Annotated in this window: 54 protein-coding genes (1 of these 54 only partly in view); 21 read left to right on the top strand and 33 right to left on the bottom strand. The window is 71.2% G+C overall.

Annotated features, from left to right (window positions below; all coding sequences use genetic code 11):
- Positions 1–47, top strand: the 3' end of a protein-coding gene (locus DEJ12_RS15180) for an MFS transporter (protein WP_146245568.1). 1,438 nt of this gene lie to the left of the window's left edge; the window shows 47 of its 1,485 coding nt (coding positions 1,439–1,485); its start codon lies beyond the left edge, outside the window; the stop codon is at positions 45–47.
- A gap of 16 nt (positions 48–63) precedes the next feature.
- Here the strand turns inward: DEJ12_RS15180 and DEJ12_RS15175 are convergent, their stop codons facing one another.
- Both DEJ12_RS15175 and DEJ12_RS15170 read right to left on the bottom strand, forming a co-directional pair.
- Positions 64–1,797 (bottom strand): glycosyltransferase, encoded by a 1,734-nt coding sequence (locus DEJ12_RS15175; protein ID WP_111030619.1) that lies wholly within the window; start codon positions 1,795–1,797, stop codon positions 64–66.
- A gap of 3 nt (positions 1,798–1,800) precedes the next feature.
- Positions 1,801–2,988: a hypothetical protein gene (locus DEJ12_RS15170; protein WP_111030669.1), complete on the bottom strand. Its 1,188-nt coding sequence runs from the start codon at positions 2,986–2,988 to the stop codon at positions 1,801–1,803.
- A gap of 199 nt (positions 2,989–3,187) precedes the next feature.
- Here DEJ12_RS15170 and DEJ12_RS15165 point away from each other — a divergent pair, with 199 nt between their 5' ends.
- Entirely contained in the window at positions 3,188–4,411 is a 1,224-nt protein-coding gene (locus DEJ12_RS15165) for an endo-1,4-beta-xylanase (protein ID WP_111030618.1), read from the top strand.
- A gap of 52 nt (positions 4,412–4,463) precedes the next feature.
- Here DEJ12_RS15165 and DEJ12_RS17850 read toward each other — a convergent pair whose 3' ends face one another.
- From DEJ12_RS17850 to DEJ12_RS15145, 4 genes are all read right to left on the bottom strand, one after another.
- Positions 4,464–4,961, bottom strand: coding sequence for a hypothetical protein (locus DEJ12_RS17850; protein ID WP_146245567.1), 498 nt, complete (start codon positions 4,959–4,961; stop codon positions 4,464–4,466).
- Between the two features lie 191 nt (positions 4,962–5,152).
- Positions 5,153–5,467 carry an SdpI family protein gene (locus DEJ12_RS15155; protein ID WP_181433097.1) on the bottom strand — a complete coding sequence of 105 codons (315 nt, stop codon included), beginning with the start codon at positions 5,465–5,467 and terminating at the stop codon, positions 5,153–5,155.
- A gap of 107 nt (positions 5,468–5,574) precedes the next feature.
- The gene (locus tag DEJ12_RS15150; RefSeq protein WP_111030615.1) at positions 5,575–6,231 is read right to left on the bottom strand and encodes a response regulator; all 657 of its coding nucleotides are present in this window, start codon (positions 6,229–6,231) and stop codon (positions 5,575–5,577) included.
- Positions 6,228–7,940 carry a sensor histidine kinase gene (locus DEJ12_RS15145; protein WP_111030614.1) on the bottom strand — a complete coding sequence of 571 codons (1,713 nt, stop codon included), beginning with the start codon at positions 7,938–7,940 and terminating at the stop codon, positions 6,228–6,230. Before DEJ12_RS15145 ends, DEJ12_RS15150 begins: the two co-directional genes overlap by 4 nt.
- Positions 7,941–8,093: 153 nt before the next feature.
- Between DEJ12_RS15145 and DEJ12_RS15140 the strand changes: the two genes are divergently transcribed.
- On the top strand, positions 8,094–9,587 hold the full coding sequence (locus DEJ12_RS15140) for a CitMHS family transporter (protein WP_111030613.1): 1,494 nt from the start codon (positions 8,094–8,096) through the stop codon (positions 9,585–9,587).
- A 64-nt stretch (positions 9,588–9,651) separates the two neighbouring features.
- Here DEJ12_RS15140 and DEJ12_RS15135 read toward each other — a convergent pair whose 3' ends face one another.
- From DEJ12_RS15135 to DEJ12_RS15125, 3 genes are read right to left on the bottom strand one after another with little or no spacing between them, the layout of a single operon-like run.
- On the bottom strand, positions 9,652–10,725 hold the full coding sequence (locus DEJ12_RS15135; protein ID WP_111030612.1) for a low specificity L-threonine aldolase: 1,074 nt from the start codon (positions 10,723–10,725) through the stop codon (positions 9,652–9,654).
- 4 nt (positions 10,726–10,729) lie between these two features.
- Positions 10,730–11,413: an SDR family NAD(P)-dependent oxidoreductase gene (locus tag DEJ12_RS15130; protein WP_111030611.1), complete on the bottom strand. Its 684-nt coding sequence runs from the start codon at positions 11,411–11,413 to the stop codon at positions 10,730–10,732.
- Entirely contained in the window at positions 11,410–12,876 is a 1,467-nt protein-coding gene (locus DEJ12_RS15125; RefSeq protein WP_111030610.1) for a DUF6421 family protein, read from the bottom strand. Before DEJ12_RS15125 ends, DEJ12_RS15130 begins: the two co-directional genes overlap by 4 nt.
- Positions 12,877–13,671: 795 nt before the next feature.
- On the opposite strand from DEJ12_RS15125, the gene DEJ12_RS15120 reads away from it, so the two are divergent.
- Both DEJ12_RS15120 and DEJ12_RS15115 read left to right on the top strand, forming a co-directional pair.
- Positions 13,672–14,160: a hypothetical protein gene (locus DEJ12_RS15120; protein WP_146245566.1), complete on the top strand. Its 489-nt coding sequence runs from the start codon at positions 13,672–13,674 to the stop codon at positions 14,158–14,160.
- 55 nt (positions 14,161–14,215) lie between these two features.
- On the top strand, positions 14,216–14,794 hold the full coding sequence (locus DEJ12_RS15115) for a TetR family transcriptional regulator (RefSeq protein ID WP_111030608.1): 579 nt from the start codon (positions 14,216–14,218) through the stop codon (positions 14,792–14,794).
- An 82-nt stretch (positions 14,795–14,876) separates the two neighbouring features.
- Here the strand turns inward: DEJ12_RS15115 and DEJ12_RS15110 are convergent, their stop codons facing one another.
- A complete protein-coding gene (locus tag DEJ12_RS15110; RefSeq protein ID WP_111030607.1) occupies positions 14,877–15,521 on the bottom strand; it encodes a GntR family transcriptional regulator in 645 nt (214 codons plus the stop codon).
- Between the two features lie 97 nt (positions 15,522–15,618).
- Here DEJ12_RS15110 and DEJ12_RS15105 point away from each other — a divergent pair, with 97 nt between their 5' ends.
- From DEJ12_RS15105 to DEJ12_RS15090, 4 genes are all read left to right on the top strand, one after another.
- The gene (locus tag DEJ12_RS15105; protein ID WP_027465970.1) at positions 15,619–16,326 is read left to right on the top strand and encodes a DUF969 domain-containing protein; all 708 of its coding nucleotides are present in this window, start codon (positions 15,619–15,621) and stop codon (positions 16,324–16,326) included.
- The gene (locus tag DEJ12_RS15100; RefSeq protein ID WP_111030606.1) at positions 16,323–17,405 is read left to right on the top strand and encodes a DUF979 domain-containing protein; all 1,083 of its coding nucleotides are present in this window, start codon (positions 16,323–16,325) and stop codon (positions 17,403–17,405) included. The genes DEJ12_RS15105 and DEJ12_RS15100 overlap by 4 nt, the downstream gene beginning before the upstream one ends.
- Complete coding sequence (locus tag DEJ12_RS15095; RefSeq protein WP_258370566.1) at positions 17,392–18,453, top strand: DUF2891 domain-containing protein; 1,062 nt, start codon at positions 17,392–17,394, stop codon at positions 18,451–18,453. The genes DEJ12_RS15100 and DEJ12_RS15095 overlap by 14 nt, the downstream gene beginning before the upstream one ends.
- A 62-nt stretch (positions 18,454–18,515) precedes the next feature.
- Positions 18,516–18,698, top strand: a complete 183-nt coding sequence (locus DEJ12_RS15090; protein ID WP_111030605.1) for a hypothetical protein — start codon at positions 18,516–18,518, stop codon at positions 18,696–18,698.
- 75 nt (positions 18,699–18,773) lie between these two features.
- Here the strand turns inward: DEJ12_RS15090 and DEJ12_RS15085 are convergent, their stop codons facing one another.
- The 4 genes from DEJ12_RS15085 to DEJ12_RS15070 form a co-directional block, all read right to left on the bottom strand.
- Positions 18,774–19,076: a putative quinol monooxygenase gene (locus tag DEJ12_RS15085; RefSeq protein ID WP_111024724.1), complete on the bottom strand. Its 303-nt coding sequence runs from the start codon at positions 19,074–19,076 to the stop codon at positions 18,774–18,776.
- 63 nt (positions 19,077–19,139) lie between these two features.
- Positions 19,140–20,024, bottom strand: coding sequence for a biotin-dependent carboxyltransferase family protein (locus DEJ12_RS15080; RefSeq protein ID WP_111030604.1), 885 nt, complete (start codon positions 20,022–20,024; stop codon positions 19,140–19,142).
- Positions 20,021–20,653: an allophanate hydrolase subunit 1 gene (locus DEJ12_RS15075; protein ID WP_111030603.1), complete on the bottom strand. Its 633-nt coding sequence runs from the start codon at positions 20,651–20,653 to the stop codon at positions 20,021–20,023. Before DEJ12_RS15075 ends, DEJ12_RS15080 begins: the two co-directional genes overlap by 4 nt.
- On the bottom strand, positions 20,650–21,411 hold the full coding sequence (locus DEJ12_RS15070) for a LamB/YcsF family protein (protein ID WP_111030602.1): 762 nt from the start codon (positions 21,409–21,411) through the stop codon (positions 20,650–20,652). The genes DEJ12_RS15075 and DEJ12_RS15070 overlap by 4 nt, the downstream gene beginning before the upstream one ends.
- A 169-nt stretch (positions 21,412–21,580) precedes the next feature.
- Between DEJ12_RS15070 and DEJ12_RS18100 the strand changes: the two genes are divergently transcribed.
- Both DEJ12_RS18100 and DEJ12_RS15065 read left to right on the top strand, forming a co-directional pair.
- Positions 21,581–21,751, top strand: coding sequence for a hypothetical protein (locus DEJ12_RS18100; protein WP_164941189.1), 171 nt, complete (start codon positions 21,581–21,583; stop codon positions 21,749–21,751).
- 236 nt (positions 21,752–21,987) lie between these two features.
- On the top strand, positions 21,988–23,352 hold the full coding sequence (locus tag DEJ12_RS15065; protein WP_111030601.1) for an MFS transporter: 1,365 nt from the start codon (positions 21,988–21,990) through the stop codon (positions 23,350–23,352).
- Positions 23,353–23,468: 116 nt separating this feature from the next.
- On the opposite strand, the gene DEJ12_RS15060 is transcribed toward DEJ12_RS15065, so the two are convergent.
- Positions 23,469–23,813 carry a hypothetical protein gene (locus DEJ12_RS15060; protein WP_071405928.1) on the bottom strand — a complete coding sequence of 115 codons (345 nt, stop codon included), beginning with the start codon at positions 23,811–23,813 and terminating at the stop codon, positions 23,469–23,471.
- A 147-nt stretch (positions 23,814–23,960) separates the two neighbouring features.
- Entirely contained in the window at positions 23,961–24,788 is an 828-nt protein-coding gene (locus DEJ12_RS15055) for an alpha/beta hydrolase (protein WP_181433096.1), read from the bottom strand.
- A gap of 133 nt (positions 24,789–24,921) precedes the next feature.
- On the opposite strand from DEJ12_RS15055, the gene DEJ12_RS15050 reads away from it, so the two are divergent.
- The gene (locus DEJ12_RS15050; protein WP_181433095.1) at positions 24,922–25,521 is read left to right on the top strand and encodes an LppP/LprE family lipoprotein; all 600 of its coding nucleotides are present in this window, start codon (positions 24,922–24,924) and stop codon (positions 25,519–25,521) included.
- On the opposite strand, the gene DEJ12_RS15045 is transcribed toward DEJ12_RS15050, so the two are convergent.
- On the bottom strand, positions 25,515–26,228 hold the full coding sequence (locus DEJ12_RS15045) for a hypothetical protein (protein WP_111030599.1): 714 nt from the start codon (positions 26,226–26,228) through the stop codon (positions 25,515–25,517). The two genes, DEJ12_RS15050 and DEJ12_RS15045, sit on opposite strands and share 7 nt — an antisense overlap.
- Positions 26,229–26,237: 9 nt before the next feature.
- Here DEJ12_RS15045 and DEJ12_RS15040 point away from each other — a divergent pair, with 9 nt between their 5' ends.
- From DEJ12_RS15040 to DEJ12_RS15030, 3 genes are all read left to right on the top strand, one after another.
- A complete protein-coding gene (locus tag DEJ12_RS15040; RefSeq protein ID WP_111030598.1) occupies positions 26,238–27,275 on the top strand; it encodes a YeiH family protein in 1,038 nt (345 codons plus the stop codon).
- A gap of 77 nt (positions 27,276–27,352) precedes the next feature.
- On the top strand, positions 27,353–27,964 hold the full coding sequence (locus DEJ12_RS15035; protein WP_111030597.1) for a hypothetical protein: 612 nt from the start codon (positions 27,353–27,355) through the stop codon (positions 27,962–27,964).
- Positions 27,964–28,194: a helix-turn-helix transcriptional regulator gene (locus DEJ12_RS15030; RefSeq protein WP_071245067.1), complete on the top strand. Its 231-nt coding sequence runs from the start codon at positions 27,964–27,966 to the stop codon at positions 28,192–28,194. The genes DEJ12_RS15035 and DEJ12_RS15030 overlap by 1 nt, the downstream gene beginning before the upstream one ends.
- A gap of 17 nt (positions 28,195–28,211) precedes the next feature.
- Here the strand turns inward: DEJ12_RS15030 and DEJ12_RS15025 are convergent, their stop codons facing one another.
- Genes DEJ12_RS15025 through DEJ12_RS14985 form a run of 9 tightly spaced genes read right to left on the bottom strand, consistent with a single transcriptional unit; the run spans position 28,212 to position 39,433 of the window.
- A complete protein-coding gene (locus DEJ12_RS15025) occupies positions 28,212–29,030 on the bottom strand; it encodes a GntR family transcriptional regulator (RefSeq protein ID WP_071405936.1) in 819 nt (272 codons plus the stop codon).
- Complete coding sequence (locus DEJ12_RS15020; protein ID WP_111030596.1) at positions 29,027–29,659, bottom strand: TetR-like C-terminal domain-containing protein; 633 nt, start codon at positions 29,657–29,659, stop codon at positions 29,027–29,029. The genes DEJ12_RS15025 and DEJ12_RS15020 overlap by 4 nt, the downstream gene beginning before the upstream one ends.
- Complete coding sequence (locus DEJ12_RS15015; protein ID WP_111030595.1) at positions 29,656–31,782, bottom strand: MFS transporter; 2,127 nt, start codon at positions 31,780–31,782, stop codon at positions 29,656–29,658. The genes DEJ12_RS15020 and DEJ12_RS15015 overlap by 4 nt, the downstream gene beginning before the upstream one ends.
- A 43-nt stretch (positions 31,783–31,825) precedes the next feature.
- A complete protein-coding gene (locus DEJ12_RS15010; protein WP_111030594.1) occupies positions 31,826–33,469 on the bottom strand; it encodes an amidase in 1,644 nt (547 codons plus the stop codon).
- Positions 33,466–34,377 carry a carbon-nitrogen hydrolase family protein gene (locus tag DEJ12_RS15005; protein WP_111030593.1) on the bottom strand — a complete coding sequence of 304 codons (912 nt, stop codon included), beginning with the start codon at positions 34,375–34,377 and terminating at the stop codon, positions 33,466–33,468. The genes DEJ12_RS15010 and DEJ12_RS15005 overlap by 4 nt, the downstream gene beginning before the upstream one ends.
- A complete protein-coding gene (gene rutA / locus DEJ12_RS15000; RefSeq protein WP_111030592.1) occupies positions 34,374–35,474 on the bottom strand; it encodes a pyrimidine utilization protein A in 1,101 nt (366 codons plus the stop codon). The genes DEJ12_RS15005 and rutA overlap by 4 nt, the downstream gene beginning before the upstream one ends.
- Positions 35,475–35,514: 40 nt before the next feature.
- On the bottom strand, positions 35,515–36,552 hold the full coding sequence (locus DEJ12_RS14995) for an ABC transporter permease (RefSeq protein ID WP_111030591.1): 1,038 nt from the start codon (positions 36,550–36,552) through the stop codon (positions 35,515–35,517).
- A complete protein-coding gene (locus DEJ12_RS14990) occupies positions 36,552–38,255 on the bottom strand; it encodes a sugar ABC transporter ATP-binding protein (RefSeq protein ID WP_111030590.1) in 1,704 nt (567 codons plus the stop codon). Before DEJ12_RS14990 ends, DEJ12_RS14995 begins: the two co-directional genes overlap by 1 nt.
- Positions 38,252–39,433 carry a sugar ABC transporter substrate-binding protein gene (locus tag DEJ12_RS14985; protein ID WP_071405945.1) on the bottom strand — a complete coding sequence of 394 codons (1,182 nt, stop codon included), beginning with the start codon at positions 39,431–39,433 and terminating at the stop codon, positions 38,252–38,254. The genes DEJ12_RS14990 and DEJ12_RS14985 overlap by 4 nt, the downstream gene beginning before the upstream one ends.
- Positions 39,434–40,071: 638 nt before the next feature.
- Here DEJ12_RS14985 and DEJ12_RS14980 point away from each other — a divergent pair.
- On the top strand, positions 40,072–40,587 hold the full coding sequence (locus tag DEJ12_RS14980; protein WP_071405946.1) for an NADPH-dependent FMN reductase: 516 nt from the start codon (positions 40,072–40,074) through the stop codon (positions 40,585–40,587).
- The gene (locus tag DEJ12_RS14975) at positions 40,584–41,087 is read left to right on the top strand and encodes a flavin reductase family protein (protein ID WP_071405947.1); all 504 of its coding nucleotides are present in this window, start codon (positions 40,584–40,586) and stop codon (positions 41,085–41,087) included. The genes DEJ12_RS14980 and DEJ12_RS14975 overlap by 4 nt, the downstream gene beginning before the upstream one ends.
- Positions 41,088–41,200: 113 nt before the next feature.
- Here DEJ12_RS14975 and DEJ12_RS14970 read toward each other — a convergent pair whose 3' ends face one another.
- The 4 genes from DEJ12_RS14970 to DEJ12_RS14955 all read right to left on the bottom strand — a co-directional run bounded on the left by DEJ12_RS14970 (position 41,201) and on the right by DEJ12_RS14955 (position 45,579).
- Positions 41,201–42,277 carry an ABC transporter permease gene (locus DEJ12_RS14970; RefSeq protein ID WP_111030589.1) on the bottom strand — a complete coding sequence of 359 codons (1,077 nt, stop codon included), beginning with the start codon at positions 42,275–42,277 and terminating at the stop codon, positions 41,201–41,203.
- Complete coding sequence (locus DEJ12_RS14965) at positions 42,274–43,155, bottom strand: ABC transporter ATP-binding protein (RefSeq protein WP_111030588.1); 882 nt, start codon at positions 43,153–43,155, stop codon at positions 42,274–42,276. Before DEJ12_RS14965 ends, DEJ12_RS14970 begins: the two co-directional genes overlap by 4 nt.
- A gap of 475 nt (positions 43,156–43,630) precedes the next feature.
- Entirely contained in the window at positions 43,631–44,323 is a 693-nt protein-coding gene (locus DEJ12_RS14960; RefSeq protein WP_111030587.1) for a response regulator transcription factor, read from the bottom strand.
- Positions 44,305–45,579: a sensor histidine kinase gene (locus DEJ12_RS14955; protein WP_258370565.1), complete on the bottom strand. Its 1,275-nt coding sequence runs from the start codon at positions 45,577–45,579 to the stop codon at positions 44,305–44,307. The genes DEJ12_RS14960 and DEJ12_RS14955 overlap by 19 nt, the downstream gene beginning before the upstream one ends.
- A gap of 65 nt (positions 45,580–45,644) precedes the next feature.
- Here DEJ12_RS14955 and DEJ12_RS14950 point away from each other — a divergent pair, with 65 nt between their 5' ends.
- Positions 45,645–45,977 (top strand): YciI family protein, encoded by a 333-nt coding sequence (locus DEJ12_RS14950; protein WP_111030586.1) that lies wholly within the window; start codon positions 45,645–45,647, stop codon positions 45,975–45,977.
- On the opposite strand, the gene DEJ12_RS14945 is transcribed toward DEJ12_RS14950, so the two are convergent.
- On the bottom strand, positions 45,883–47,085 hold the full coding sequence (locus DEJ12_RS14945; RefSeq protein WP_220034800.1) for an MFS transporter: 1,203 nt from the start codon (positions 47,083–47,085) through the stop codon (positions 45,883–45,885). The genes DEJ12_RS14950 and DEJ12_RS14945 overlap by 95 nt on opposite strands.
- 62 nt (positions 47,086–47,147) lie before the next feature.
- Between DEJ12_RS14945 and DEJ12_RS14940 the strand changes: the two genes are divergently transcribed.
- The gene (locus DEJ12_RS14940; RefSeq protein WP_111030584.1) at positions 47,148–47,735 is read left to right on the top strand and encodes a TetR/AcrR family transcriptional regulator; all 588 of its coding nucleotides are present in this window, start codon (positions 47,148–47,150) and stop codon (positions 47,733–47,735) included.
- Positions 47,732–48,625, top strand: a complete 894-nt coding sequence (locus DEJ12_RS14935; RefSeq protein WP_111030583.1) for an alpha/beta hydrolase family protein — start codon at positions 47,732–47,734, stop codon at positions 48,623–48,625. Before DEJ12_RS14940 ends, DEJ12_RS14935 begins: the two co-directional genes overlap by 4 nt.
- 118 nt (positions 48,626–48,743) lie before the next feature.
- Here the strand turns inward: DEJ12_RS14935 and DEJ12_RS14930 are convergent, their stop codons facing one another.
- Positions 48,744–49,226 carry a RimK/LysX family protein gene (locus DEJ12_RS14930; protein ID WP_027465989.1) on the bottom strand — a complete coding sequence of 161 codons (483 nt, stop codon included), beginning with the start codon at positions 49,224–49,226 and terminating at the stop codon, positions 48,744–48,746.
- A gap of 87 nt (positions 49,227–49,313) precedes the next feature.
- Here DEJ12_RS14930 and DEJ12_RS14925 point away from each other — a divergent pair, with 87 nt between their 5' ends.
- Positions 49,314–50,507, top strand: coding sequence for a RimK family alpha-L-glutamate ligase (locus tag DEJ12_RS14925; RefSeq protein ID WP_027465990.1), 1,194 nt, complete (start codon positions 49,314–49,316; stop codon positions 50,505–50,507).
- A gap of 96 nt (positions 50,508–50,603) precedes the next feature.
- On the opposite strand, the gene DEJ12_RS14920 is transcribed toward DEJ12_RS14925, so the two are convergent.
- Positions 50,604–56,526: Ig-like domain-containing protein (locus DEJ12_RS14920; protein WP_111030582.1), on the bottom strand; the 5,923-nt coding region annotated here is incomplete at its 5' end.

Below are 56,526 nucleotides of genomic sequence, written 5' to 3'. Positions count from 1 at the left end.
TGGCCCTTGCACGGACCCGATCTCCACGAACGCTCCTCGTGGGCTGAGTCGAGGGCCTGTACCTCAGCCCGTCGCGTCCGACGCAGACCCCTGGTTCGTCAGCCCGTGCTCCGTCTTCTCCCAGTAGTGCGGCCGGGTCAGGAGCTGCCAGAGCGCCTTGTAGGCGGCGATGGAGTGCAGCGTCCAGTACACGGGGTTCAGGAGCGACCAGAGGATCAGGTGGAAGGTCCCGCGCTTGAACGGGCCCATCATCGACAGGTAGATCATGATCGCGTTGCCGACCAGGAAGTTGAACAGGCACAGCCACAGCACCCACACCGGGAACAGTGCGTCGACGGTCTCCCGCGGCAGGAAGAACGTGACGGCGGTGAGCGCGTAGAACGGCAACACGCAGAGGAACGTCGCCGGGGTGCCCGCGATGAGCAGGACGAACGCCGCGAACCGGACGATTCCGATCTCACGGACGAGTGCGAGCGGCCGACGGGCGTGGACCAAGCTGGTCTGCATGTAGCCCTTGATCCAGCGGGACCGCTGCCGGATGAAGTTCGGCACCGAGGTGTTGGCCTCCTCCATGGTGGTGGAGTTGATGACGCCCACGCGGTACCCGACGGCGCTCGCCCGGATGCCGAGGTCGGCGTCCTCGGTCACGTTGTAGGGGTCCCAGCCGCCGAGCTCGATGAGCGATGCCGTGCGGAAGTGGTTCGACGTGCCGCCCAGGGGGATCGGCAGGGACGCGTGGTCCAGACCGGCCAGCATGTAGTCGAACCAGTAGGAGTACTCCAGCGTGAACATGCGGGTGAGGACGTTCTCACGGGCGTTGAAGTAGTTCAGTGCTGCCTGCACGCACACCGTGGCCTCGCCACCGCGCTCGAACGCGATCAGTGCCTTCTTCAGCTGGTCGGGGTCTGGTGTGTCCTCGGCGTCGTAGATCACGAGGTACTCGCCGGTCGCGACGTAGAGTCCGACGTTGCACGCACGTGGCTTTGTCTGCGGGTGCCCCTTCGGCACGGTGATGACGCGGAAGTGCGGTGGTGGGTTCGCCGCGGCGATCGCGTCCCGTGTCTCCTGGTCCTCTTCCTCGGTCAGGATGATGACCTCGAGCTTGTGCACGGGGTAGTCCAGGCCGCCGAGGTTGTCGATCAGCTGGGCGACGATGTTCGCTTCGCGGAACACGGGCACGAGGACGGTGTAGCCGGGGAGGTCGGCGTCGTCCAGGGCAGAGACCTCGGTGTCGGTGATCCGTTCGACGACGTCGTAGCGGGCTCCCTGCGTGGCGACGACGAACTTGAAGCCCGTCCCGGCGAGGAACACGAGGCTGGCTGCGATCAGCGCTGCGATCGCGGTCTGGACGGGCCAGATGATCCCGCACGCCACGGCGATCACGGCGAGGACGATGCCCGAGGCCTTCTGTGACCGCGAGAAGACGACGCGGGCGGAGAGCGTCGGGTTCCGGTCATGGAGTTGGTTCGCAGCGGCATCGGCCACGGCCCCGTGGAACTGGCTCAGCACGGCACGGCGGAGGGTCCAGCTGTCGACCGAGACGAACGTGACCGGAGCCCCGAGCTCCTCGGACAACGCATCCCCGAGTGCGGCGTCGTCGGCCCGGCCGGAGGTGAGGACGAGGATGCTGCCGTCCTGTAGCACGCGGACCGGCATCCAGTCCTCGGCGAGGTACCGCTGCCCGGATCCGGGGCGCTGCAACGCCGGGTCGATCCCGGAGGCCTCGAGCTCGGTGAGTTCATCGGGGCGGGACGTGGCTGTGTGCCGGCCGGGCCCGGAGAGGTGCGGGGTGGTCACTCGTCACCACCACCCGAGGGAGTCACCGATGGCGGCCATCCACTCCAGCGTGATCGGCCGGTTGAACGCAGCCGCCCACGCGATCACGATCTGCGCCGCGCCCACGGCGGCGATCAGGCCGCTCACCCGGGTGGTCCGGGCGGCCGGGACCACGGCGATGCCCATCATCGTCATGATGAGGAACACGTTGCCCGCGGAGTTCACCGGGATGAGGCCACCCACGTAGCCGATGATCAGTGCCCCGAAGACGAACACCGAGATCAGGACCGAACCGGGCCGACGACTCAGCAATGCCAGGGCGCAACCGCTCGCGACCGGGGCGAGGATGAGCAGCCCGTTGAGCGTCGTGACGAGCTCCGGGACCAGCCCCCAGAGCGCAGGGTCGTAGTGGACGGCGTTCTGGAACACCAGCAACGGGTTCCGTCCGAACAGTGCCTCGAGGAACATCACCGCACCGAAGACCGCGATGGTCGGGAACAGCACGATGAGCACGTTCGACCATCTCGCGCCCGACTCGCTCCGCCGTGCGACGGAGAGCAGCGGGGCCGTGATCGCCGCCGCGACCACGAGGACGAGCCCCGAAGCGTCCGCCAACGCCGCGAGCATGAAGAGGATCCCCGACTCGAAGCCGGCCTTGGTGTTCCGGCTGGAGACGAAGCGGACCATGTTGATCGCGCCGATCCCGAACAGCGCGATGCCGAGGAGCGCCTCGAAGTTGCCCGTGGCGGTGTACGCGAAGAGCGGGTTCGCGCCGATCGCGACGAGGAAGACCGTGCTCTTCCACCACGGGAAGCGTCGTTGGACCATGGCCTCGAGCAACTGCTGCAGCAGGATCCCGGCGACCAGTGCCCCGGCGACCGCGAGTCCGGCGGCGCCGCCGGGGATGAGCCGCACGAGGATCGTGCCCAGCGGCGGGTACAGCTCGCTGAGCCACGAGACGTCTGCGCGGTCCCAGCTCAGTGTCGCGACGTGGTCCACGACGGAGCGGTTGACGGTGACGTCGGCCACGGTGGGGTCGGCGCTGACGGCTGCGAGCACCAGGAACGGGACGGCGAACGCGAGCCGGAGCAGCCATCGTGCGCCCGCGCGGCTCGGGAACGGTTCCAGCCGTGTGCGCGTGTGGCCGTCCGCACGCGCGGCTTCCAGCTCGCGACGCAGGGCACCTGCACGTTCTGCTTCCAACAAGACCACGGGGGCCACCTCACAGCAAGGCCGACTCGGTCTTGGTTGACATCGATTTCCGGCCCGACAGTGATGCCGTGCACCCCGCAGCAGTGCGGATGCGAACGCATCCTCTCACCCCCGGCCGGTTTCCGGGTGACGGCGACGATCCCCGCTGCTATGTTTGCGCGCACAACAAATCCCGGACGACGATGTCGGAGGACGCGCGATGACGCACGCACCAGATCACCGCTTCGGCGAGACGACCCTGACGGTCGTCGATGCCGAAGGCAATCCCATCCACGATGCCGACATCACCGTCGAGCAGACCCGCCATGCCTTCGCCTTCGGCAACATCGGCTTCGACTTCATCGAACTGGCCAACGGCGAAGCGCAGGACGAAGCAGGCACCGAGCACCTCGCCGACCTCTACACCGACGTCTTCAACACCGCGACGCTCCCGTTCTACTGGGGCCGCTTCGAGCCCGAGCGCGGAGCCCCGGACACCGCCAGACTCCTGACGACGGCGCAGTGGTTCCGCGACCGCGGCATCGCCCTCAAGGGTCACCCGCTCGTCTGGCACACCGTGCAGCCCGACTGGCTGCTGGGGCTCCCGCTGGACGAGGTCGAGCAGCTCCAGCGGGAGCGCATCCGCCGCGAGGTCTCCGCCTTCGCCGGCACGATCGACACCTGGGACGCCATCAACGAGGTCGTCATCATGCCGGTGTTCGACAACGGCGACAACGCGATCACCCCGCTCGCCCGCGCCAAGGGCCGCATCCCGATGATCCGGATGGCCTTCGAGGAGGCCCGCGCCGCCAATCCACACGTCACCCTGCTGCTCAACGACTTCGACCTGTCGAGTGCGTACGAGTGCCTGATCGAGGGCGTGCTCGAGGCCGGCGTACAGATCGACGCCATCGGACTGCAGACCCACATGCACCAGGGCTACTGGGGCGAGGACACGATGCTCGCGATGGTCGACCGGTTCGCCCGCTACGGCCTGCCGCTGCACCTGACCGAGACCTCGCTCGTCTCCGGCGACCTCATGCCCGCGCACATCGTCGACCTCAACGACCACCGGGTCGCTTCGTGGCCGTCGACGCCCGAGGGCGAGGCGCGCCAGGCCGACGACGTCGAACGGCACTACCGGAGCCTGGTCGGCCACCCTTCCGTCGAGGCGATCACCTACTGGGGCATCACCGACGCCGGCGCCTGGCTCGGCGCCCCGATCGGACTCGTCCGCGCCGACGGGACACCCAAGCCGTCGTACGAGGCCCTCCGCCGCCTGGTCAAGGAGGAGTGGTGGCTCGGCCCGACGGTGCTGCGCACCGACGACCGCGGTCGGGTGCAGGTCCGCGGCTTCCGCGGCGACTACCGGGTCGACGTGCGCGGCACGTCCGCCCCGTTCGCCGTCACCGACGTGCCCACGCAGGTGCAGATCGTCGCCTGACCACCTGACGGACTGGAGGCCCGGTGCGGCCCCGCCCCGCGCCTCCAGTCCGTCAGCGGCGGGCCTGGCTGTGGGGGTGCTCATGGCTCTGATCGCGGTGGTGCGCTTTGCTGGGCGAGACCAGCGGACCGCCCGCGGCACCGTGAGGGGTGGACTTGATGCGCCTGAGCAGACCGCACGGACGGCTCCTGCTCGTGCAACGCTCGCTCCTCGTGACCGCTGTGTTGGCGTCGGGGCTCGCGCTGGTGACCGGGTGCAGTTCGCCCCGCCTGCCGCCGTCGTCCGCAACCGCCGTCGAGGTGACGAAGGTGTACCTGGCTGCGGCGAAGGCGCAGCGGTGTGACGTGACGAAGGCGTTGACGCTCGACAGCACGTGGGCGTGGTGCCGGAACCCGACGCTGCGGAAGTACACCGTCGCGGACAAGGCGGAATCGGTGCCGTTCAACCCTGGCCACAGGACGGAGTCGTGTGTCGACACGACGGTGACGAGTCGAGCGTCGGAGGAATCGGAGCCGATGAACGGGACGCGCACGTGGAGCTTCTGCTTCACGAAGACGGCGTCCGGATGGCGCCTCACGGACCAGGGACAGGGCTAGGGCGCGCGCCCCTCCTGAGGCGGCCGGAAGGGCCAGGCGTCAGCGTGGGTGTGCGGCACCGCGACGACCTGGAGGTACGGGCTGACCATCTCGAGCAGCTCGACGACGTCACCGCTGAACCACGCCCGGGCCCCCGTGTCCGCCGTCACCTGGTCGCGCGTCCTGCGGCCACCACACCCCAGAAGGCTCCGCCGACGAGGATCGCGGCGCACGCGACGAACGCGGGGATGTCGTCGGCGCGTCCGAGTGCGATATAGACCAGGCTCACTGACACGGTCGCGCCGCCGGCGATGCTCGTCGGGACGATCGCTGCTCGGTGGCCGATGATCCAGCTCTCGTCGCTGCGCATGGTCGCCCGGGTACGGATGCCGACGAGCCCGTTCCTGCCGATGGTGCCCCGCGCCGGCAGGACGACGAAGACGATGGTCAGGACGGCGGCTGCCATCTCGATCGCGATCACGTGATCTCCTTCTGGGTCGGTCATCACGCTCGCGTGTGGCTGAGATCGGAGCGCGTCAGACCAAACCTGCCGGTATCCGGTGAAATACGCAAGGGCAGCAGGGCCCGTCACCGCCGCACGTACCGGTGCTCCGGCCGCCCCGCAGCCCCGTACCGCAACTGCATCGCCACGGTCCCGTCCGCCGTGAGCTGCGCCAGGTACCGCTGGGCCGTCGCCCGCGAGACCCCGATCGCCGCAGCCACCTCGGCGGCGGATCGTTCCTCACCGGCGACGAGCTGCTCGAGCACCAGCGCCGCCGTGGCTGCCCGGGACGGCGAGGCCCCACCGCTGTCGCCGGCGTGCAGGATCCGGAACGCCCGCTCGACGGCCTCTTGATCGAGGGTCGACCGCTCGTCGAGCACGTTCCGCGACCGTGCGTACGCCTGCAGCCGCTCGGCCAGCACCCCGGCTGCGAAGGGCTTGATCAGGTAGGCGAGTGCCCCGCTCCGCATCGCCCGCCGCACGGTGCCCGAGTCCGAAGCAGCGCTCAGCACGAAGGCATCGGTGTCGATCGACCGCAGCAGGTCGAGCCCGCTGCCGTCGGGCAGGTACACGTCGACGAGCACCAGGTCCACGGTCCCGCTCGACAGCGCGGCGCGGGCGGCCGCGAGGGTCCCGACGGGTTCGAGCGCCCGGAACCCCGGCACGTCGTCGACCTGCCGCCGGTGCAGGTCGGCGACGTGGAAGTCGTCGTCGACCACCAGCACGGTGAAGACGGAACTCACGACACCACTCCTTCCAGTCGGGCGCAGAAGACCGCGCCGTGGTCGGCACCGCCGGGGGAGGCGAGCCACACGTCACCGCCGTGCCGCCGGGCGATCTCCCGCGACAACGGCAGCCCGATCCCGAGCCCGTGCACCTGCGAGACGTCCTCCGACGCAGGAGCAGCCGCCGGCCCGCGCACGAACAGCGAGTCCGCGGCATCGTCCGGCACCCCCGGCCCGGAGTCCATCACCGACAGGTGCAGGGTCGCGCCGTCGTCGAGCACCTCGACCTCCACCCACGGGGATCCGCCGTCCCTCGACTGCTCGTCCCCGCCGGTGAGGGCCGCCGACACCGCGTTGTCGACCAGGTTGCCGAGCACGGTCGTCACGTCGCCCGGCTCGGTGATCGTCCCCTGCACGAGCGTCTCCGCCCCGATCCGCAGCAGCACCCCACGCTCGGCGGCCTCGACGCCCTTCGCCCCGAGGAACGCCTGCAGGTACGGCTCGGTCAGCCGGTCGGCGTGCTGCACCGGGTAGCGCAGCGGCCCGCGCTCCTGCACGTCCGCCAGGTACGCGCGCGCCCGGGTGGTCTCGCCGATGTCGAGCAGCCCCGAGATCGCGTGCAGCCGGTTCGCGAACTCGTGGCGCTGCGCGCGGAGCGCCGTGCTCATCGCCCCGACGGCGTCGAGTCGCCGGGTCAGGGCCTCGACGTCGGTGCGGTCGCGCAGGACGGTGACCCGGCCCAGGTCGCGTCCGTCGCGGAACACCGTGCGGACGTCGACGAGCAGCACCCTGTGCCCGGCGACGATCGTGGCGCTCGCCGGGGCAGCGGAAGTCACATCGAGCATCGACCCGAGCGGCGCGGGCAGGTCGAGGGAGGCCACCGGACGGCCGACCGGGTCGGCCAGTCCGAGCAGTCGCACGGCTTCGGGGTTGCAGACGGTGACGACCCCCGACGGGCCGATCGCGATGACGCCTTCACCGACGCCGCCGAGCACGGCCTGCTGGTTCTGCACGAGCGTCACGAGCTCTTCCGGCTGCAGCCCGAGCGTCAGCCGCACCAGCCTGCGTCGGATCAGCACCGAGGCGATCACCGCGAGCAGGACCGCCGCCAGCCCGGCACCGATCACCGGCATGCTGTCCTCGACCAGGGTGTCGTAGACGCGTGCCCGGTTGAACCCGACGCTCACCTCGCCGACGACGGCGGACTGCCGGGAGGCCCGGCTCGTCTCCGCCCCGCCGGCCACGGGCGCGGAGACGGGCACCTTCGCCCGCGCCGACTCACCGAGCGTGCCGCGTGCCCAGGACACGGTCTCGCGGCCCGCGAGTGCGGCGTCGGGGGAGGTGCTCACCATCTCGCCGATCCGGTCGGTGTCGGGATGGGCCAGCCGGATGCCCCGGTCGTCGGTGACCACGACGAAGAGTGCCCCGGTCCGGCGCTGGGCCGCGAGTGCCGCTCGCTGGACGGGCCCGTCGGCGAGGGCCGCGGGGTCGAGGTCGGTGCCGTCGACGCTCAACCGGGCGACCGCAGCCCGGACGTCGGACTGCGCGGCGACGCTCTGTGCGATCGCGAGTGCGGTCCCCTCGGCAGCGCGCTCCAGCCGGGTGACCTCGATCCGGACGAACACGGCACTGGTCAGGGCGACGACGGCGACGACCACGGCGAGCTGCAGCACGAGCACCTCGGTGGCGAAGCGGAGCCTGGGGCGCCGTGAACGGTCGTCGGTCACGACCCCAGCGTACGGAGGGCGAGCCGACCTGCCTGCGCACAATGCGCAGAAAGCGGTCAACGCGCGATGGTGCGCCAATGTGCAGAAGCGCGCCGCGCCTCCAGGCCGGGTCGTAGCGTGCCCGGACTGCCAGACACGGACGAAGGAGTCCTGATGCTCGTCATCCTCGGGTACGCGATGGTCCTGACCTTCATGGTCCTGATCATGACCAAGCGCATGTCGCCCATGCTCGCGCTGATCATCGTGCCGACCGTGTTCGGGCTGTTCGCCGGGGCGGGTCTGGGACTCGGCGACATGGTGACCGAGGCGATCGGCACGCTGGCACCGACGGCCGCGCTCCTGATGTTCGCGATCATGTACTTCGGGCTGATGATCGACGTCGGCCTGTTCGACCCGCTCGTCCGGTTCATCCTGCGGGTGACCGGCAACGACCCGGCGAAGATCGTGCTCGGGACGGCTCTGCTGGCCGGTGCGGTCTCGCTCGACGGGGACGGCTCGACGACGTTCATCGTGGTCACGGCGGCGATGCTGCCGATCTACCTGAAGCTCGGCATGAGCCCGGTCGTGATGACGTGTGTGGCGGGTCTGACGAACGGCACGCTCAACATCGTGCCGTGGGGCGGGCCCACCGCCCGTGCCGCCGCCGCGCTGAAGATCGACCCGACGGACATCTTCGTGCCCCTCGTGCCGTCGCTCGTGGTGGGGCTGCTGCTGTGCTTCACGTTCGCGTGGACGATGGGCCTGCGGGAGCGCAAGCGCCTCGGGCTGATCGAGTTCACCGAGGCCTCGCGGGGTGCGCGGGTGCCGGAACGGGCGAACGCTCGGGCCGGGTCGCGGGTGCTCGCGGCGGTGGGTGGGACCGGCGGCGGGATGTTCACGAGCCCCACGGTCGCGCTCGGACTGCGCGGCGGGAAGGCCGACGGTCGGCGTGCGGACGGCGATGGCGTGGACGGCGCGGGGTCGGGGGACGAGAGCACGGGGACCGGCACCATGGCCGAGACGATGCTCGACCCGAACCGCCCGACCCTGCGGCCGAAGCGGATCTGGTTCAACCTGGCGCTGACCGTCGCGGTGATGGTGGCGCTCGTGCTGGGGCTCCTGCCGCTGCACTTCGTGTTCATGATCGGCACGGCGATCGCCCTGCTCGTGAACTTCCCGCAGCTCAAGCAGCAGACCGCGCAGATCGTCGCGCACGCCCCGAGCATCGTCGGTGTCGTGTCGATGGTGTTCGCCGCCGGGGTGCTGATCGGGGTGCTCGACGGCACCGGGATGGTCGCGGCGATGGCCGACTGGCTCGTCGCGGTGATCCCGGACTCGATGGGCCCGTACCTGGCGGGCATCACCGGTGTGCTGAGCATGCCGCTGACGTTCTTCATGAGCAACGACGCGTTCTACTTCGGGATCCTGCCGGTGCTGTCCGAGAGCGCTTCGGCGTACGGGATCACACCGGCCGAGATGGCGCGGGCCTCGGTCGTCGGGCAGCCGGTGCACATGCAGAGCCCGCTGGTCCCCGCGATCCTGCTGCTGGTGTCGCTGGCCAACGTGAACCTCGGCGACCACCACCGGAAGGTGCTGTGGCGGGCGGCCGTGGTCGCGATGGCGATGCTCGTGGTGGCGATCGTGGTGCGGGTCATCCCGTTCGGGTGAACCGACCGCCGGTACCGGCCCGGCGCGCGCCGGACCGGTGCGCGCCTGACCGGACGGTGCCGGCTCAGGCGGCGTCGAGCTCCCGCGTCAGGGCCGCGACGAAGTCGTCGATGTCCTGCTCCGAGGTGTCGTACGCGCACATCCACCGCACCTCGTTGCGGCTGGCGTCCCAGTCGTAGAACCGGAAGTGCTTCCGCAGCCGGTCGGCCACCCCGGCGGGCAGGGTCGCGAAGACGCCGTTCGCCTGGGTCTGCTGGCTGAAGCCGACACCCCGGATGCTGCCGTCGGCGATACCGGCCTCCAGCGCACCGCGCAGTCGGGCGGCCATGGCGTTGGCGTGCCCGGCGGAGCGCAGGTACAGGTCGTCGCTGAGCAGCGCGATGAGCTGCGCGGAGACGAACCGCATCTTCGACGAGAGCTGCATGTTCATCTTGCGCAGGTAGTGCAACCCCTCGGACGCCGAGGGGTTCAGCACGACGATCGCCTCGCCGTAGAGCATGCCGTTCTTCGTCCCGCCGAAGCTCAGCACGTCGACACCGGCGTCGGTGGTGAAGTCGCGCAGGTGCACCCCGAGGGACGCCGCGGCGTTCGAGATGCGGGCGCCGTCCATGTGCAGCTTCATGCCGAGCGAGTGGACGTGGTCGGCGATCGTCCGGACCTCGTCCACCGTGTACGCGGTGCCGAGCTCGGTGGTCTGGGTGATCGACACGACGAGCGGCTGTGCGCGGTGCTCGTCGCCCCAGCCCCAGGCCTCGCGGTCGATGAGCTCGGGCGTCAGCTTGCCGTCGGGTGCCTCGACCGGCAGGAGCTTGATGCCGGCGACGCGCTCGGGCGCACCGGCTTCGTCGGTGTGGATGTGCGCGGTTGCGGTGCACACGACCGCTCCCCACCGCGGCAGCATCGACTGCAGGCCGACGACGTTCGCGCCGGTGCCGTTGAACACCGGGAACGCCTCGGCCTGCGACCCGAAGTGCTCGCGGATCACCTCGTTGAGACGTGCGGTGTAGACGTCCTCGCCGTAGGCGATCTGGTGGCCGTCGTTGGCCGCGGCGATGGCGGCGAGGATCTCGGGGTGGACGCCGGCGTAGTTGTCCGAGGCGAAGCCCCGCAGGTCTAGGTCGTGCAGTCGGAGGGTCACGCGTTCATCCTAGGTTCGAGGGATCAGCCGCCGTGAGCGGGATGCGGGCGCCGTTGACGTCGGCCGGTGGGGTGTCCCAGAGCCGGACGACCTCGGTGCCGAGCTGCGCCTCGAGGCCGGACAGTGCACCGACGACGAACACGGCGGCCGCGGCGGTCTCCGGTGCCTCCTTCCGGAACCCCTGCGCGACGGCCCGGACCCAGGCGTCGGACGCGGCCTTCGCCGCCGCGTAGTTCGCGGCGCCGGCGGTGGGGGAGTCGACCGCGGTGGACGACACGAACGCGAGCCGTCCGGCCGGGGACGCCACCAGGTCGTCGTGGAAGACCCGGGTCGTGTTCCGCAGGGTCCGGAAGGCGCGGTCGAAGAAGTCCCAGTCCGCGTCGGACTGGCCGACGATGCTGCCACCGCCGCGCCACCCGCCGACCAGGTGGACCAGTCCGTCGACTCGGCCGGCGTCCGCGCGGACGTCGTCGGCCAACGCGGTGACCGCACCGAGGTCCGACAGGTCGCACGTGCGCGTCGTGACGCCCGGGACGGACGCGCGCAGGGCCTCCAGGGCGTCGGGTCTGGTGCCGACCGCGACGACGGCCGCACCGGCGGCGGTGAGTGCGCGCGCGACGGCTGCGCCGCTGGCACTGGTCGCACCGGCGATCAGCACCAGGCGACCGGCCACCGAGCCGTCGGTCACGCGGCGGCCTCGGCGACGAGCTCGGCGTCCGTGGTGCCGGTGATGCCGGCCGTGGACGCGATGACGGTCGCCATCTTCTTGTCGAGGGCCTCGTAGAACATCGACAGCGGGAACTCGTCGTCGAGCACCGCATCGGTGTAGCCGCGCGGCGGACCGGCGAGCGTCTCGTCGGGCAGGCCACGCGCCCACTTCGACGCCGGGTGCGGCGTGAGCGTGCGGGTCAGCATCTCGTACGCGGCGAGCCAGTGCGCCGACTTCGGCCGGTCGATCGAGCGCCGGTAGAGCTCGTTGATCTCGTCGCTCAGGGCGATGATCACGTCCGGCACCTCGGGCCAGTCGATCGTCAGCTGCGTGTCCGTCCAGTGCAGGACGCCGTGCTGGTGCATCCAGGCGAAGAGCAGCTGGCCGCCGAGTCCGTCGTAGTTGCGGACGCGGCTGCCGGTGATCGCGAAGCGGAAGACGCGGTCGAAGACGACCGCGTACTGCACCAGGCGCGCGTGGTCGCGGATGGCGCGCTGCGCGTCCTGGAGGCCCGTGTCTGGTCCGGCGGACAGCTCGCGTTCCAGACGCACGGACTCCCGGAACGCGGTCAGGTCGCAGCGGAGCTCCTCGAGCGAGTAGAGGAAGAACGGCATCCGCTGCTTGATCATGAACGGGTCGAAGGGCAGGTCCCCGCGCATGTGCGAGCGGTCGTGGATGATGTCCCACATCACGAAGACCCGCTCGGTCAGCTGCTGGTCGTCGAGCATCGCAGCGGCCTCGGCCGGCAGCTCGAGCTTGGTGACGTCGGCGGCGGCACGGACGACCCGGCGGTAGCGGGCGGCCTCGCGGTCCTGGAAGATCGCGCCCCACGTGAAGGCGGGGATCGAGCGCATCGCGACGGTCTCGGGGAACAGCACCGCCGAGTTCGTGTCGTAGCCCGGGGTGAAGTCGACGAACCGCAGTGCGACGAACAACGCGTTGCCGTGGTCGCCGGCCTCGAGCTCGGCGATGAACTCCGGCCAGATGACCTCGACCAGGACGGCCTCGACGAAGCGCGAGGTGCTGCCGTTCTGGGTGACCATCGGGAACACGACCAGGTGGCCGAGCCCGTCGACGCGGTGCTGCTGCGGCTGGAACGCGGTGAGGGAGTCGAGGAAGTCGGGGGCCCCGAAGCCCTGCTCCTGCCAGTGTGCGAAGTCGAGCTGCAGCACCTGCAGGAACGCGGCGTCGTGCGGGAAGTGCGGTGCAAGCTCGGCGACGGCCGGCACGATCACCGCGACGTGACCGGCGGCAGCGGCGTGGTCGGACGGTTCGGGGACGGAGCCGTCCCGCGTCTGCAGGGCCTGCAGGGCGACGACCGCACGCTTGAGCCGGAGCCAGGCGGGGTGCGCAGCGACCTCGCGGACGGACAGGTGGTCCTCGACGACCTCGGGCTCTCCGACGATGGCGTCCTGCGAGATCTTCTGTGGGAACTGGGACATGTCGAACCTCCCGTCATCGGGGTCGGCCGCGGATCTGCGGACGAGTGGTGCGCGTTACCGGATCGTCTCGAGCCTAGGGAAGTTCGGGGGACGCAAAGTTGCCCATCTGCGGTGGAATCGTGCGTCGTCGTGGTGCTCGCGCGGGGATTCGACTGCTGCGCGCACGGTTCGTGCGGCCATGGCGCGGTCCGGTGTCGCGACCTCTTTGCGTCCACTGTCCGACATGCGCCGGAGGCGCCGGACGGACACGTACCCATGGACCTCCGGACGTATGGAGGGTCGGAACTGTCGTCGTGCGGTCGGACTACGCGAGTACCTGGTTGAGGACGAGCGCGGCGCCGATCACTGCGACGCAGACCAGGAACGCAACCGGTGCTGCCCTGCTCTTCGGGTGCACCATGCCAGCAAAGCCCGAGGCACTCAGGCCAGCTGCTCCCGTTGCGACCGAGAGCGGCCATCCATTGACGACGAGCACGACACAAGCGACGCCGAGCAAGACCGCGCACGCTGCGAGCACCCTGCTGAGCCCGCGGCGGAGACGAGCCCGCGCTGCTGGCTCTGGAGAGGTCGCTTCGAGGGGTGCGGATGATTGATCAATGACTTTGCGAGACAACGCCATCTCCTGTGCTCTACGACTTCCGGCAAAGGCCTCAACCTACCGATGTTCTACATGGGTCGTGTGTTTTTCGTATTTCTCTGTGAGGAGGGGCGCATCGCGCGGTCCGGGGCGAGGGGTACCGTTGGAATGTGGAACATCAGCGGAACGTTCGGCGTGTGAGGCGGAGCGGGGTCCGGGTGATCCTGTTCGCCAGCATGGCGCTCGGGGCCTCGATGCTGAGCGCTCCGAACGAGGCGTCGTGGGATCCGGGGGTGTTCCTGCTCGTCGGTGGCGCCTTCTGCGCCCTGTCGCTCTTGCTGGGACGGCATCGGCGCAGAGGCCGCGCGAGGGCCAGGATCTCCACGTCGGACTGGGTGGTGCTGTCGACCGGTCTCGGGGCAGGGCTGCTCGTCGGCCTCCTCTTCTTCGACGGCTCGGCTGCCTTCGGCGCGCTCTTCCCGGTCCCGTTCGTGGCGATCCACGCCGCCGTGAGTCGCGCGGACGGAAGCCTGCGAGCTCGGTCGATCTTGCTCGCGGTGACGGCGGCGTTGGTCGTTGCGATCCTCGTCACGGGTGACGATCTGCAGCGCGGCTTCGCCGACCTCGTCCAGGGGGCCGTGGTCGCCAGCGTCCTGTTGACGCTCGCGTCGGTCCTCTGGAGCGCTGTGCGGAGACAGCGGGCCTGAAGCTGCTGCCGTGCACTCCAGCGCTGCGGGCCGCGTGATCGGTACGGTGGTCGCCATGGCCCGATTCACGCCCCCAGCCGCTGACGCGATGCGCGCCCGGCTCCTGCTCGCCGCGCGGGACGAGTTCGCCGCGGTCGGACTGGCCGCCGGCAGGGTCGAACGGATCGGTGCCGCGGCGTCGAGCAACAAGGCGCAGGTCTTCCACTACTTCGGCAGCAAGGAGGGGCTGTTCGACGCCCTCGTCGCGGACACCGTGACCGAGACGTTCGCCGAGGCCCCGCTCGACACCGCCGACCTCGCAGCCTGGGCCGGCCGGGTGCACGACTCGTACGTCCGTCGCCCCTGGGCCCAGCGGCTCGCGACCTGGCACCGGCTCGAGCGCGCCGACGTCCCGCTCGAGTCCATCGCGACCAGCTACGCAGACGCGGTGGCCGAGGTCGAGCACGCCCAGCGCGCCGGGGTCCTGCCGCGGGCGTTCCGTCCGGCGGTGCTCCTCGGGCTCGTCCTGCACACCGCGGCGTTCTGGAGCGCGACCGCTCCGGAGTACGACCCGCTGGTGCAGGCCGTGACGCCGCCGCGGCGTCGCCAGGTCGTGGTCGACGCGGTCGCCGCCCTGCTCGGCGGGAAGTCCTGACCGAGGGGACCGCGGGTACCAGCGCGAGCGGGCTCGGACCGCGCGTGCGGGGCGGAGCCGCACCGGGCCTCCTGGCCGTCCCTCAGTCGGCTGCGCCGGCGGCGACCCGCAGCGTCCGCTCCGCGTCGTCGAGGTAGTCGGCGAGCAGCGCCGAGGCGGCGTCCTGGTCGCCACCGCGCAACGCGGACACGATCGCGTCGTTGCGTTCGACGAAGTCGGCGTGGAACGAGGCCGGGTCCGCGGTGGTCAGGAAGGCGAGCCGCATCTCGGCGAGCAGGCCGTCCATCAGGGCGTGGATCCGCTCGCTCGGCACCGCGCGCACGAGCTCGGCGTGGAAGCGGATGTCGGCGGTCCCGACCGCACCCCAGTCGCCCGCGGACGCGGCTGCCCGGGCGTCGCTGACCGCTGCGGCGGCCTCGGCGAGTGCCGGTGCGTCGGGGGTGCAGGCACGGACGGCTGCCTCTTCGAGCACCCGCCGAGCCGCGTAGAGATCGGTGACGTCGGCGGCGGAGAGGCGTCGGACGAACACCCCGCGGTTGAACACGTGCTCGACCAGACGGTCGCGGGCGAGCAGCCGGAAGGCCTCGCGCAGGGTGTTCCGCGAGACCCCGAGCTGGTCGCTCAACCGCTCCTCGGACAGCTGCGCCCCGGGGGAGAACCCACCCGACGCGATCATGGTGCGCAACCGCGTGGCCGTGGAGTCAGCGCCGCCGACGGTTCGGGTCATGGCACCGATCCTGGCACGGGTGGCGTTTGTGAAGGGCGTGTTACAGAGCAGAACCGGCTCTTGCGATTGTTGAACAATGCGGTCCAGACTGTCCCGCATGTTCGTCCTCATCGGCGTCGCCGTCGTCATCGTCGGCTTCGCGTTGCGCATCAATGCGCTCCTCGTCGTCACGGTCGCGGGCATCGTGACCGCGGCCATCGGCGGGATCGGTCCCGTCGGCATCCTCGACGCGTTCGGCAACGGGTTCGCCTCGAGCCGGTCCGTCACGACCTTCGCGCTCGTCCTGCCCGTCATCGGTCTGATCGAGCGCTACGGCCTGCAGGACCAGGCGAAGCGCCTGATCGCGAAGCTCGACAAGCTCACGACCGGTCGTCTGCTCGCCGGCTACCTGGTGATCCGGCAGGTCACCGCGGCGGTCGGCCTGACGAGCATCGGTGGCCCGGCGCAGACCGTGCGCCCGCTGGTCTACCCGATGGCCGAGGGTGCGGCGACCAAGAAGTACGGGCGGATCGACGACCGCATGCGCGAGAAGATCAAGGGCTACTCGGCGTCATCGGACACCGTCGGCGTGTTCTTCGGCGAGGATGTCTTCGTCGCCGTCGGCTCGATCCTGCTCATCACGACGTTCGTCGACTCGACCTACGGGCTGTCGCTCGAACCGATCGACCTGGCCCTGTGGGCGATCCCGACGGGCATCGCGGCACTCATCGTGCACGGCGGACGCCTGCTGCTGTTCGACCGCCGACTCGACAAGATGGCGGCGGACGCCCGTGCCGACGCCCCGACCCTGGGGGCAGCAGCGTGATCACCAGCGAATGGCTCTACTGGCTCATCGGCGCGTTCTTCATCGCCGTCGCCGTCCTGATCGTCACCGACACCGCGCACGCGAAGCGCCTGGGCAACGCGGCGTTCTGGGGCATCCTCGGCCTGTCGTTCTTCTACGGCACCTTCGTCGCCGCCGGCACGGTGCCGGCCTGGACGCTCGGGATCGCCGTCCTCGTGATGGTCGCGCTCGCCGGGCTCGGCTTCACCGGCACGACGAGCCGCACCCGGGTCGCGAGCATCCCCGGCGCGGGCACGGGTGCCGAGACCGGCCCCGCCGAGCCCACCGGCGTGACGCAGAAGATCACGGACGCCGGCAGCGGCAGCACGAGTGTGCTCGCCACCACCAGCCCGGACGAGCGCGCCGCCTTCGCGACGAAGTACGGCAACCGGCTCTTCATCCCGGCCCTCGTGGTGCCGGTGGTCGCCGTGCTGGTCGCGACGCTCGGCCCGCTCGTCTCGTTCGGCGGCGAACCGCTCCTCGCCGAGGGCAGTGCGACCCTCACCGGCCTGGGCATCGGTTCGGTGCTCGCCGTGGTCGTGGCCGTGTTCGTCCTGCGCCCGCCGAAGATCGCCACCCCGATCCGTGAGGGCGGTCGCCTGCTGCAGGCGATCGGCTGGGCGGCGCTGCTGCCGCAGATGCTGTCGACGCTCGGCATCGTCTTCACCCAGGCGGGAGTCGGTGACGCCGTCGGCACCATCATCAAGTCGGTCCTGCCCGACGGCTCGCTGCTCGCCGCCGTGGTCATCTACTGCCTCGGCATGGCCCTGTTCACGATCATCATGGGCAACGCGTTCGCCGCGTTCCCGATCATGACGGCCGCGATCGGCTGGCCCGTCCTGGTGCAGGGCTTCGACGGCAACCCCGCCGCGATCTTCGCGATCGGCATGCTCGCCGGCTTCTGCGGCACGCTCGTCACCCCGATGGCCGCGAACTTCAACCTGGTGCCGGCCGCCCTGCTCGAGATGCGGGACAAGTACGGCCCGATCAAGGCGCAGATCCCCACCGCCGCCATCCTGCTCGTCGTCAACATGGGAGTCATGTACCTTGTCGCATTCTGATGCCGCCCCGATCGACCTGACCCGGGCCGCCTGGGCCGACCGCTTCGCGGCCGTCGCCGCGGACAACACGACCCGCGAGTACCCGTACGCCGCGCACCACGCGACGTCCGGACCGGACGACCGGGCCCTGCCCGTCGAGCTCCACCCCGCCTTCGCCACGTCGTACGACTGGCACTCGTCGGTGCACATGCACTGGCTCGCGGCGCGCCTGGTCGCGCACGGCCTGCCCACCGACCTGGAGGCCCGGCTCACCTCGATCCTGCAGGCGCACCTCACGACGGATCACCTCGCGACCGAGGCCGCCTACCTGCGCGAGACGCCGCACTACGAGCGCCCCTACGGCTGGGCCTGGCTCGCCCGGCTCGCCGCCGAGGTGTCGGCATCCGAGGCGCCCGCCGTCCGGGCACTGGCACCGGGGTTCGCACCGGTCGTCGACGTCCTCGAAGACCTGGTCGTCCGGTGGATCGACGGCGCCGCGCACCCCGTCCGGCACGGCGTGCACTCGAACTCGGCGTTCGGGTTGCTGCTCGTGCTCGAGGCCGCCCGGTCGCTCGACCGTCCGGCCCTGGCGGCTGCGGTCGAGGGGGCTGCGAAGGACTGGTTCGGCGCGGACGCAGGGTGGCCGTTCGCATGGGAGCGGAGCGGGCACGACTTCCTGTCCGCGGGCCTCGCCGAAGCCGACCTGATGCGGGCGGTGCTGCCCGCCGCGGAGTTCGCCACGTGGGCGCGCGGCTTCTTCGCCGCGGTGCAGCCGGGTGACGCGATCCTGCGGTCGACGGTGGTCCGTGACGAGAACGACCCGCAGCAGGTGCACCTGTTCGGGCTCGACCTGTCGCGGGCGGGCTCGGCCCGGCGCATCGCGGACGCACTCCGCGCCGGCGGTCCGGACGACTCCGGCACCGGCGTCGCCGACCTGCTCGACGACGCGGCCGACCGGCTGCTGGCCTCGGGGCTCGCGGCGAGCGTGGGCGAGGAGTACTACTCCACCCACTGGCTGGCGAGCTTCGCCTGGGACGCCATGGAGGCTCGGGAGCACGCCGCTCGCTGACCGTCGTCAGGAGCGCTCAACATCTGCGGACACGTCGAGGATCCGGAGGTACCTTCGGGGCCATGAGCGATCCGAAGGACGACGAGACCCTCGACGACTTCCGCGAGGCGCAGGAGACCGACTACGAGCCGGAGCCGACCGTGCTCGACCCCGACGACCTGCCGGTGGTCGACGACGTGGACGACGAACTGCTCCCCGACGACGACCGACCGGTGCCGCTCGACACCGACGACGACACGATCTGAGCGATCGCGCCGTCGTCGCGCCGCGGCACCGGCGCTGACGCAGGTGCCGACGTCAGCTTCGGTGTCGGCGTCGGCTCAGTCGAGCGGGAGGGTCCGCGCGAAGGTGCGGGTGACCGGAGTCGCAGCGAGGAACGGTGCCATCGCCGGAGCACCCTCCGGCGTCGCACGCCAGGCCACGTAGGTGTCGTGGTCCTCGGCCGTCGTCCACGACTCGACGACGACCATGCGTGCCGGGTCCTCGTCGTCGACCAGGACCTCGAGCGACTCCAGGCCGTGGAACGACGCGGTCTGTTCGAGCGTCTCGCGGATCGCACCCTGGAGTGCGTCTTCGGGGGCGTCGCTCTGGAACTGGACCTCGAGCAGGACGGTCATCGACATGGGGAACCTTTCGTCAGCGGTGTCCAAGCCAACCCCTGACCCCCTGCGCTTGTTCCGGGTCGGTCAGCCGAGGATGCGGAACCGGAGCGGATCGCCCGGACGGAGCTGCGCAGCGAGGTCGATCGACGACGGTGTCAGGACCGCGACGACCGGGTAACCGCCGGTCACCGGGTGGTCGGCGAGGAACAGCACGGGGAAGCCCTCGGGTGGCACCTGCAGTGACCCGGTCTCGACGCCCTCGCTCGGCAGCTCGTGTGCCACGGAGCGGGGGAGCGGCGTCGCGGCCGTGGTGCGGACCCCCACCCGGTCGCTGTCCGCACTGACGGAGAAGTCCTGGCCGGTCAGGGTCGTGCGCCACTCCGGGGTGAACCAGTCGTCGCGCGGTCCGGGCACCACGTCGAGCACGACCGGTTCGTCTGGCCACCGCGGCTCGGGCTGCGGCACCGCGTCGACGATCGGCCACGACAGCCGCGCGTCACCGAGGGGCAGGACGTCACCGGCCGACAGCGGCGGCGGACCGAGGCGCGCGAGGGAGTCCCACGAGCGGCTGCCGAGCACCGGGTCGACCGCGAAGCCCCCGAGGACCGCGACGTAGGTGCGCAGGCCCACGGTCGCGGTGCCGATCCGGAGCGTGTCGCCCGGGGCCAGCAGCAGCACCTCGTGCGAGGCGGCACCGCGGACCGATCCGTCCGCCCGCTCGACCTCGACGGGGCAGGCCGCGCCGGTGGTGGCCGCGACCACGTACGCGTCGGCGCGCAGCGTGACGGAGCCGAGCAGGGCCTCCAGGACGGCCGCGTCGGGACGGTTGCCGACCAGTCTGTTGGCGAGTGCCGCGGAGCCGCGGTCGGCGGCCCCGGCCGCGCCGAGGCCCATGTCGCTGAAGCCCGGGCGCCCGAGGTCCTGCGTGGTCGCACCGTAGCCGACCTGCACGACGGTCAGCGCGGTCATGCCGCACCCGCCACGACGAACCGGACGAGCGTGCCGGCGGGCGCGAGCGCCGGAGGCGTGCGCTCGAGCGACCACATCGGCACGTCGGTGCGGCCGATGAGCTGCCAGCCGCCGGGCGATGTCCGCGGGTAGACGGCGCTGAACTCGCCGGCCACCGCGACGGCTCCGCTGGGGACGGTCGTGCGGGCGGTGCTGCGGCGGGGCAGGTCGAGCGGCCGATCGCTGCCGGTCAGGTAGCTGAAGCCGGGGGCGAAGCCGCAGAACGCGCTCGTCCAGAGCTGCCCGGTGTGCCACGCCACGAGCTCGTCGCGCCGCATGCCGGTCAGTCCGGTGACGGTGTCGAGGTCCTCACCGTCGTAGGTGACGGGGATGACGAGCGGCTCGGTGTCGTGCGCTTCGAGCGCTGCGCTGACCGGGGCGACCTGCGCGAGCTCGGAGCGGAGCCGCCCGGCGTCCGTCGTGGACGGGTCGAACCGGAGCAGCAGCGTCCGGGCGCCGGAGACGACCTCGGTCAGCCCCGGCAGGGTGGCCTGTGCGAGCCCGGCGCGGAAGGCGACGACGTCGGCGAGAGACCCGAACGTGGCCAGGAGTGCGGTGCCGCCCGCGGAGCGGACCTCCGGACCAGTCACGGTGCGAAGGGCGCGATCGTCACGCCGTGCTCGGTCAGGAGCGCTCGGATGGCACGGGCCATCGCGACCGCGTCCGGGGAGTCGCCGTGCACGCAGACCGAGTCGGCACGCACGGCGATCTCGGACCCGTCGACGGCGGTCGCGACCCCGTCGGTGACCATGCGGAGCACCCGGGCTGCGACCTCGTCCGGGTCGTGCAGCACCGACCCCGGCTGCTTCCGTGACACCAGCGAGCCGTCGGGTTCGTAGGCGCGGTCGGCGAAGGACTCGCTCACCGCGCGGAGCCCGTGCCGCTCGGCTGCCAGCAGCAGTTCCGACCCGGGCAGCGCCAGCACGGCGAGGGACGGGTCGACCTCGGCCACGGCACGGACGACGGCCTCGGCCTGCACCGGGTCGGCGCAGGCGGTGTTGTACAGGGCGCCGTGCGGCTTGACGTAGGTGACGGCCGTGCCGGCGACGTGCGCCGTGGCGGCCATCGCGCCGAGCTGGTGCACGACGTCGGCGTACAGCTCGTCGGGGGTGACGTGCACGGGCCGGCGGCCGAACCCGATCAGGTCGCGGTAGGCCACGTGTGCGCCGATCGCCACACCACGCTCGGCGGCGGCGCGGGCGGTGGCGAGCATGATCGTCGGGTCGCCGGCGTGGAACCCGCAGGCGACGTTGGCGCTCGAGACGACGTCGAGCATCGCGGCGTCGTCGCCCATGGCCCAGGCACCGAAGCCCTCGCCCAGGTCGCTGTTCAGGTCGATCGTCGTCACGGGTGCTCCCTGTCCTCGCGGGTTGTTGAACAATCTACCGATCGCCCCGGTCCCTGTCATCCGCTTCCCCCGGTCGGACGGCGGTTTCCGAGGTGCGCCACGTACTGTCCGAGTCCTCAGTACCACCGGCGGCAGTGCTGCCGGATCGATCTCTGCACTGGAGCAGCTCATGACCGACAGTGACAACACGCACGACGCCCCGAAGAACGACTCCGAGGGCACCGAGAAGCCGGGCGGCCTCGGGGACGACAACACCATCCCGAACAACCCCGACGGCCTGGCCGCGGGGCACACCGGCGACGACTCGCACTTCAACCCGGAAGAGGACGGCGAGCACTAGCGGCTCCTTTCCGGCCTGCGGGTCGATGCAGAACGACACCGTCGTTGTCCTCCGACAACGGCGGTGTCGTTCTGCGTCGGCACGCATCCGCACGCGTCCGCACGCACTCGTCCGCCCCGACGAAACAAAGAACGCAAAACCTTTCGGCATGAGGTTTCCGGTGCTACAGTCCCGATCACCTAGCAGCACTAGGGATTCAGCGGGCGCCGAAGCCCCCTGTGACTCAAGGAGGAGTCATGTCGACACCGACGTCGAAGGAAGAACCCACGCGGGGCATCGCCGGGACCGCGTCCCCAGCGGTCACCGCAGCCGCCGGAGCCACCGCCACCGACGCTGCGGCGTCCCGAGCGTTCTCGGTCGAGGGCATCACACAGTCCGTCAGCACCGTCCGGGTGGGCCGCGGCTACCTCTGGGGCCTCAGCTTCGCCCAGTTCGGCCTGTTCGTCGCCCTGCTCACGCCCGTCTTCGTGAGCATGTCGATCAAGGCGACGGAGCTGAACCCGACGAGCCCCGAGACCGTCGTCGGCTCGGTCCTGCCGTTCGGAGCGCTCGGCGCCCTGTTCGCCAACCCCCTGTTCGGCGCGCTCTCCGACCGCACCCGCACGCGGTGGGGCCGTCGCCGCCCCTGGATGGTCGGCGGTGTCGTCGTCTTCGTCGGTTCCCTCGCCTGGCTCGCGTTCTCGCCCGACGTGCTGCAGCTCACCCTGGCCTGGGTGCTGGCGCAGGTCTCCGCCAACGCCGTCCTCTCCACGCTGACGGCGAGCTTCGCCGACAACGTGCCGGAGTTCCAGCGCGGCAAGGCCTCGAGCGTCATCGCCCTGGCACAGAACATCGCGATCCTGGCCGGGCTCTACCTGGCCGTGTACCTGGTCGGCAACCTGCCGGTCCTGTTCATCGCACCGGGCGTCCTGGCGATCATCGCGGTCCTCGTCTACTCGTTCGTCGCCCGTGACGACCTGCCGACGATGCCGGTCAAGCCCTTCAGCTGGATCAACCTGATCAGCTCGTTCTGGACGAACCCGATCAAGCACCGCGACTTCGGGCTCGCCTGGTGGGGCCGCTTCCTCATCACCTTCGGCACGTTCATGTTCACGACGTACCGCCTGCTGTACATGCAGGACCGCATCGGGCTCCCGCAGGGCGAAGCGGTCGGGGTCGTCGCGTTCGGCGTGCTCCTGTACACGATCGCCCTGCTCGTCAGTGCGGCCGTCTCCGGATGGGTGTCCGACCGGATCCAGCGTCGCAAGGTCTTCGTCTGGGGTTCGACGGCCATGACCGCAGTCGGCCTGGTGATCCTGGCCCACGTCGACAGCGTCGGCGGGTTCTACTTCGCCGAGATCGTCCTCGGTTTCGCCTTCGGCATCTACGCCGCCATCGACACCGCCCTGGTCGTCGACGTGCTGCCCGACCCGGAGCGCCCCGGCAAGGACCTCGGCGTCATCAACATCGCGAACGCCCTGCCGCAGTCACTCGCCCCCGCCGTCGGTCTGTTCCTGCTCGGCATCGGTGGCGGCCAGAACTACACGCTCATGCTCTGGGGTGCCGGCGTCGCCGTCATCCTCGGCGCCCTGGTGATCCTGCCCATCAAGTCGGTCCGCTGACCGACGCGACCGCCTGGAGGCGCGACCCGCGTCCGCGACGCACGCCGCGCCTCCAGGCGGTCACCTGCACCGCACGTGGCCGTCTGTTCAGGCACCGTGACGGGCAGTGGGCTGGGTCAGAGCTGCGGTGAGCGCCTGCCGAACAGCGCGTCGAGGAACCGCGAGAACCGCGACTCCGGCTCGTGGGGCGTCTCGATCGAGCGGGTCGGTGAGCGGAACGCCAGGTCGTGCAGCATGTTCCGCTTCGACCCGTCCCAGTTCGCGAACAGGTAGGTCCCGCCGATGAAGGACATGCTCCGGACCGGCGTGCGCTTCCACGAGTCCGCAGCCACGTAGTACCCGGCGTGGCCGGCGCGGATGTGCTGGATCACGGTGTCCACGTCGATGACACCGGTCGGTGTCACGACGGCGGTGATGCCCGTGCGGTCGCGGGCGACGTACTCGATGAGGTGTTCGGTCACGATGGAACTCTTCGTCACGGTGGTGAGACGCCACGGCAGGGAGCGTGGCGAAGGGGATTCGGAACCGCCGTTGCTTCCGTTTTCCAGAGTACGTCCGCCGCGGGCGTGCCGTCCCCGGATGTCCGCCGTTCGCAACCGGATGAGCGTTCAGTGGATGGGGGTCCGGTCGGCCCAGTCCACGATGCGTTCGATCGTGTCGTCGAAGTCCCGCGTGCCGGGTCGGTTGAGGAACGCGTGACGGCTGTCCGGCAGGACGTGTCGTTCGACCTCGATGCCCGCGGCCTCGAGCTCGTCCGCGAAGCGCTCGCCCGAGGCGCGCATCACGTCCCGCTCGGCGTCGATCAACAGGGTGCGGCGGAACCTGCCGAGGTCGGCGGGTGCCGGGTAGACCGCAGTGGGGCGGCCGCCCGCGTAGGCCCGGTTGCTCAGGTCAAGCAGCAGCGGCGCGTGCGTGAGTCGTCGGTGCCCTCGGACGAGTCGCTGCAGTGCCCGGTCACGGGGGAGCCGGGCGTGGAAGAACCCGTAGGTCAGCACGAGGCCGGCCAGCGGCGGGGCGGTCGCGACCGCGGATGCCGCCAGGCACGCACCGGCGCTCGCCCCACCGAGCAGCAGGCCGGACGGTGCCTCGTGGTGCAGATTGCGGAGCACGGCGACGATCTCGTCCCGCGCGTGCGGTGCCCGTCGTCGCCCTCGCGCTCCACCCCGGCCGAGCCACGGCAGCCCGGGCAGCGGTCCGAGGCGGTACTCGACGGTCACGACCGGCAGCCCGCGCTCGGCGAGTGCACGTGCGACGGCGTCGGACTCCGGCAGGTCGAGGTCGCCCCGGAAGAACCCGCCGCCGTGCACCCACAGGGTCGGGGTTCCCGTGCCGCCGCTCCGGTCGAACGGTCGGTACCGCCGGACGGGGACCGGTCCGTGCGGTCCGTCGATCCGGTCGTCCCCGACCTCGATCGTGTCCTGCTGCTTCCCCCGCATGGGAGCAGTGTCGCAGGCCGCGGGCGGGAGCCGGGCTCGCGGCGCTTGAACAGGCATGCTTTCGGAGCGTCGCGAGGGACACGGCCCGGTAACGATGCGGGCGACCGCCCGGCCGGGCAGGCAGCGTGGAGGCATGCGCCTGACGAGAGCCGCCCTGATCCTGACCACTGCGACCCTGGCCGCGCTGCTGACGGGGTGTTCCGGCGCTGACGGAGCGGACGGCGGTGCGGCGACCCCGACCGTGACCGAGACCGTGACCGCGTCGCCGTCCGACGCCGCGAGCACGCCGACCCCGACACCGACACCGACGCCCACCCCGACGTGTGGCCCGTCGAGCGGTGCCGCGGCTGCGGCCGATGGCATCGCGGCCCTGCCGCTGCCCGCCGGCCTCGAGGATGCGAAGTGGGACGCCGCGAACGCCGACTACTCCGGCTACGACGCCTGCGCGCCGCTGTCCTGGTCCGTGGTCGCACCCGAGTTCGGCACAGCAGGATCCCCGTACGCGATCCTGCTGTTCCACGAAGGCCGGTACCTCGGCACGGCCACTGCCCAGCAGTACGCCTTCGAGCCGACCGTCGAACGACAGAGCGACTCGGCCGTCACGGTGACCTACCGGTTCGCCAAGGCCGGCGAGCCGAACGCAGCGCCCTCCGGCCGCACCACGGCCACCTTCACCTGGAACGACGAGACCGGCCGCGTCGTGATGACGGGGGACACCCCGCCCGCTCAGTGACGATCGGCCGGCGTGGAAGCCACGCCGAGCTCCCGCTGCAGGGTGCGGAGGACCCGCACGAGGGTGTCGAGCTTGTCCGGTCCGGCTTCGAACCCACGTCCGAGGGCAGACCGCGGCTGCACGACCACGTCGTCACCGTCGGTCGTGGTGATCCAGACGCCGAAGTCGGCACGCTGGCCGCGGGACTCCCTCGTCGCGACGGAGAACCGCCGGATGCGCGCCCACGGCAGGTCGAACACCGGCGCGTCCCGTGACGGTGCCCACGCGTGCAGGCCGAACTCGTCGACGGTCCAGACCTCGGGCCGGGGCTTCGGGAAGTCGTCGGAGGTGCGCAGGCCGGACGTCAGCACGGGCAGGTGGAACCGGGGTGCCCGGCCCGCTCCGATGCGCGCGAGCGTCCGGCGGTCGCCTCGCCCGGCGGACAGCGTCGACACGGCCAGCAGCACCCCGAACCCCGCGACCACGATCGGCCACAGCACGAACGACCCCTGTGTCCGGGCGCTGTCGATGCCCCGCAGGAAGTCCGGGAACGCGAACTCGGCGACGAGCGCGGCGAGCCCCACCGCCGTGGTGACGACCGCCGCGAGCAGCACCGGCCCCCGCTTCGGCATCTCCCCGTCGCGCAGCCGCTGCACCCACCGTTCCCCCGAGTACTCCACCGTGCCATCCTGCCCGTCGCGGCCACCGATCGTCCGCGAGCGCGACATGCTGTTCCCATGCAGTCCGTCCGTGCCGCCGCCCCCGGTGTCGCCCTCGCCGTGGCGATCGGCATCGTCGCCACCCTCGTCGGCCGGGTCGTCCCGGTGGTCGGCGGTCCCGTCCCCGCCGTCCTGATCGGTGCCGTCGTCGGGTGGCTCGTCCGGCGTCGCACCGGTGGCACACTCGCCGCGCTGGCTCCCGGCGTGAAGTTCTCGTCCAGCCGGGTCCTGCAGTTCGCCGTGGTCCTGCTCGGCGCGCAGCTGTCCATCGGCGAGGTCCTGCGCATCGGCGGTGAGACCCTGCCGGTGATGCTCGCGACGCTCGTCGTCTGCCTGGTGGCCGCGTGGGGGATCGGCCGGCTGCTCCGGGTCTCGGGCGCACTCCGCACCCTGATCGGCGTCGGGACCGGCATCTGCGGCGCCTCGGCGATCGCCGCCGTGACACCCGTCATCGGTGCGGTCAGTGCGGACGTCGCCTACGCGATGTCGACGATCTTCCTCTGCAACATCGCGGCCGTCTTCGCCTTCCCGCTGCTCGGGCACGCCCTGGGCCTCAGCCAGCACGCCTTCGGCGTCTTCGCGGGCACCGCCGTGAACGACACGTCGTCCGTCGTCGCCACGGCGACGGTCTACGGCCGCCAGGCGACCGACACCGCGGTCGTCGTGAAGCTGGTGCGCACCCTGATGATCATCCCGATCGTCATCGGGCTGGCCGGACTGGAGGCCCGCCGCGCCTCCCGCGAGCAGCTCACCCCCGCCTCGGGGCCGGGGCCGGGTCGCGGGTTCCGTGTGTTCCGGTTGGTGCCGTGGTTCCTGATCGGGTTCCTCGTGGTGGTGCTGCTCCGGACGGTCGGGGTCCTGCCCGCGTCCGTGGCGCCGGGGTTCGCGACGGCCGCCTCGTTCCTCATCACGGTGGCGCTCGCCGCGATCGGCTGCTCGACGGACTTCGCCGCGCTCCGCCGTGCCGGGTTCCGGCCGATGCTGCTCGGCATCGCGCTCTGGGTCCTGGTGGCGGGGACGAGCCTGGGCATGCAGGCGGCCTTCGGGCTGCTGTAGGGGTTGCCGGCACCGGACCTATCGTTTATCGTTGCATCGACATTCGATGGTATCGATGATCGACAGGGGAAGCAGCCATGACCACGCCCGTCTACGAACCGCCCCGCGGGCGGAACTCCTACCTGGCCTACGTCGTCTCGTGCGCGATCGGCATCGCGATCGTGGTGTGGCGGTACGTCGACCTGCTCGTCCACTCGATCGCCTCGGGCACCGTGGCCGTGCCGATCCGGATCCGCGAGACCAGTGCCGTCCCGCAGCCTCCGGGTGGTGCGACGGTGACGTCCGACGAACTCGTGCTCCGGGCACCGATCGCCGACGTGCCGGGTGGTGCGATCGGGTACATCCGCGTCGGCGACGCGCTGGAGGTCCTGCTCGTCAGCGCCCTCATCGCCCTGGTCGCGGCGGTGGCCTGGAAGATCTCACGCGGCGGGCTCTTCGACCGCTCGACCACCCGGATCCTCGACTGGCTCGCCGGCGCGGTGCTGGCCGCCGGGTTCCTGCCGTCGTTCGTCCGCCGGATGGGGTGGAACTGGGTCGTGTCCGGGCTCGGATGGGACGGGTACCTGCCCACGCCGGTGGTCGACCACCAGTTCCTGCCCGTGTACCTCGGCCTGCTCGTCGTCGTCTGCTTCCGGTTCGCGCTCACCGCCTCGCAGCGGATGGTGCGGGACCAGGCCGGGCTGGTCTGATGCCCCCGGAACAGGAGGACGGCCACGCGGTCGTCTGCCACCTCGACGACCTGCTGGCCGAGCGGGGGATGACCCTGACCGAGCTCGCCGACCGCGTCGGCGTGACCGTCGTCAACCTCTCGGTGCTCAAGAACAACCGGGCCCGCGCGATCCGGTTCTCCACCCTCACCCGACTGTGCGAGGTGCTCGGCTGCCAACCGGGCGACGTCTTCTCGGTGCGCACGGACTGACGATCCCCGCCCGTGCCTCACGTGATCCGGGAGTCGATCACCGCCCGGTCGCCGCGGTACCGCGAGAACCCGTACTCGACGGGTGTCCCGTCGGCCAGGCACATCAGCCGTTCGATGTGGAAGATCGCCTGGCCGGGATCGATGTCGAGCAGGTCGGCCGTCCACTGGTCGGCGTTCACGGTGCTCAGGAGCAACCGTCGTGCCTCCGGCCGCGCGCCGGCCTTCCTGACGAGCACGTCCGGCACGTACTCGGTGAGCGGCTCGGCGACCAGGTCGGGGAAGCGCTCGTGCGGGACCCAGCTCGTCCGGACCCGGCTCGGTTCGCCGTCGAACGAGATGAGGCTCTCGACGAAGAAGGCGCTGCTGCCGGTCATCTGCAGGTTGCGCCGGACGGTCTCCGGCGCGGTCACCTGCTGCACGCACAGGTGCACGATGCTGAGCCGGGGCGACTCGAACACGCTGCCCCCGGCCGTCTCGCCGTAGATCGTGACCTCGTCGGACGTGCGGGCCAGGCTCACCGAGGCGACGGGCCGCACACCGAACGTGCCCGATCGCGGCGCACGGGTGAGCAGCCGCTGTTCCTTGAGCAAGGCGAGGGCAGCCCGCAGGACGTTCCGTGTCGTGCCGTACAGGTCGAGCAGCTCCCACTCGTACGGCAGCGGACCGGTGAACCGCCCCGCGACGATGTCGGCCCGGATCAGGTCGGACACCTGGCGGGCCGCGTCGGAGCGTCGGTTGAACCCGATCCAGTGACCCGGTGCCGACGGTGTCGTCCCGACCCCCATGTCGGTCCAGGCAGCGGACGGGGCGAACCCCTCCGGCACGGTCCCGGTCACGAGGGCACCCCCACCGTCGACAGGTCGCCGGTCCAACCGGCCCACCGCAGGAACTCCCGGGCCAGCCGCACCGGGTAGTCGGGCGCCTGGATGTCGAGCGAGACGAACACGCGTCGGTAGAACGTCGGCCCGCCGAGCAGGTCCACGGCGATGCCGAGGTCGACGTCCGGTCGCAGGTCGCCCGCGTCCATCGCCCGCTGCAGCATCGCGTTCACCCGCAGCCGCCGGTCCAGGTGCCACTCGGCGACGGCCTCGGCGACCCGCGGCTCGTGCGACGCGGTCTCCACGATGAGCGGGAGCGCCCGACCGACCGGCGTCGCGACGAGGGCGTGCACCCATCCTCGGGTGAGCCCGAGGACACCCGCGGCGATCGGGGCGTCCTGCACCGTCGGGATGTGCTCCTCCATCAGCCGGATCACGGTCTCGGTGAGCAGGACCTCCTTGCTCGACCACCGCCGGTAGATCGTCGCCGCACCCACGCCGGCCGCGTCGGCGACGGCCCGGATCGTGAACGCGCGGGGGTCGCCCTCGGCCAGGATCTCGACGCACGCGGTGTACACGGACTCGCCGACGGCAGCGCTCCGCGGCCGGCCCCGGACCGGCGCCTCGATGCGCGTCGTGGTGCTCATGCCGCGTCCCAGTGCTCGAGGACCTGGTCCATGGGCCAGACCTCGCCGATCTTGGCGGCGATGTCGAACAGGTTGGCTTCGTGCACGCTCGGCAACCGGTCGCCGACGGCTTCGCGCACGACGATCGGGACGAACCCGTGCTGCATGGCGTCCGTGGCCGTCGCGCGGATGCACCCGCTCGTCGACAGCCCCGCGATGAAGAGCGTGTCGACGCCGCGGGCGACGAGGTCGGCGGCCAGCGACGTGCCGAAGAACGCGCTCGGGTACTGCTTGGGCACCAGGGTGTCGCCGTCGAGGGGTTCGAGCCCGTCGACGAACGCTCCGGTCGACGCGCCGGGCAGGTACGCAGCGAGTGCCGGCACCTTGCGGAAGAACACGCCGGCGTTGGACCCGTCGGCGGAGAGTGCCATCGTCGTGATCGCCACGTGCACCCCGGCGGCGCGGGCAGCGGTGGTGAGCTCCCGCATCCGCTCGACGGGTTCCTCGACGCCGGCGTAGAGCCCGCAGTCGGGGTCGACGTAGGCGCGGACCGGATCGACCACGACGAGCGCAGCGCGTCGTCCTGGGCGGAGCGTGCCGGTGAAGCCGGCTGCCGCGTAGTCCTGGTGGTCGTCGGTCATGGCGTCCTGCTTCCGTCGTGGGTGGTCGTTGCCAGGGTGGGGACGGTCACGTGGACGCCCCCGGCTCGGGGATCGGCCCGACCTGTCGGGCCGGAGTGGCGCCTCCCGGTCGGGAGGCCCGAACGGACCGAACGCGACGATGAGCGCCCCCAGGGCCGCGCAGCCGGCGAACGTCAGCGCCGCGGCGCGGACGCCGTCGACGAACACCTGGACGTCGCCGGACGGCAGGCTGAGCAGGCTGCCGTCGTAGGCCGCAGCCGCCTGGGCCGCGGACAGGCCGCCCGTCGCGATCGCGAGGCCGAGCGCCGTCGAGAACAGGAAACCGGCGTTCTGCAGGGCCGAACGGATGGCGTTCGCGATGCCGCGGCGGTGCTCCGGGACGCGGGTCATCAGTGCCGACGTGCTCGGCGTCATGAACACGCCGGTGCCGACCCCGACCGCGCCGAGGCCGGTGGCGGTGACGGCGTAGGCGTCGCCGTCGGCGAGGGACACCGCGAGCACCGCGGCGCCGAGCGCGATGAGGAGCATGCCGATGGTCGACAGCGTCCGCGCGGCGACCCGGCGGGCGAGGAACCCGGCGCTCACCGCCGCGACCGTCGTGCCGATCGGCGTGGGCAGCACCCAGAGGGCGGCGTCGACGGCGTCCTTGCCGTCGACCGCCTGGAACGAGAGGGAAGCCAGCAGGACCAGTGCGTAACTGGACAGGGCGCACAGCCCGGCGGCGGAGAACAGGGTGATGGTGGTGCGGTCGCGGAAGATCGCCGGGTCGACCAGGGGGTGCGCGACCCGGCGTTGGGTCCACACGAACACACCGCCGAGCACGACCGCGCCGGCGGTCATCGCGACGACGGGCACGGCCGACCAACCGACCGAGCCGCCGGTCGAGACCGCACCGACGAGCAGTCCGACGGCGGCGACGGACAGGACCGACCCCGGCACGTCGAGGCGCTCGCCGGAACGGGGGCGCGTGCTGTGCGGGATCAACCGGAGCGACCAGATGAGTCCGGCCAGTGAGATCGGCACACCGGCGAGGAAGATCCAGCGCCACCCGAACGACTCGGTGACCAGGCCGCCCACGACCGGACCGATGACCTGCCCCACCGCGGCGACCGTGGCGTTCAGACCGAGGCCGAGCGACAGGATCGACTCCGGGAAGACATCGGTGAGCAGCGCGGTCGTGTTGGTGACGATCGCCGCCGCACCCACGCCCTGCACGAGTCGGGCGCCGAGCAGCACCGCCGCGTCCGGGGCGAAGCCGCACGCGAGTGAGGCGAGCAGGAAGACGAGGATCCCGGCGATGTAGAGGCGGCGACGACCGACCAGGTCGGCGATGCGCCCGAAGACCAGGATGAGGGTGGTCGTGGTGAGCATGTAGCTGAGGAGCACCCAGCTGGACTGCACGGCGCTGGCGTCGAGGTCACGGCTGACGTCGGGGAGCGCGATGAGGAGTGCGCTTGAGGAGATGAAGACGAGGACGACGCTGAGGCTCGACGCGCAGAGCACCTGCCAGGCGCGTCGTCGGGCGGCGCCGTCGTCGACGGTGCGGCTACCGATCGCTCGGCCCTCGCACGGCGGACGACGACGGCACCCTGCGGTGGTGCGTCGTGGTCCGCTGGAAGGCGGCCGCTGCGGACAGCACGAGGCGGTCGTCCCACGGCCGCGCGACGAGCTGCACGCCGACGGGCAGACCGTCCGGCGCGGTGCCCGCCGGCATCATCAGCGCGGGGAACCCCACGTAGTCGAACAGCCGGGTGTTCCGGGGGATGACGTCGTGCAGGTTGAAGCGCTCGCCGTCGACCGACATCGTCAGGTCGTCGAGTCGCGGGGCGGTGGCGCCGATCCCGGGGGTGAGCACCACGTCGACGCCGGCCTCGTCCATCCGGGTGACCATCGCGGCCTGCACGAGCGGGCGACGGCGGAGTGCCCGGAGGTAGTCGGCAGCGGTCGGCAGGAACGACACGTCGAACCGGGCGCGGGTCCCGGCGTCGAACAGGTCGGCCGTGCCGGCGTTGGCCTCCTGGTTCGCGGCGAGCTCACCGTAGAACACCGTCCAGCACTCCGAGTCGATCGACTCCAGGTCGTCGAACTCGATCGGCACGAGCGTCGCACCGAGCTCGCGGAACCGCTCGACCGCCGCGGCGTGTGCTTCGAGCACCGCACGGTCGACGCGTTCGGTGAACCAGCCGAGCGGGACCCCGATCCGGAGCCCCTCGACCCGTTCCGGCGCGGCCTCGATGAGCGGGACGGCGGGGAACGTCGTCGGGTCCTGGCCGTCGGAGCCGGCGATGACCCGCAGGACGAGCGCGAGGTCCTCCGCGGAACGTGCCATCGGTCCGACGTGGTCGAGGGTCCACGACAGGCTCGCGACCCCGGTGCGCGGCACGAGCCCGTAGGTCGGCTTGATCCCGGTGGTCCCGCAGAGGGCGGACGGCACGCGGATCGACCCGCCGGTGTCCGATCCGAGCGCGAGCGGGACGATCCGGGCAGCGAGCGCCGAACCCGACCCCGTCGAGGAGCCACCCGTCCAGCGCTCGGGGTCCCAGGGGTTCCGCACGGCGCCGTACCGGGCGTTGTGCGGCCCGCCGAAGGCGAACTCGGTGGTGGCCGCCGTGAACACCGGGATCGCGCCGGCGGAGCGGAGCCGGGCCACGACGGTGGCGTCGGCCGGGGCCACACGGTCACCGGTCTGGAGCGAGCCGCTCGTGACGATCGTCCCCGCGACGTCGATGATGTCCTTCACGGCGAACGGGATCCCCTCGAGCGGCCGGGCGTCGTCGTCCGCCCAGCGGCGGGTGGACTCGGCGGCGGCTTCCTCGGCCCCGTGCACCAGGCGCAGGACTGCGTCGGACCAGACGTCGTCGCTCGTCCAGTGCGGGGCGAGTGCGGCGAGGACCTCGGACGGGGTCGTGGTGCCGGACCGGTACGCGGCGAGGAGTTCGACGACCGAGGCGGCGGCGGGGTCGGCGGCTGCCCGGGACGCCGCCAGGTCGTCGTCCGGACCGGCAGCGGTCGGCGCCGGGGCCCCGTCGACCGCTGCGTCGAGGAGCCGGCCGAACAGCTGCGCGCTGTGGGCCGGTTCCGCGGGCAGCGCCGACGGGGCGGCGGGCAACGGGTTCGCCCGGCTCGCGGCCAGCGCGCGGTCGAGCTGCGGTGCGATGGTGCCGCGGACCAGGGCGGCGACGTCCGTCACGCGGGGACCGCCGCCGCTGCGTGGGCGTCGGCGAGGTACCGGAACACCCCGGGCTGCCGGTCACGTCCGAGCGGGAAGTCCCGGCGGGCTGCCGCGACCTCGCCGACGTCCATGGTGGCCCTGATGATCGGCCCCGCCTGGTGGGCGGGGGCCGAGACGACCAGGTCACCCCGTGGTGAGACGACCGAGGACCGACCGAAGTAGCTGACGGTCTTGCCGTCGACGGTCTCTTCGCCGCCGCGGTTCGGGGCGAGGACCCACGTCTGGGTCTCGAGCGCGCGGACCTGCAGTTCCTGGGTGAACAGGGTCTCGCGGAAGCCCATCGAGGACACGAGCACGAGCATCACCTCGGCGCCGGCGGCCCGTGACGCGAGCCAGTACTCCGGGAAGCTCCGGTCGTAGCAGATGAGCATGCCGAAGCGGGTGCCGAGGGCGTCGAACACGACCGGTCCGGAACCGGCTTCGAAGTAGTGCTTCTCGTCGACGTCGGAGATCGCGTTCGTCGGGATCGAGGTCTTGCGGTACGACGCCACACGGTCGCCGTGCACGTCGGTGCCCGGCACGAGCGTGCCGTCGGCGTCGATGAGCACCGCGCTGTTGTACTGGGCCCCACCGGCGTCCTCGTAGAGACCGAAGGCGACGGCGGTGCCCAGACGCTTCGCCGCACTCGTGAAGCGGGCGGTCGCCGGACCGGGGACGGGCTGTGCCCAGGACTTCCGGCTGTCGTTGACCACGCCGCAGAAGTAGGGCGTGGTGCAGAGCTCGGGGAAGACGACGAGATCGGCGCCGACGGCGGCTTCCTCGAACAGGGCGATGAGCTCGTCGAGGGCGACGTCGTGGTCGGCGGGGACCTCGCCGGCCTGGACGACCGCGACCTCGATGACCGGACGGCTCGCTGCGGCGCTCATGCCGTGACCGCGCTCGGAGCAGCCGACGCCACGCCCTCGCGGGTGCGCATCAGCGGCTGGATGCGGGTGCCGAAGTCGTCCATCCCCTGCAGGAAGTCGTCGAACACCAGCATGATGCCCTTCGTGCCCTCGACCGCCGCGGCCTCGTCGAGCATCGCCGCGACGTGCTCGTAGGAGCCGACGAGCGTGCCCATGTTCATGTTCACGGCGCCCTCGGGCAGCGAGATCCGCTTCGCCGTGTTGCCCTCCTCGCCCTCGGCGTCGGTGAGTGCCTGGCCGGTCATCCAGGCGATCGCCTCGACGTCGACCCCGTCGCTGTACCGCTCCCACTTCGCCTGGGCGGCCTCGTCGGTCTCGTCGGCGATGACCATGAAGAGCACGTAGGAGCCGACGTCGCGGCCGGTCTTCTCGCGGGCCTCGAGCAGCGCCTGGTTCTGCTCGGCGTAGGCGGTCGGGGTGTTCACGCCGACGCCCATCGAGAAGTTGTAGTCCGAGTACTCCGCGGCGAACGCCATGCCCTGCGACGACTGGCCGGCCGAGACGATCGGGATGTGCGACGTCGGCCGGGGGAGCATCCGGCAGTCGTCCATCTGGAAGTACTCGCCGTGGAAGTCGCTCCGGCCGGTCTCCCACAGCTCCTTCATCACCTGCATGTACTCGGTCTGGTAGGCGTAGCGGCGCTTGAAGTGCACCTCGTCGCCCGGCCAGAGGCCCATCTGGTCGTACTCCGCCTTCTGCCACCCGGCGACCAGGTTCAGCCCGAAGCGACCGTGCGAGATCGAGTCGACGGTCGCCGCCATGCGTGCCGCGATCGCCGGTGGGATGGTCAGGACGGCGGTCGTCGCGAACAGGCGGATCCGCTCGGTGCGGGCAGCGAGACCGGCCATCAGGGTGAAGGACTCGAGGTTCTCGTCCCAGAAGCCGCTCGGGCCGCCGAAGCCGCGCAGCTTGATCATCGAGAGGGCGAAGTCGAAGCCGTACGACTCGGCCTTCTGCACGATCTCGAGGTTGAGGTCGAACGACGGCTTGTACTGGGGCGACGTGGTGGAGATGAGCCAGCCGTTGCTGCCGATCGGGATGAAGACGCCGATGTCCATGGGGGACTCGCTTTCTGTGGTGGGTGTCGAGGGAGGGGGGTCAGGAACGCTTCGCGGCGGCCTTGGCGGCGGTCGCGACGGAGTGCCGCCGGATGGTCTGCGACACGGCGACGGCGACGATGAGGGCGCCGCCGTAGAACAGCTGCTGCACGAAGTTGTCGGCGCCGAGCATCTGCAGGCCGACGACTCCGGAGAACAGGAAGTACACGGCGATGAAGGTGCCGATCGCGTTGAAGCGGCCGGGGACGATCGCGGTCGCGCCGAGGTAGCAGGCGGCGAACGCGGGGAGCAGGAACGACTGTCCGCTCGACGGGTCGGCGCCACCGAGGGTGCCGGCGTACACGACCCCGGCGACCGCGGCGGTGAGCCCCGCGCCGACGAACGCGCCGACCCGCAGCCGTCGCACGTTCAGCCCGGAGAGTTCGGCGACGGTGCGGCCGGTGCCGACGAACAGCAGTCGCCGGCCGACCGGGGTGGCGCTCAGCACGACCAGGACGACGACGGTGGCGATCAGCCCGTAGACGAACGCGAGCGGCAGGCCCGCGAGCCCACGCCACCCGACGGTGGCCTGCACGAGCGCCGGGTCGATGCCCGTCACCGACGACGACGCGCTCATCCACTGGATGATCCCGATCATGAACGTCGACGTGCCGAGGGTGACGATGAACGAGTCGATGCGGAACCCGACGGTGAGCAGGCCGTTGACCAGACCCACGACGACGCCGATGACCAGGCCGGCGGCGATCGCGGGCACGAGCGGGATGTCCATCTTCGCGTTGAGCACGGCGATGGTCATGGCGGAGAGCGACATCGTCGAGGCGCCGGAGAGGTCGAACTCGCCCGCGGTGAGCGGGAACAGGAACCCGAGCGCCAGGATGAGCAGCACCGACTGTGATCCGAGGATGTTCTGCAGGTTGCCGAGGGTCGGGTAGGTGTCGGGCAGCGCGATGCTGAACGCGATGACGATGACGAGCCAGGCGCCGAGCAGCGCGTACCGCTCGGTGTGCCCCCACGAGAAGCGCGGGCGGGTCGGACGGACGATCGAGGTCTCGAGGACCGGGTCGGCGGTGGTGGACATCAGGCGTTCTCCTTGACTGCGGAGGAGGCATCGGGGGAGGAGGGCACGGCGGGGGACGCCGGGGCGTCGTCGACGAGGCTCGCCACGACGGCGGCCGCGATGGCGTCGCGGTCGATGCGATCGTCGGTCAGCACGTCGTGCACGCGGCCGTGGGCGAGGACGACGACGCGGTCGCACACCTGCGCGAGCTGGTCGTAGTCGGTGGAGGCGCAGACGATCGTGACGCCCTGCTCCGCACTCCGGCGGAGCATCGAGAAGATCGCGGCGCGGGCCCCGACGTCGATGCCCTGGGTCGGTTCCTGCAGCAGCACGAGCCTCGGGTCGTCCTGCATCCACTTGGCCAGGACGGCCTTCTGCTGGTTGCCGCCGGACAGTGTCCCGAACAGGGCGGCCGGGTCGGCGGGCCGGACGTCGTAGTCGCGGACGAGTCCCGCGACGTGGGCGCGTTCCCTTGCGGGCGACAGGCCGAGCAGTCCGCGGAGCTTCCCGAGGACGGGGAGCGTGACGTTCTGCTCGACGGACAGGGTGAGTGCCCCGCCCTCGCGCTTGCGGTCCGCGGGGACGTACACGACGCCGCGGGCGATCGACGAGCCGGGCGTCACCCGTGCCAGGTCGACCGGCGCGGGCGTCGCCCCGTCGTGCCGCACGGCGAGCGAGCCGGTCGCGGGCCGTGCGCCGTACAGGCCGGGCAGCACGTCCTCGACACCGGAGCCGGCGAGCCCGGTGATGCCGACGACCTCGCCGTCCGCGACGTCGAACGACAGACCGTCGACGACACCGACCCGGAGGTCCCGCACCGTCACGACGGCGTCGCCGGTGGTCGCCGGGCGCGGAGTCCTGGCAGCGGGACCGTCCGGTCCGCGTCCGACGATGAGGGAGACGAGCTCGTCCGCCGTCGTCGTGGCGGTGTCCCGATGCGCCTGGACCCGGCCCGCCCGCAGGACGGTGACCCGGTCGGCGTGCTGGAGGACCTCGGACATGTCGTGCGACACGAGCAGTGCCGAGGTGCGGCCGTCCGCGACGAGGTCCTTCACGACGCGGAACAGCAGGTCGGCGTCCTCCTTCGGCAGGAAGACCGTCGGCTCGTCGAGCACGATGAGCGCCCGGTCGTCGCCCAGCTCGGCGACGGCCCGCAGGATCGCGACGAGGGCCTTCTGGGTGTCGGTGAGTTCGTCGATCCGTGCTCGTGGGTCGATGTCGACCCCGTACCGCGCGAACAGCTCGGCCGCGGCACGGTGCTCGGCGCCCCAGCGGACGAAGGGTCCGCGTCCGGCCACCACGGTCGCGAGCCGCAGGTTCTCGGTCACGCCGAGCGACGGCACGAGTGCGAGGTCCTGGTGGACGAAGCTGATCCCGACGCGGCGGAAGTACCCGGGAGGCACCGGCAGGGGCAGCCGGGCGCCTCGGACCTCGATCGTCGCGCCCGGCTCCGGCGCGTACGTGCCGGACAGGATCTTGATGAGGGTCGACTTGCCGGAGCCGTTCTCGCCGAGCAGTGCGTGCACCTGGCCCGGCAGGACCTCGAGGTCGACGTCGTCGAGCGCGGTCAGCCCGCCGAAGCGCTTCGTGAGCCCGCTGATCCGCAGGACCGGCGCGGTGTCCGCGACGGACCCGATGACCGCATCGGACGCGGTGTCCGCACCGGACCCGACGACCGCAGCGGACGATGCGGAGCCGAGCCGTGCCTCCTGGGTGGCGGTCACTCGGCCGCGCCCCAGATCGCTTCGTACCCGGTCTTGTACGCGTCGCCGTAGCCCTTGCTCGGCGCCGGCGGCGTGCCGGTCTCGTCGACGTTGTCCTTCGTGAAGACCTTCAGCGGGGTCTTCTCGTCGCCGTCCTCGATGATCGGCGTGCCGGTCAGGACACGGCCGGCCTGGTCGAGCGTCGCGTAGGCGAGCCACTCCATGTTCTCGCCGATGTCCATCGTGAGGACGCTGCCCTCCTGCAGGATCTTCAGCACCGCGGGGGTGCCGTTGTACGAGGAGGTGAAGACCTGGCCGGTCTTGCCGGCAGCGGTCACGCCGGCCTCGACGTACAGCGTCATCGAGTCGTAGACCGGCAGGACGTAGTCGAGGTTCGGGTCGGACTGCACGGCGGACTGCACGGTCGACGAGATCTTCGTCGCCCAGTCGGCGACGGGGACGTTCGTCACCTTCACCTTGCAGCCGTCGCACTGCGCCTCGAACTCGTCCTGCATCGCCTTGACGATGCCGTCGGACGGCGGCACCTCGGACGACGTGATGATGAGGACGTCGCCCTGGCCCTTGGTCTCCTTGATGGCCCAGTCGGCGTTGAGCTTGGCGGCTTCGTGGAACGGGGCGGTCACCTGCGCGGCGACGAGGTCCTGCAGCTGGTCCGGCAGCGCCTGCCCGGTCTGGTAGGTGTGACTGATCAGCACGGGGATCCCCGCTGCCTTCGCACGCTTCAGCGCCGGGACGATCAGTTCGCCGTTGACGCCCTGCGCCAGCACGATGATGTCGGCTCCGCGGCTGATCGCCTGGTCGATGCCGGCGGAGTGCTCGGTGGGCGTGCCCTGGTTCGTGTACTCGATCCACTTCGCGCCGTACTGCTCGGCGACCTTCTCGCCGGCCTCGTCGACCGCGGTGATGAAGGGGACGGCGGACGAGTTCGGGATGTTGAAGATCGTCTTGCCGGCGATGCCCGACATGTCGAAGCGAGCGCCCTCGAAGGTGAACTCGGGGTCGACGCTGGCGGCCTTGATCTGGCTCGTGGCGTGCTCGACACCGGCGGTGTCGTCACCGGAGCTCGTCGACGCGGTCGAGGTGGCGGAGCAGGCGGACAGCAGCAGCACGCCGGCGAGTGCGGCGGCGAGGAGCGCGGGACGCGACGGACGCGTTCGGGACGGTGCGGGGGACGACATCGGTCGGGGACCTCCTGGACGGGTGGAGCAGGGAAGGTGCGGGGACGGGGAACCGGAGCGGGGACGGGGGAGCTGCGGCGGGTACGACGAAGGCCCCGCGGAGCGGGGCAGGACGTGCAGGGAGCCGGACCGGGCGGCGGCGGGGCGGCGGATCGCCGGTGACGCCGGCCGCTGCAGTGGGGCTGATGCGAATGTAACGGCCGCGGGGCACCGGCAGGCGGTCGCCCGGTAACGGTCCTGTTAGGCGTTTGTTTCGCTGGTGTTAGGCCACCTGCGGCGCCCGACGCCGAGGGGCGTCCGCCCCGCCGATCCGGGGCGGACGACTGCGCCACCGACCCGCGAGCAGGGGCGGATCCGGGCGGTGACGGGCCGGCGACGGCGGGGCGAAACACGCCGGACCCATCCGAGGCGACTTCCGGAAACGGCGCTCTCACAATTCCGTGCGGTCAGCGAGGACCGTGCCTGGCGGAATGGCCGGGAGACCCGGACGCGCAGCCCCGCTGACCGGGACATTCGGGTGCCACGGAGCAGGCGCAGCTGGCGTAACCCACCCGATACGGACGCGGCACGGCGGCGAAACGAACGAGCGGTGGACTGCACCAAGCACCCACCACCCGCCCACCGACAGGAGCACCCCGATGATCACCACCGTCGTCGCCGGCAACCCCAAGCCGGCCTCACGGACGCTCGACGCTGCGACGGTCGTGCTCGAACGGCTCACCGGCCGCGCCCCCGACCACGTCGTCGACGTCATCGACCTCGGTGCCGGCCTGCTCGGCTGGGGTGACGCCGCCGTGTCGGACGCCGTCCGGACCGTCGCCGGTTCGGACCTCGTCGTCGTCGCGTCGCCGACGTTCAAGGCGACGTACACCGGCGTGCTCAAGCTGTTCCTCGACCAGTTCGGTACCGGCGACGGACTCGCCGGTGTCGTCGCGGTGCCGCTCATGCTCGGTGCCGGCCCGGCCCATGCCCTCGCCCCCGAGGTCTTCCTCAAACCGGTGCTGGTCGAACTCGGCGCGACCGTCGTCGCACCCGCCCTGTACCTCAACGACAAGCAGTACTCGGACCCCGCATCGACCGACGTGTGGCTCGCCCGCTGGCAGGACGTCGTCCTCGGTGCGGCCGCCGTCCACCAGGAAGGAACCGCGTCATGATCAGCCCCTACTCCACCGAGGCCCCGGACCTGTCCGCGCTCAAGCAGGCGTTCTCCGGGTTCCCGTGCGGCGTCGCCGCGCTCTCCGCCGTCGTGGACGGCGAACCGACCGTGCTCGTGGCGTCCTCGTTCACGGTCGGCGTCTCGCAGGACCCGCCGCTCGTGATGTTCGCGGTGCAGCACACGTCGACCACGTGGCCGGTGCTCCGGGACGCCGGCACGATCGGTGTCTCGATCCTCGGTGAGGGGCACGCGCAGGTCACCCGGCAGCTCGCCTCGCGTGACAAGTCGATCCGCTTCGTCGGTGTCGACACGACGGTCGCCGAGACGGGTGCGGTGTTCCTGCAGGGGGCCCCGATCTGGTTGGAGTGCTCGGTCGAGCACACCTACCCGGCCGGCGACCACGACATCGTGGTGCTCCGGGTGCTCGGACTCATGTCCGACTTCGCGCACAACCCGCTGGTCTGGCACCGGTCCGCCTTCGCGACCCTGACCGCCTGACCGGCGCGGGGCAACGGACTGGAGGCCCGCCCCAGGTGAGCAGATCTGCTCACGCGGGGCGGGCCTCCAGTCCGGGTCTGCCGGGCTTGCCGGGTTTGCCGGGCCTGGCGGCGTCAGCCGCGCAGCGCCTCCGACAGCTTCACGCGACTGCCGGTGCGGAGCAGGGCGTTCTCGTAGACGCGGGCACCGATGACCACGACCGCGACCACCGAAGCGGCGACGATGACGAGCGACAGGATCGGCTCCCACCACTCGGCGGTCCCCAGGAAGATCCGCATGGGCATGCCGATCGGGGCGCTGAACGGCACGTACGACATGATGCCGAGGATCGTCGGGTTGTCGTACGCGACGATGATCAGGAAGTACGGGATCATCACGAGCATCATCACCGGCGTGGTGACGCTGCCGACGTCCTCCTGGCGGGAGACGAGCACGGCCGCCGCGGCGAACAGCGACGCGAGGAGCACGAACCCGATCGCGAAGAAGCCGATGAACCACAGGATGCTCGGGCCGAGCATCGCGAACATGTTGTCCTGGCCGGTCACCGCCAACGTGACGATGGCGGCGACGGCCACCGCGACGATCTGGGCGAAGGCCATGATGCTGTTGCCGAGGACCTTGCCGGCGAGCAGCGCCCTGGCCGGGATCGCGGACATCAGGATCTCGACCACCCGTGTCGACTTCTCCTCGACGACGCTCTGCGCGATCGACTGGCCGAACGTCACCGCCGACGCGAAGTACACGACGCCGAACGCGATGGCGATGAGGTACACCAGGCCACCGGGCAGTGCGTCCGGGTCGAGCAATTCGATGCGCGGGGTGACGCTCAACGCGGAGACGACCTCGGACGGTGCCTCGTCGAGCCCGACGACCTTGTAGCCGAGCGGGTCGTCCGACGGCACGATCGCCGCGTCGACGTCGCCCTTCGTCACGAGCCGTTCGGCGTCGTCGACCGATGCCGATTGCGTGACGTCCAGCCCACTGGTGGTCGGCAGCGAGACGCCGTCGACGACCGCGACCGGGGTGGTGTCGTCGGCGGTGGCCTTGCTCACGATCCCGCCGACGACGATCGACGCGACGACCATGCCGATCAGGATGAGCGCCGAGACCACGAAGGCCTTGCTGCGGATGCGTGCCTGGATCTCACGTGCGGAGACGAGCCGCACGGCCTGCACGAAGGAGTTGTTCATCGGACGACCTCCCGGAAGACCTCGCTGAGCCGCGGCACCCGCGGCGAGAACGACCCGACGGTGCCGTGCTGGACGGCACGCTGCAGGACGCGCTGGGCGGTGGCGGCGTCGGCCTCGAAGACCGCGTACCCGCCGTCGAACTCCCGCACGGCCACACCCGGCTCGTCGCGGAGCCAGGCGACGTCCCCGTCGACCAGCAGCTCCCACGCGGCCGGACCGGCCTGTTTGCGGAGTTCCTCCTGCGGACCGGCGGCGCGGATCGTGCCACCGGCGATGACGACGACGTCGTCGCACAGCCGCTCGACCACGTCGAGCTGGTGGCTCGAGAACAGCACGGGGACGCCCCGGGCCGCGGTCTCGCGCAGGACACCGAGCACCGTGTCGACGGCCATCGGGTCGAGGCCCGAGAACGGCTCGTCGAGCACGAGCACCTCGGGGTCGTGTGCCAGCGCCGCTGCGATCTGCACGCGCTGCTGGTTGCCGAGCGAGAGCTTCTCGACGGGGTCGCCGGCGTGCGTGGTGAGTTCGAGGCGTTCGAGCAGTTCGCCGGTGCGGGTCGTCGCGGCGCGCTTGTCGACGCCGTGCAGCCGGGCCAGGTAGGTGATCTGCTCGGCCACCGGCATCTTCGGGTACAGGCCGCGTTCCTCGGGCATGTAGCCGAAGCGGCGGCGGTCGGCGGGACGGACCGCGGTGCCGTCGATCGAGACCGTGCCCGCATCGGCCTGGAGCACGCCGAGCATGATGCGCATGGTGGTGGTCTTGCCGGCACCGTTGCCGCCGACGAAGCCGGTGAGGCGGCCGCTGCCGACCGTGAACCCCACGTCGTCGAGCACCCGGCGGTCGCCGAAGTGCTTGGTCACCCCTTCGATGGTGAGCATGTCGTTCCCCTTCGTCGCGACGCTGGTCGTCGCTGCGTCCGACGCTATTGGCCGGGAGGCACGCCCCGCCTCCGCCGCCAGGCGGGACTTGGGTGGGTGGTCGGCTCCACCGCGTGGGGGAGGAGCGCGCGTCGGCCCGGCGGGCCGGGTGGCGCGGCGCGCGCTGGGTGCGGGTCGGCACGGTGCGGCCTTGTTCGGCTCGTGCGGGTTTGGTTGCTCGGTGCGTCGTTGTGGCGGCGCACGGTGCGGTCAACGCCGCACGGGTTGAACGAACACGGTGCGGGCGTGGGGTGCGGTGGTGGGCACGGTGCGCGCTTGTTCAGCTCGTGCGGGTTTGGTTGCTCGGTGCGTTGTGGTGGCGCGGCACGGTGCGGTCAACGCTGCACGGGTTGAACGAAGGCGCACGGTGCGGCCATGTCTGCGAACTCGGCACCGTGCGGGCTTGTTCAGCTCGTGCGGGTTCTGCTCGGCTCGGTCAGCCGGCGACGCCGTGCTCGAACGCCCAGACGACGGCCTGGATGCGGTCGCGCAGTGCGAGTTTCTGGAGCACGTTCGACACGTGGGTCTTCACGGTGGCGTCCCCGACGTAGAGCTCGCCGGCGATCTCCGCGTTGCTCAGGCCCCGGGCGAGGAGCCGCAGCACCTCGGTCTCCCGCTCGGTCAGCCCGGCCACGGCGAGTGCGTCGTCGCCCGTCGCAGTCGTCGCGGTGCTCGTCGCCGAGGGCTGCACCGCAGCCGACGCCGTCGCCCGGCTGATCACCCGGCGCGTGACGTCCGGCGCGAGCAGGGCGTCCCCGGCGGCGACGGTCAGCACGGCGTCGATCAGCCTCTCGGGGGAGGCGTTCTTCAACAGGAACCCGCTCGCTCCCGCCTCGAGCGCCTGGAACAGCGCGTCGTCGCTGTCGAACGTGGTGAGGATGAGCACCGCCGGCGGGTCCGGCAGCGCCGCGATCCGCCGCGCGGCCTCGAGCCCGTCGACGCCCGGCATCTGCACGTCGAGGCAGACCACGTCCGGACGGAGCTGCTGCACGGCCTCGACCGCCCCGGCGCCGTCCGCGGCCTCGCCGACCACACGGAACCCGGGCTCGGACTCCAGGATCACGCGGAACCCGGCGCGGACGAGTTCCTGGTCGTCGGCCAGCACGATGGTCAGGTCGTCGGCAGCCATGCCCGCACCAGGTAGCCTCCCCGGGCTCGTGGCCCGATCTCGATCCGTCCGTCCACGGCCGCGACGCGTTCCCGCATCCCGACGTGTCCGAGGCCGCTGCCGGAGGTGCTCCGGGCGGCACGGGCACCGAGCCCGTCGTCGGTGACCTCGACCTCGACGCCGTCGTCCAGGTACCGCAGCCGGACGTCGGCGCGGGCGGTCGGACCGGCGTGCTTGAGGATGTTCGTCACCGCTTCCTGCACGATCCGGTACGCCACCGCGGCCACCGTCGGCGGCACCGGGCGCTCGTCACCCACGACGACGTACTCGGCGGGGTGGCCGACCACCCGGGCGGACTCGGCCAGTTCGGCGATCCGCGTGATGCCCTCGGTGCTCGGGCCGTCGCCACCGGCCGTCCCGAGGCCGGACGCGTCGTCGTCGGAGCGCAGGGTGCCGAGCATCCGCCGGAGTTCCTCCACCGCGGTGCGGGCGCTCTCCTCGACCACCCCGAGCGAGGCGGTGGCCTGCGCGGGGTCGCGGCCGATCACGCGCCGTGCAGCACCCGCCTGCACACCCATCAGCGAGACGTGGTGGGCGACCACGTCGTGCAGCTCGCGGGCGATCCGCACCCGCTCGATCGTGACGGCCTGGGCCGCGGACCGCTCCCGTTCGGCGGCGAGTTCGGCGGTGCGTTCCGCGAGCTCGTGTCGTGCGACGGCGGAGGCCCAGGCGCGGTTGCCGGCGTACCAGGCAGCGCCGAAGTAGATCACGTTGATGACGATGTTGAGCAGCGAGATCGCCACGTAGGGCGCCACGGGGGAGTCCGTGTCGTTCGGCAGCGCGTTCGGCGACGCCCACCCGAACGAGATCGCGACGAACAGCCACGCGAACATGCCACCGATGACGACCCAGCGCACCGCTTCGGCCCGCACCCGGTCGGAGCACCACGCACCCACCGTGTACAGCGCGATGAAGAGCGTGAAGTTGACGAGGAAGACCTCGGGCACCTGGAGCAGCTGCGTTGCGGCGAACGCCAGCGCCGACACCAGGGCCACCGACATCGGGAACCGTCGGCGGAACGCGATCGGGGCGGCGTTCGCGACGATCATCAGCGCCGAGACCCACCAGGCGGCCTGGTCGTCGCCGTAGGTACCGGCCGACCCGTACAAGAAGGTCGTGACGGCGAGCCCACCGGCCAGCACGACTGCGAGCACCGTGTCCTGCCGGTACTCGTGCCGCCCCACCGGCAGTCGCGACCACTCCGCCGTCGTCCCCATGCAGGAAACGCTACTGGGTGCGCTCGACCAGGAGTAGCCTCCCGCCAACGAGCAGGGGAGACGCCATGCAGTTCCTCGTCAACGTCATCGACGACGGTCAGGCCGCCGCCGTCGGCAACACGTACTCCGCGACCGACGCCGAAGCCGCCGCGGTCGACGCCTTCAACGAGCGGATGGGCGACGCGATCGTGTTCGCCGCCGGGGTCTCCGCGCCAGCCGACGCCACCGTGGTCGACGCCCGCGGGGGCGCGGTCGACACGACGAACCGGCCCGACCCCGACGAGTACGTCGCCGGGTTCTGGGTCATGGACCTCCCGGATGCCGAGACGGCGACCCGGGTGGCGCACCAGGCGTCGCAGGCGTGCAACCGGAAGATCGAGCTCCGCCCGCTGCTCTGACGGCACGGACCCCACTCGGCCGACGGGCCACCGCGGGGACGGCGCTCGCCGCGGTCACACCCGCCCCGACCACGAACGTCGCGACGAACCCGATCGCACCGACGAGCGCTCCGGCAGCCGCAGCGCCGACGGCCTGTCCGAGCACGAGTGCGACGAACAGCATCGACGTGCCCGCCGACGAACGCTCGGCATCGATCTCGGTCGTCCACGCGATCAGTGCCCCGGTCGCCGCCGTGTAGCCCCAGCCGAACACGGCACACGCCAGCAGTGCCGCGACCGTCGACTCCGGCGCTGCCCCCAGCACCACGACGGCGACGGCGACCGACCCCGCCGTGACCGCCCAGAGCGTCCGGGCGCGCAGTCCGTTCGTCCAACGCGCGGTGACCACGACGGCCGCTCCGCCGATCCCGAGCGCGATCCAGGCCGACACCGAGACGACGACCGACGCACCGGCCTCCACCAGCGCCGAACGTCCGTAGGTCCAGACGACGGCAGACCCTGCCCCGAACAGCAGCGCCAGCACGAGGACCCCTCGGTGCTCCGCGAACCAGGGAGCGCCGGGCAGCGGTGACCGGGACGCAGCAGTCCCGCCGCGGGACGCCACGAGCAGCAGCGCTCCGACGGCCAGGGCGAACACCCCGGACACCGCCCAAGCCGTCCGCCAGTCGGGCAGCAGCACGAGTGCGAGCACGCCGGCGCCCACGAGCCCCGGGCCGGTGCCGGCGTTCACGATCGCCTGCGCGCGGCCCTGCAGCGCCTGGGGCACCTGCGCCGCGACGATCCGGACGAGGGCGGGCGACGCGAGTCCGGCGCCCGCCGACGCGACCACGGCGCTGAGGCCGAACGCCGGCGCCCCGCCGGCCGTCGCCATGGCGATCGCACCGGCCCCCGCCACCAGGGTCGCGACCGCGACGAGCACGCGGGGCATCCGTGCGGCGAGCAGGAAGCCGGCGACCGCACCGACGCAGTACAGCGCCGAGGCACCCGACGAGACCCACCCGGCGGCGTCTGCCCGGAGCCCCAGGTCCCGCTGCACGTCGGGCAGGAACAGCCCGTACGCCAGGCGCACCAGGCCGTAGGTGGCGGCGATCAGGCCGAGTCCGCTCACCAGGAGCAGTCGATGTCGTAACGAAAACGATCGTTTCACTTTTCAGAGCCTAGGGTGCTCTCATGGTGATGCGCCCAGGGACCGAGCAACGGCTGCTCGACGCCGCCGAGGAGCTCTTCTTCTCACAGGGCATCGCCGCCACCCCGATCGACGCCGTCCTCGAACGGGCCGGGGTCTCGACGGCCACCCTGTACCGCGGCTACGCGAGCAAGGAGTCCCTGGTCGCCGCGGCACTCACCCGTCGCCACGAGGACTGGATCGCCACCTGGGACCGTGCGGTCGCCGCCGGACGGGACGACTTGGGCCGACTCCTGGCGGTGTTCGACGCCCTCGACGACTACCGCTCGACGCCCACGGGCTCCCGCTGGTGCGCCTTCCTCGGCACCGCCGCCGAGTACGCCGACGCCCCCGCCGAGGTCCGGCAGGTCCTGGACCTCGAGACCACCACGTTGCGCCGGCGGCTCGTGGCACAGGCGGTGCCGGTGGTCGGTCCCCGTGCCGAGGTCCTCGGCGACCAGCTGCTGCTCATCGTCTCCGGTTACCTTGCGATGCGGTTGCGCGACCCCGCGCTCGACACGACGACGGCACGGTCCGTCGCCGCGTCCCTCATCCGGGAACACACCCCAGACGGAACGGCGCCCACCACATGACCCGATCGCGTGCTGCCACGGTCACCCGCCGTTCCCTGCTGATCGGTGGCACGGGCGTCGTCGCCGCGGGAGCCGTGGCCGAGGGGATCAACCTCGGCCTGCTGCCCGGGCGCTCGACCCTGTACCGGGTCCTCGGTCTGGACGGCACCGACGGCACGGTCCCCGACGTCCAGCCGGTCCCCACCACCTCCGGCACCTTCGTGTCGGCAGCGCGGAAGGGCCGCACCGTCGGGTGGACGATCGCGGCACCGGCGTCCGACACCCCCTTACCGGTGGCGGTCGCCCTGCACGGCTACGGCGACGACCACACCTCGTTCTTCGGGCGGAGCCTGGGCTACGACCGGTTCCTCGCGGCGCACGTCGCCGACGGCGGAGCCCCGTTCGCGATCGCCTCGATCGACGGCGGCAACCGCTACTGGCACCGGCGTGCCGACGGCGACGACCCCGCCGCGATGGTCGTCGACGAGTTCCTGCCCCTGATCGCCCGCCGCGGCTTCGACACGGACCGCCTCGCCCTGACCGGCTACTCGATGGGTGGCTTCGGCGCCCTTCGGCTCGGCGGAGTCCTCGGCGCCTCGCGCGTCCGGGCCGTCTCGGCCATCAGCCCCGCGCTCTGGAAGTCGGCCGCCGACACCGCCCGCGGCGCCTTCGACGACGCCGCCGACTTCCGCGCGAACACGGTCCTCGGGCGGCAGCGCGCCCTGGACGGTGTCGCCGTCCGCGTCGACTGCGGCAACGGTGACGGGTTCGCGCCGGCGGTGCACACCTACGTCGACGGCTTCGACACGCCTCCGGCCGGAGGATTCGCACCCGGCGCCCACACGCACGGCTACTGGCGCCGCCTGGCGCCCCGGCAGCTCGCCTTCCTCGGCCGCCACCTCGGTCACTGACCGGGCCCGCGCCCTGGACGCGCGTCCAGGCGGACGGGAGGCCCGTGGCGGCCCCGCACCGCGCCTCCAGGCCGTCGACCGGTCACCGCAACGGCCCGTGCCGCGTGCCCAGGAGCGCTCAGGCGCGACCGCGGTTGCGGCGCCGGATCTCCTTCGGAGCCCGCCCGGCCATGAAGGACCGTGCAGGATCGACGAGGAAGCCCTGCCGGAGCGCCTCGCGACCGACGAGCATCCGGAACCCCATCTGGTCCCGGTTGCTCAAGGTGACCTCGGACTCGACGACCTGCCCGGCCAACGCGATCCGCGTGCGGACGACGATGCGCTCCTGGGTGTGCCCGGTCGAGCTGCGGACGATGCGCCGGTCGTGCACGTCGCACTCGATGGTGGAGGCGTCGGCATCGGTGTCCTGCCAGGGGTGCAGCGAGAACCGGACCCGCTCGCCGGGCAGTTCCTCGAGGTCGAAGGCGTGCAACGCGGAGCTCCGGGCGCCGGTGTCGAGCTTCACCTTGATCCACGGCACGCCGAGGTCCGGCAGTCCCGCCCACTCCCGCCACCCGGCGACGACGAGCCCGCTGTCGGAGGACTTCGGAGCTCGGGCCATGTGCCCATCCTGTCGCATGCTCCGTGGCCACGTCCGCATGCTTTGATGGAGCGTCGCCGTCGATCCGACCCAGCGGAGAACCCCTCGATGAAACTCGCCATCCTGTCGCGCGCGCCCCAGGCGTACTCGACCCAGCGCCTCCGCGCAGCGGCACTCGACCGCGGTCACGAGGTCAAGGTGCTCAACACCCTGCGCTTCGCGATCGACCTGTCCGGCGACGATCCGGACCTGCTCTACCGCGGCAAGCTGCTGAGCGACTACGACGCGGTGCTGCCGCGCATCGGCAACTCGATCACCTACTACGGCACCGCCGTCGTGCGGCAGTTCGAGCAGATGGACGTCTACACGCCGAACACGGCGAACGGCATCACGAACTCGCGCGACAAGCTGCGGGCCAACCAGATCCTGTCGCGGCACGACATCGGCATGCCGGCGACGACCTTCGTGGCCGGCCGCAACGACGTGCGCGGCGCGATCGAACGGGTCGGCGGCGCGCCCGTCGTCATCAAGCTCCTCGAGGGCACGCAGGGCATCGGCGTGATCCTGGCACCCGAGGCGAAGGTGGCCGAGTCGATCGTCGAGACCCTGCACTCCACGAAGCAGAACGTCCTGATCCAGCGGTTCATCGCCGAGAGCCGCGGTCGTGACATCCGGGCCCTCGTCGTCGGTGACCGGGTCGTCGCGGCGATGCGTCGGACCGCCTCGGGCGACGAGTTCCGCTCCAACGTGCACCGCGGCGGCACCGTCGAGAAGGTCACGCTCTCGCCCGAGTACGAGGCGGTGGCCGTCCGCTCGGCGCAGATCATGGGCCTCAAGGTCGCCGGCGTCGACATGCTCGAGGGCAACGACGGGCCGCTCGTCATGGAGGTCAACTCCTCGCCAGGGCTCGAGGGCGTCGAGCGTGCCACCGGCCTCGACATCGCCGGTGCGATCGTCGACTTCATCGCGAACCAGGTCGCGTTCCCCGAGATCGACGTCCGCCAGCGGCTGTCCGTCTCGACCGGCTACGGCGTCGCCGAGCTCCTCGTGCACACCAACGCCGACCTGGTCGGCAAGACGATCAAGGAGTCCGGGCTCTGGGACCGGGACATCACGGTCCTCACGCTGCACCGCGGCTCGAACGTCATCCCGAACCCGCGCAGTGGCGTCGCCCTCGAGCCGGGGGACCGCCTGCTCTGCTTCGGCAAGCTCGAGGAGATGCGGTCGATGATCCCGGAGCGTCGCAAGCGGCGTGCGAAGGTGCGGAAGCTGCCGAAGGAGCCGTTGCAGACCGAGGGCTGAGCGCTCGGGGCGCTGCAGCGCCGTGACAGCCGGGAGGCCCGGATCGCGTCCCCTCGTGGGGTACGTGATCCGGGCCTCCAGTCCGCAGTCCGGGGCTCAGTCGCCGCGCACGTCGCCTTGGCGTCGGCGCGCGAGCAGGCGCAGGACGGCGCCGAGCCCGAGCGCGGTGAGCGCGGCGGCGAGCCAGCCGCCGAGCTCGACGCCGGTGAAGGCGAGCTCACGGTTGGTGGTGCCGGTGCCGGTGCCGGTGGTGCTGGCTCCGTCGGTCTTCGGAGCGGGTGCGGTGCGATCGTCGGTCGAGCCGAGCTGCGGGCCGGTGCCCGGGGCCACGATCCCCGGGAACGCGATTCCCGTTCCGGCCCCGTTGTCGTTCTCGTCGTTCTCGCCCTCTTCGCTCTCGGGGACGAGCGTGACGAGCATGCTCGAGCCCGGTGAGACGTGACCGATGCGGTCCACGGCGACGACCGACAGCAGGTGCGCTCCCGGCTCCAGGGGAGCCGTCGTCCGGAAGGCGAACCGCCCGTCGGAGTCGGCGGTCCCACGGCCGAGCTCACGGCCGTCGGCGTCGCGGATCACGACCGTCGAGCCGGGCTCGGCGGAGCCCCGGACGACGCCGGTGCCGTCGACGATGTCGTCGAACGCCTCGAGGACCGGTGCCGCCGGGGCCTCGGTATCGACGTCGACCGTGGTCTTCGTCTCGTCGGAGGTGTTGCCGGCCTTGTCCTGCGCGATGAGCTCGAGGTCGTGCGCCCCGTCCATGAGCGGCTCGTCGAGGGCGATCTCGAAGTCGCCGTTCTCGTCCGCGGTGTCGCGGCCGAGTTCGTTGCCGTCCTCGTCGCGGATGATCACGGTGGAGCCGGGCTCGGCGGTCCCGGTGATGGGGCCCTTGCCGTTGTCGAGATCGCTGGGGCTGGTCACGACCGGTGCGTCGGGTGCTTCGGTGTCGACGTCGACCGTGGTGTCGGTCGGGTCGGATTCGTTGCCGGCCTTGTCCTGGGCGACGAGTTCGAGCTTGTGCTCGCCATCGTTGAGCGGTTCGTCCAGCTCGATGCTGAAGTCGCCGTCGTCGTTGGCGTCGCCGCGGCCGATCTCGTTGCCGTCTTCGTCGCGGATGATCACGGTCGAGCCCGGTTCGGCGGTCCCGGTGATGGGGCCCTTGCCGTTGTCGAGGTCCTTGGGGCTGGTGACGACGGGTGCGGTCGGTGCCTTCGTGTCGACGTCGACCGTGGTCGTCGTCTCCTCGGAGTTGTTTTCGGCGTCGTCCTGGGCGATGAGTTCGAGCTTGTGCTCGCCGTCGTCGAGGGGCTCGTCGAGCTCGATGCTGAAGTCGCCGTCGTCGTTGGTTTCGCCGCGGCCGATCTCGTTGCCGTCTTCGTCGCGGATGATGACGGTGGAGCCGGGCTCGGCGGTGCCGGTGATGGGTCCCTTGCCGTTGTCGAGGTCCTTGGGGCTGGTGACGACGGGCGCCGTCGGTGCCTTCGTGTCGACGTCGACGGTGGTCTTCGTTTCCTCGGAGGTGTTGCCGGCTTTGTCCTGGGCGATGAGTTCGAGCTTGTGGTCGCCATCGGTCAGCGGCTCGTCGAGTTCGATGGAGAAGTCGCCGTCGTCGTTGGCGTCACCGCGGCCGATCTCGTTGCCGTCCTCGTCGCGGATGATGACGGTGGAGCCCGGCTCAGCGGCCCCGGTTATGGGTCCGGTGCCGTCGCTCAGGTCGGACGGGCTGGTCACCACGGGTGCGTCGGGGGTTTCAGTGTCGACGTCAACCGTTGTGTCGGTCGGGTTGGACTCGTTACCGGCCTTGTCCTGGGCGATCAGTTCGAGCTTGTGGTCGCCGTCATCGAGGGGCTCGTCGAGTTCGATCGAGAAGTCGCCGTCGTCGTTGGCTTCGCCGCGGCCGATCTCGTTGCCGTCCTCGTCACGGATGATGACCGTCGAGCCCGGTTCGGCGGTCCCGGTGATGGGGCCCTTGCCGTTGTCGAGGTCCTTGGGGCTGGTCACGACCGGTGCCGTGGGGGCTTCCGTGTCGACATCGACCGTGGTGTCGGTCGGGTTGGACTCGTTGCCGGCCTTGTCTTCGGCGATGAGTTCGAGCTTGTGCTCGCCGTCGTCGAGCGGCTCGTCGAGTTCGATGGAGAAGTCGCCGTCGTCGTTGGCTTCGCCGCGGCCGAGTTCGTTGCCGTCCTCGTCACGGATGATGACCGTGGAGCCCGGTTCGGCGGTCCCGGTGATGGGTCCCTTGCCGTCAGCGAGGTCGGACGGGCTGGTCACGACCGGTGCCGTCGGTGCCTTCGTGTCGACGTCGACGGTGGTCTTCGTCTCGTCGGAGCTGTTGCCGGCCTTGTCTTCGGCGATGAGTTCGAGCTTGTGCTCGCCGTCGTCGAGCGGCTCGTCCAGCTCGATGGAGAAGTCGCCGTCGTCGTTGGCTTCGCCGCGGCCGAGTTCGTTGCCGTCCTCGTCGCGGATGATGGCCGTCGAGCCGGGTTCCGCGGTGCCGGTGATCGGGCCCTTGCCGTTGTCGAGGTCCTTGGGGCTGGTCACGACCGGGGCCGTGGGCGCTTCGGTGTCGACGTCGACGGTGGTCTTCGTCTCTTCGGAGTTGTTGCCGGCGTCATCCTGGGCGATCAGTTCGAGCTTGTGCTCGCCGTCGTCGAGCGGCTCGTCGAGCTCGATGGAGAAGTCGCCGTCGTCGTTGGCTTCGCCGCGGCCGAGTTCGTTGCCGTCTTCGTCGCGGATGATGGCCGTCGAGCCGGGTTCCGCGGTGCCGGTGATCGGGCCCTTGCCGTTGTCGAGGTCCTTGGGGCTGGTCACTACCGGTGCCGTGGGGGCTTCGGTGTCGACGTCAACCGTGGCGTCGGTCGGGGCAGATTCGTTACCGGCCTTGTCCTGCGCGATCAGTTCGAGCTTGTGCTCGCCGTCGTCCAGGGGCTCGTCGAGCTCGATGGAGAAGTCGCCGTCGTCGGTGGCTTCGCCGCGGCCGAGTTCGTTGCCGTCTTCGTCGCGGATGATGACCGTCGAGCCCGGCTCGGCGGTCCCGCTGATCGGGCCCTTGCCGTCGCTCAGGTCGGAGGGGCTGCTGACGACGGGTGCGGTCGGTGCCTTCGTGTCGACGTCGACGGTGGTCGTCGTCTCTTCGGAGGTGTTGCCCGCCTTGTCTTCAGCGATCAGTTCGAGCTTGTGCTCGCAATCGTCGAGGGGCTCGTCGAGTTCGATCGAGAAGTCCCCGTCGTCGTTGGCTTCGCCGCGGCCGATCTGGTTGCCGTCTTCGTCGCGGATGATGACCGTCGAGCCGGGCTCGGCGGTGCCGGTGATGGGGCCGGTCCCGTCAGCGAGGTCGGGCGGGCTGGTGACGACGGGTGCGGTCGGTGCCTTCGTGTCGACGTCGACGGTGGTCGTCGTCTCTTCGGAGGTGTTGCCGGCGCCGTCCTGGGCGACAAGTTCGAGCTTGTGCTCGCCATCGTTCAGCGGTTCGTCCAGTTCGATGGAGAAGTCGCCGTCGTCGTTGGCTTCGCCGCGGCCGAGTTCGTTGCCGTCTTCGTCGCGGATGATGACCGTCGAGCCGGGCTCGGCGGTGCCGGTGATGGGGCCGGTCCCGTCAGCGAGGTCGGACGGGCTGGTGACGACGGGTGCGTCGGGGGCTTCGGTGTCGACGTCGACGGTGGTGTCGGTCGGGTTGGATTCGTTGCCGGCGTCGTCCTGGGCGATCAGCTCGAGATGGTGGTCGCCGTCGTCGAGGGGCTCGTCGAGTTCGATCGAGAAGTCCCCGTCGTCGTTGGCTTCGCCGCGGCCGATCTGGTTGCCGTCCTCGTCACGGATGATGACCGTCGAGCCCGGTTCGGCGGTCCCGGTGATGGGTCCCTTGCCGTTGTCGAGGTGTTTGGGGCTGGTGACGACGGGTGCGTCGGGTGCTTCGGTGTCGACGTCGACCGTGGTGTTGGTCGGGTTGGACTCGTTGCCGGCCTTGTCTTCGGCGATGAGTTCGAGCTTGTGGTCGCCATCGGTCAGCGGTTCGTCGAGTTCGATGCTGAAGTCGCCGTCGTCGTTGGCTTCGCCGCGGCCGAGTTCGTTGCCGTCCTCGTCACGGATGATCACGGTCGAGCCGGGCTCGGCGGTCCCGGTGATGGGCCCCTTGCCGTCAGCGAGGTCCTTGGGGCTGGCGACGACGGGTGCGTCGGGTGCTTCGGTGTCGACGTCGACGGTGACCGGGGTGGGGGTCGAGATGTTGCCGGCGTCGTCCTGGGCGATCAGCTCGAGGTGGTGGTCGCCGTCGTCGAGGGGCTCGTCGAGTTCGATCGAGAAGTCCCCGTCGTCGTTGGCTTCGCCGCGGCCGATCTGGTTGCCGTCCTCGTCACGGATGATGACCGTCGAGCCCGGTTCGGCGGTCCCGGTGATGGGTCCCTTGCCGTCAGCGAGGTCGGTCGGTCCGGTCACGATCGGTGCGTTCGGAGCGTCGTCGTCCACGTCCACCGTGACCGGCGTCGGGGACGAGACGTTGCCGGCCTCGTCCTGCGCGACGAGCTCGAGGTCGTGCGCGCCGTCGTCGAGCGGCTCGTCGAGCACGACGGTGAACTGCCCGTCGTCGCGGGCCTCGGTACGGCCGAGTTCGTTGCCGTCGGCGTCGCGCACGATCACTGTCGAACCGGGTTCGGCCGACCCGGTGAAGGGGCCGGTGCCGTCGGCGAGGAACTCGGGGGTCGTGCTGATCGGTGCGTCGGGGGCGGTGACGTCGGGTGCGGTGACGGTCACGGGCGAGGGAGCCGACTCGTTGCCGGCGTCGTCCTGCGCGACGACCTCCAGGCCGTGGTCGCCCTCGGTCAGTGGCTCGTCCAACTCGACCGAGAAGTCGCCGTCGTCGTTGGCTTCGCCGCGCCCGATCTCGTCGCCGTCCCGGTCGCGGATGATCACGATGGAGCCGGGCTCGGCGGTGCCGACCACCGGGCCGGTCGGGGTCGCGAAGTCCTGGCGCTCGACGACCGGAGCATCGGGCGCGGTGGTGTCCGGGACGACCGCGGTCGCGGTCGCCGGGCCGGACTCGTTGCCGACCGCATCGGCGGCGACGACCACGAGGTCGGTCGCACCCTCGGGCAGCGGTGCGTCGAGACGGACGGAGAAGTCGCCGGCCTCGTTCGCACGATCGCGGCCGAGTTCGTTGCCGGCGGGGTCGCGGACGATGACGATGGCGCGTGGCTCGGCGGTGCCAGTGATGGGTCCGGTCGGGTCGGCGAGGGTGCCGGGGTCGTCGACGATCGGGACGTCGGGGGCGGTGGCGTCGACGTCGAGGGTCGCCGTGGTCGGGTCGGCGGTGAAGCCGTTGCGGTGCTGCACGGCGGTGACGGTGACCGACCCCTCCGACAGCGCCTCGGTGACGGGGAGCGACCAGGTGCCGTCATCGCCGACGGGGACGTTCACCGGCGCCCGGTCACCGACGGCCACGTCGACGGTGCCACCGGGGACGCCCTGGCCGGTGATGGTCGGCTTCGGCCCGACGGCTGCGGTCGGCTCGTCGATGACGGCGGCGGTCAGCGGGATGGTGACCTTCCACGTCGATGTCGTCTGCTCGCTCGAGTTCACGTAGTCGGTGGCGGCGTTCGGGGCGAACGAGCCGTGCACCGTGATGACGTCGCCCGGCAGAGCGGAAACGTCGACGGTGATCGGCACCCGGATGTGGTTGAAGTTCGCTCCTCCGGTGTTGAGTGGCTGGGGGTTCCCGCCGAGGCAGTCGGTCTGCGTGGAGGACGTGAACGTGCAGTTCGCAACGTTCGCCGTGCCGGAGTTCGCCACGGAGAACGGCGGTCGTCCGCGTGTGAAGGTTGCGGGGCCGGTGATGGTCCAGTGGAAGTCGAGCGAACGGCTCGGGATCGTGAAGCCACTCACGTTCTTGACGTTGAAGATCGACGTCTCGAACCGCTGTCCCGGCTGACCGATCGCGTCCGCGGCTCCATCGACGTACACGTTGATCGGCGTCTCGTTCGGCGTGACCTCGTCGGTCGTGGGCTGCGCCTCGGGGGTGGGGGTCGGGGCG

This window comes from Curtobacterium sp. MCLR17_059, from assembly GCF_003234665.1.
In the GTDB taxonomy this organism is placed as follows: Bacteria; Actinomycetota; Actinomycetes; order Actinomycetales; family Microbacteriaceae; genus Curtobacterium; species Curtobacterium flaccumfaciens.
Note: the sequence above shows the minus strand (reverse complement) of the source record. Positions and strands in the feature narration are given on the sequence as shown.

Coding starts and splice junctions, on each gene's coding strand:
- DEJ12_RS15165 (WP_111030618.1), top strand. CDS start 3,188: ATGACGCACGCACCAGATCACCGCTTCGGCGAGACGACCCTGACGGTC.
- DEJ12_RS15140 (WP_111030613.1), top strand. CDS start 8,094: ATGCTCGTCATCCTCGGGTACGCGATGGTCCTGACCTTCATGGTCCTG.
- DEJ12_RS15125 (WP_111030610.1), bottom strand. CDS start 12,876: ATGTCCCAGTTCCCACAGAAGATCTCGCAGGACGCCATCGTCGGAGAG.
- DEJ12_RS15115 (WP_111030608.1), top strand. CDS start 14,216: ATGGCCCGATTCACGCCCCCAGCCGCTGACGCGATGCGCGCCCGGCTC.
- DEJ12_RS15110 (WP_111030607.1), bottom strand. CDS start 15,521: ATGACCCGAACCGTCGGCGGCGCTGACTCCACGGCCACGCGGTTGCGC.
- DEJ12_RS15105 (WP_027465970.1), top strand. CDS start 15,619: ATGTTCGTCCTCATCGGCGTCGCCGTCGTCATCGTCGGCTTCGCGTTG.
- DEJ12_RS15090 (WP_111030605.1), top strand. CDS start 18,516: ATGAGCGATCCGAAGGACGACGAGACCCTCGACGACTTCCGCGAGGCG.
- DEJ12_RS15085 (WP_111024724.1), bottom strand. CDS start 19,076: ATGTCGATGACCGTCCTGCTCGAGGTCCAGTTCCAGAGCGACGCCCCC.
- DEJ12_RS15080 (WP_111030604.1), bottom strand. CDS start 20,024: ATGACCGCGCTGACCGTCGTGCAGGTCGGCTACGGTGCGACCACGCAG.
- DEJ12_RS18100 (WP_164941189.1), top strand. CDS start 21,581: ATGACCGACAGTGACAACACGCACGACGCCCCGAAGAACGACTCCGAG.
- DEJ12_RS15065 (WP_111030601.1), top strand. CDS start 21,988: ATGTCGACACCGACGTCGAAGGAAGAACCCACGCGGGGCATCGCCGGG.
- DEJ12_RS15055 (WP_181433096.1), bottom strand. CDS start 24,788: ATGCGGGGGAAGCAGCAGGACACGATCGAGGTCGGGGACGACCGGATC.
- DEJ12_RS15050 (WP_181433095.1), top strand. CDS start 24,922: ATGCGCCTGACGAGAGCCGCCCTGATCCTGACCACTGCGACCCTGGCC.
- DEJ12_RS15045 (WP_111030599.1), bottom strand. CDS start 26,228: ATGTCGCGCTCGCGGACGATCGGTGGCCGCGACGGGCAGGATGGCACG.
- DEJ12_RS15040 (WP_111030598.1), top strand. CDS start 26,238: ATGCAGTCCGTCCGTGCCGCCGCCCCCGGTGTCGCCCTCGCCGTGGCG.
- DEJ12_RS15035 (WP_111030597.1), top strand. CDS start 27,353: ATGACCACGCCCGTCTACGAACCGCCCCGCGGGCGGAACTCCTACCTG.
- DEJ12_RS15030 (WP_071245067.1), top strand. CDS start 27,964: ATGCCCCCGGAACAGGAGGACGGCCACGCGGTCGTCTGCCACCTCGAC.
- DEJ12_RS15020 (WP_111030596.1), bottom strand. CDS start 29,659: ATGAGCACCACGACGCGCATCGAGGCGCCGGTCCGGGGCCGGCCGCGG.
- DEJ12_RS15005 (WP_111030593.1), bottom strand. CDS start 34,377: ATGAGCGCCGCAGCGAGCCGTCCGGTCATCGAGGTCGCGGTCGTCCAG.
- rutA (WP_111030592.1), bottom strand. CDS start 35,474: ATGGACATCGGCGTCTTCATCCCGATCGGCAGCAACGGCTGGCTCATC.
- DEJ12_RS14995 (WP_111030591.1), bottom strand. CDS start 36,552: ATGTCCACCACCGCCGACCCGGTCCTCGAGACCTCGATCGTCCGTCCG.
- DEJ12_RS14985 (WP_071405945.1), bottom strand. CDS start 39,433: ATGTCGTCCCCCGCACCGTCCCGAACGCGTCCGTCGCGTCCCGCGCTC.
- DEJ12_RS14980 (WP_071405946.1), top strand. CDS start 40,072: ATGATCACCACCGTCGTCGCCGGCAACCCCAAGCCGGCCTCACGGACG.
- DEJ12_RS14975 (WP_071405947.1), top strand. CDS start 40,584: ATGATCAGCCCCTACTCCACCGAGGCCCCGGACCTGTCCGCGCTCAAG.
- DEJ12_RS14970 (WP_111030589.1), bottom strand. CDS start 42,277: ATGAACAACTCCTTCGTGCAGGCCGTGCGGCTCGTCTCCGCACGTGAG.
- DEJ12_RS14965 (WP_111030588.1), bottom strand. CDS start 43,155: ATGCTCACCATCGAAGGGGTGACCAAGCACTTCGGCGACCGCCGGGTG.
- DEJ12_RS14960 (WP_111030587.1), bottom strand. CDS start 44,323: ATGGCTGCCGACGACCTGACCATCGTGCTGGCCGACGACCAGGAACTC.
- DEJ12_RS14955 (WP_258370565.1), bottom strand. CDS start 45,579: ATGGGGACGACGGCGGAGTGGTCGCGACTGCCGGTGGGGCGGCACGAG.
- DEJ12_RS14950 (WP_111030586.1), top strand. CDS start 45,645: ATGCAGTTCCTCGTCAACGTCATCGACGACGGTCAGGCCGCCGCCGTC.
- DEJ12_RS14940 (WP_111030584.1), top strand. CDS start 47,148: ATGGTGATGCGCCCAGGGACCGAGCAACGGCTGCTCGACGCCGCCGAG.
- DEJ12_RS14935 (WP_111030583.1), top strand. CDS start 47,732: ATGACCCGATCGCGTGCTGCCACGGTCACCCGCCGTTCCCTGCTGATC.
- DEJ12_RS14930 (WP_027465989.1), bottom strand. CDS start 49,226: ATGGCCCGAGCTCCGAAGTCCTCCGACAGCGGGCTCGTCGTCGCCGGG.
- DEJ12_RS14925 (WP_027465990.1), top strand. CDS start 49,314: ATGAAACTCGCCATCCTGTCGCGCGCGCCCCAGGCGTACTCGACCCAG.